This is a genomic window from Azospirillum lipoferum (assembly GCF_024170005.1).
Classification (GTDB): Bacteria; Pseudomonadota; Alphaproteobacteria; order Azospirillales; family Azospirillaceae; genus Azospirillum; species Azospirillum lipoferum.
Genome location: NZ_JALJXJ010000014.1, coordinates 1 through 56,304 on the forward strand (window position 1 = coordinate 1; position 56,304 = coordinate 56,304).

Sequence of the window (56,304 nt, forward strand, 5' to 3'; positions counted from 1 at the left end):
AACGCAGGCGACGGAGCGCCGGCCGCAGCGTGCCCAGCCATACCGGCACCAGCAAACGCAGGCGACGGAGCGCCGGCCGCAGCGTGCCCAGCCATACCGGCACCAGCAAACGCAGGCGACGGAGCGCCGGCCGCAGCGTGCCCAGCCATGCCAGCACCAGCAAACGCAGGCGACGGAGCACCAGCAGCAGCGTGCCCAGCCATGCCAGCACCGGCAAACGCAGGTGCCGGAGCACCGGCAGCCGCATGACCGGCCATGCCCGCACCAGCAAACGCAGGTGCCGGAGCGCCGGCCGCAGCGTGCCCGGCCATGCCCGCGCCACTAAACGCGGGCGCCTGAGCGCCCGCCAGGGAGACTGCCGACGCTGCACTCGCGATCGATTCGACGACTGTTCCAGCGCCGGTCTCGTTCGACAGGCTGCCGAATGCCTCCGCCGCCGCGGAGCGCACATCCTCAGCCGTCACTCCGGCAAAACCGCTTTGCGCAAGAAGCGCTTGCTTGCCGGCAACGTCCAACGCGTTCAACTGATCCCGAAATCCGCCATCGGTGGCGAGACGCTTAATAAGGTCAAGAGCCTGTTCGCTGGCCATTTGGCCCCTCCTGCAACCGGTCTGCCAATTTGATTGTTACTATCTTTGAGCAACAGCTAAACCAATAGCATAGGCAATCGAGCCAGTTTCTACCAAAATTCGATCGCCTTGGACAAATCACACATAAATTTAATGTTGGACCTGCCACTGCGTTCAGGCGGCATGCCTGCCTGGAAATGGCACAAATCAGATAGACACAAACAATCGCGGCGCCCTCCAAGAGCCCTGGAACGGCGCGCTCTAATCAATCAAACCTAGCAGTGAAGAGTCGAGACAGACACGCTGATTGGAGCGGTTCAAATAACCCCAATCAGCCTGTCCTTCACCATTCCCGAGTTCAGGCCGCCTTCTGGCGAGCAGAAGTGAAGCCGTGGGCCGAATTCGCCGTGAGCGACGCCATCACACGGCCATCAACCGTTTCGATCGCAGACGCACTGCCGGCAACATGCACGAATGCCAGTGCACGACCGTCAACCGTCTCGATCGCGGAAGCGCTCGCCGCCACATGCATCGGCGCCAGCGCACGGCCGTCGACCGTCTCGATCAGCGACGCGCTGGCGGCTACATGCATCGGTGCCAGGGCGCGCCCCTCCGCAGTCTCGATCGCCGAAGCGCTGGCGGCAACGGTGGTAACCACGCCTACGGTCGGCACGATGCCTGAAGCGGCAGGCCGAGCAGCCGCGGCTTGCGTGCCGAAGACGCTTGCCGCAGCAGTGCGCATGTCGGAGGCCGTCAGCGTGCCGAAACCGCAACGCTGGAGAAGAGCACGCTTCCCATGTGCGTCGAGAGATTGCAATTGGCTGCGAAAACCATGGTCGGTAGCGAGAGACTTCAAGAGATCGAGTGCCGTCGAGTCGGACATATCCACCGCCTCCATCATTCATGCCGGCCAGTTTCAGCGGGCATAACGACGGTACCGTGAAGCTTCAGCCCCTAACAAGCTAAAAAAATTGCGCGACTCGCGAATTTTTCTACCGCAACGCCCATGGGTCAGGATGCCCGACTCTGCAGCGACCGGACCGCTTGAGCGCGACCGCCACCGAACCATTCCTCCCGGCTCTGGCGCCAGAAATCGGCCTCGGGCGGAACCATCGGTTCGGGCAGAAGGCCCGAACCGCGGATACGGGAGCCGAGCCGGCGCGCCACGGCCTGCGAGGCGGTATTGTCCGGATGGATCGAATGGACGACTTCGGTCCAGCCAAGATGCTCGAACACCCAGTCGATAGCCGCAACGGCACTCTCCATTGCGTAACCGCGCCCCCAGCAGTCGCGCGGGAGAACCCAGCCGACCTCGGTTACCGGCCAGCCTTCCGGCACCCATGGGCCGACTCGCCCTACCCATCGGCCGCTGTCCTTCTCGATCAGCGAAAACATGCCGAATCCCTGGATCGCCCAGGCACCAGCCATAGCAACGAATCCCCGCCACGCCACGGAACGCGATTGCAAGCCACCGACGAAGACAGTCGCCTGAGCGTCGGTCATCATCGCGGCCCAGGCATCAAAATCCTCCGCGCGCGTGGGCCGAAGGATCAGCCGCGCGGTTTCCAGGATCGGTTCAGCCATGGACGCCACCAACATCAATCGAAGACCGCCGCAGAGACGGGAAACCAAAACCGGGGGCATCCTTCGGAAAGGACCGGAGCGTCACGCGCAGATCGACGGCAAACGGCAACCGAGAACACATAGCGACTCCGCGACAAACAACGCATGGACGAATCATCATTCACAGGCATCAGCCCTCCGTCCAGAGCGAACTGTCGGTACTACCCCTTCATACTAAGCGGAACTCCCTAGGCGTTCTGGGCTAGGGTGGCAGCGCCTCCGGCATCCCATATAGTGGCGCATCTCCTGGTCCCGCGACCGGGAGGACAAGAAGAACGGACACAAGAACGGAGTACGACGATGTCGCGGTTTCGCATGGCGATTCTGGCCCTGGCGGCAGTGAGCGGCACAACCTTGGCCCTCTCCGGTTTCAGCGGCGGTGCCGCAGCCCAGTCCAAGCTGGACTCCTCGGGCAAGCCCGTGTGGGACGAGAGCCATAACCAGCGCCCGACCGCGGCAAGCGACCGCGCGCTGCCGGCGGGCGTGGTGACGCTGCGCACGGCGACCTCCGCGCCCGGCCTGCTCGGCGTCTATGCCCGCAACGGCCTGCCCTTCGACATCGTGCTGAGCCGTGTCGATGCCACCCAGTGCGTTAACGTCGTGGCGGAGGATTGCGGCCTGCTCGGCACCGACATTCGCGTCGCTACCGGGGCGGAAGTCCTGGTCCGCAGCGTGCGGCAGGCCGACATGTCCCGCACCTATGGTGTCGTCCCGGTCTACAGCTGGCGCCCGGCCGTCGCCGCCAAGTAAACGGGCCAAATAGCCCGATCTGGCCGGCGGGACCGCGGCCACGCTCTCGCGGCGGTCCCGCCACCTTGCCATTCCCGTCTATTTCCTTGACTTCCCGTCGCCTGCGGGCTGAATGCCCGGGAGATCAGACGGGTTGCCGGCGATGATGTCCTTGTCCAAGATTCTTCTTCTGGCGCTGGTGATCGGCGCGGTGTGGTTCGGCTGGCGCTGGGTCAACCGCGTGCAGGAGATCGGCCGCAGCCGCAATGCCGCACGCCGCCAGGACGGACCCCACCAGTCCGGACCCCACCAGTCCGGACGGCGCGATGCCGCGTCCGGCGGCACGTCGTCGCGCAGCGCCGGCGCTTCCGTCCCGACCATGGAGGCGGAGGACATGGAGAAATGTCCGGAATGCGGCGCCTATGTCGCCCCGCGCTCCGCCGTGTCCTGCGGCCGTCCGGCCTGCCCCTACGGACGCTGACCGCAACGGCCGCCGCCGCGCTGCGGCTTGACCGCGCTCCGCGCTGCGGCTTGATTTGACGACCCCACCCGCCTATCGTGCGGCGCGTTTTCAACATTTCTTATTGTGGACCGTCCATGGCCTCCCAGATCGGGACTTCCGACGGCGGGAATTCCGCCGACCGCCGCGGCCTGTCGTTCCAGGCCCTGATCCTCAAGCTCCACCACTTCTGGTCGGAGCAGGGTTGCGTCATCCTGCAGCCCTACGACATGGAGGTCGGCGCCGGCACCTTCCACCCGGCGACCACGCTGCGCGCGCTGGGTCCCGATGCCTGGAAGGCGGCCTATGTCCAGCCGTCACGCCGGCCGAAGGACGGCCGCTATGGTGAGAACCCGAACCGGCTTCAGCATTATTACCAGTACCAGGTCATCATGAAGCCCTCGCCGGCCAACGCGCAGGAGCTTTACCTGGACAGCCTGCGCGCCATCGGCATCGACCCGGCGCTGCACGACATCCGCTTCGTCGAGGACGACTGGGAAAGCCCGACGCTGGGCGCCTGGGGCCTGGGCTGGGAAGTGTGGTGCGACGGCATGGAAGTGACGCAGTACACCTATTTCCAGCAGGTCGGCGGCATCGAATGCGACCCCGTCGCCGTCGAGCTGACCTATGGCCTGGAGCGCCTCGCCATGTATGTGCAGGGCGTGGAGAATGTCTACGACCTGGACTTCAACGGCCAGGGCGTGAAGTACGGCGACGTGTTCAAACGCGCCGAGGTCGAATATTCGAAGCACAATTTCGAGTTCGCCAACACCGACATGCTGCTCCAGCATTTCAAGGACGCCGAGGCCGAGTGCCAGGCGCTGGTGGCGCAGAACCTTGCGCTGCCCGCCTATGACCAGTGCATCAAGGCGTCGCATCTGTTCAACCTGCTGGACGCCCGCGGCGTGATCAGCGTTGTCGAGCGCGCCGCCTATATCGGCCGCGTGCGCGCGCTGGCCAAGGCCTGCTGCGAAGCCTGGACGGGGGCGAAGTAATCCCATGACCGAACTCCTGATCGAATTCTTCTCCGAAGAAATCCCCGCCCGCATGCAGGCGCGCGCAGCCGACGACCTGAAGCGCCTCGTCACCGACAAGCTGGCGGCGAACGGCCTGACCTTCACGACGGCCGACGCCCATTCCACCCCGCGCCGTCTGGCCCTGGTGGTCGACGGACTGCCGGAGCGCACCGCCGACGTGCGCGAGGAGAAGAAGGGTCCGCGCGTCGGCTCGCCCGAGCAGGCGGTCGCCGGCTTCCTCAAGTCGGCCGGCCTGGACAGCCTCGACCGGTGCGAGCAGCGCGATACCGGCAAAGGTGTGTTCTATTTCGCGGTGACCGAGAAGAAGGGCCGCGAGACCGCCGAGGTGCTGGCGGAGATCATTCCCGCCGCCATGGCCGAACTGCCCTGGCCGAAGTCGATGCGCTGGGGGACCGGCACCGTGCGCTGGGTCCGTCCGCTGCACTCGATCATCGCCCTGTTCGGCGGACGCGTGCTCGACGGCGGCTACGACATCGGCGGCACCCAGGGCCGCATCGCCTTCGGCAACAGCACCCGCGGCCACCGCTTCCTGGCGCCCGACGCCTTCACGGTGGAAAGCTTCGCCGACTACCGGGAGAAGCTGCGCGCCGCCAAGGTCGTGCTCGACCGCGAGGAACGCAAGGCCAAGATCAAGGCCGACGCCGAGGCGCTGACCAAGGCGCAGAGTCTGACCCTGTCGCCCGACGACGCGCTGCTGGAGGAGGTCGCCGGCCTCGTCGAATGGCCGGTCGTGCTGATGGGCAGCATCGACGAGAGCTTCATGGACGTGCCATCGGAGGTGCTGATCACCTCCATGCGCACCCACCAGAAGTATTTCGCCGCGCTGGACGCCGAGGGCCGGATGGCCCCGCGCTTCATCGTCGTGGCGAACACCGAGACGCTGGACGGCGGCAAGGCCGTGGTCGCCGGCAACGAGCGCGTGCTGCGCGCCCGCCTGTCCGACGCCAAGTTCTTCTGGGACCAGGACCGCAAGACCAAGCTGGAAGCCCGCGTCCCGGCGCTGGAGAAGATCACCTTCCACGCCAAACTGGGCACGGTGGCCGAAAAGGTCACCCGCGTGCAGGCACTGGCCGCCGAGATCGCCCGCGCCATCGGTGCCGACGCCGACGCCGCCAGCCGCGCCGCCCTGCTCTGCAAGGCCGATCTGGTGACCGAGGTTGTCGGCGAGTTCCCCGAGGTCCAGGGGATCATGGGCCGCTACTATGCTCTGGGCCAGGGTGAGAGCGCCGACGTCGCCAACGCCATCGCCGACCATTACAAGCCGCTTGGACCGTCGGATACCTGCCCGACCGCGGCGGTTTCAGTAGCAGTGGCGCTGGCCGACAAGATCGACACGCTGGTCGGTTTCTTCGCCATCGACGAGAAGCCGACGGGCTCGAAGGATCCCTATGCTCTGCGCCGCGCGGCGTTGGGCGTGATCCGACTGGTGCTGGAAAACGGGCTGCGGGTGAAGCTGGGGGAAGTCTTCGCGGCGGCCCACGGCGCCTACAAGGTCAGCGGCTTCGCGCCGGCCGGCAATGTCGGCGGCGATCTGATGTCCTTCTTCGCCGACCGCCTGAAGGTGGTGTTGCGCGAGCAGGGCGTCCGCCACGATTTGGTCGATGCGGTGTTCGCACTCGGCGGCGAGGACGATCTGGTCCGGTTGCTGGCCCGCGTGAAGGCATTGCAGGCGTTCGTCGGTTCAATTGAGGGCACCAATCTGCTGGCGGCCTACAAACGCGCCTCCAACATCGTCCGCATTGAGGAGAAGAAGGACAGCGCGGCCTTTGATCAGGCAGTCAACGAAACCGGATTGGTTCAGGACGAGGAAAAGGCACTATACGTAGCCCTTAAAGGCGCATTGGCCGATGCTGCTCCCCGATTGGCTGCGGAAGACTTCACTGGCGCCATGGCGGCGCTTGCCACGCTACGTTGGCCGGTGGACGCCTTCTTCGACAAGGTCACGGTGAACGCGGAGGACAAGGACCTGCGCGCCAACCGCCTGCGCCTGCTAACGCAGATCCGCACGACGCTGAACGCGGTGGCCGACTTCTCGAAGATCGAAGGGTGATGCGGTTGGGGGGCGTTCGCGCCCCCCTTTTCTACAATCCCGCCAACGCCCGCCGGATCGCTTCGCGGAAGGCATCGAGCGACGCGATGTCCAGCAGGAACAGCGCGTGTCCGCTGGCATCGCCGGCCGCCAACGCCATGTCGATGCGCACGAACAGCACCGGGTCGGTGCCGGACCCGATCACCGCCGCTGGCATGCCGGCGCCATAGCCCGGAACCGCACCCGACAGCTCGCCGCCGATCAGGTTGGACAGGCTGGCGAGGCAGCCGTTCAGGATGATGTTGCCGATCTCGGTCAGCGCGTCCTGTTCCATCTCGCCCGGCGCTTCGGCGGCGGGGTCAACGGGGACGAGACGACCGACCAGCGCCAGCGTGCCGCGTTCGGGAAAGATCAGCATCGCTTCGCCGGTGAACGGGCCGGTGAAGGCGCCGCGCACGGCACAGACCGGCTGGTCGCCCTCCAGATCGTCGCCGACCTCGCTGGTGATGCGGGCGCGGGTCGATACGGCGAAGGACGGCACCGACAGATGCACCTCCTCGCCCAGCATGGAGCTGAGGGCGGCGGCCGGTTCGCCCATGCCGATGTTGAACAGCTCGGCGATGGCATCGGCCTCGTCGGCATCGAGGCGGAGCGTGTCGTCCGACGATGGAACGGGTTCGGACCCGGAGGCTCCGGATGTGGCCATTGCCGTCACTGCCCGGCTGCGGCGAGGAAGTCGCGGATCTTGTCCGAGGTGATCGGCTTGGCGATGAAGCGGATGCCCAGCGCCTCGGCCTTGCGCTTCAGCGTGTCCTGGACATTGGCGGTCAGCAGGCCGATCGGCAGGCCGGAGAACCGCTCCTTCAGCCGTTCAGCCAGTGCCAGCCCGTCCATGCCCGGCATGTTGTAGTCGACGATGGCGGCGACCGGCGGCACCTCGCCGATGATCTCCAGCGCCTCTTCGCCGCTTGCCGCGGTGACGATGGTCCAGTCGGACCGCAGGGAGGCAATGACGCTGGAGACCATGTTGCGCGCAAGTCGGCTGTCGTCGACGACGAGAATGCTGGTCATGCCGATACTTCCGTCCTAAAGAATCCGTTTACAGCTTGCCGGCTTCTTACCGCAAAGCGCCTCTGCCCACAACAGACGCTTCGCATCATGTCCGACAACTTCAACCGCCACGGCCCTGCAATATATCAATGCTCAGCCCCGACAACACCGCGGACGCGATTCACCATCCTGTTCATGAACCGGTTCGTGCCGTGCTCGACACCAACATCCTGGTGGCCTATGCGCTGCTGGGAAGTACCGTCGCCCGGCGCCACGACGCTATCCGCCGTTGCGTGGAGCGGGTGCACGCGGATCGCGGCCTTGTCGGCAGCGGTGAAACACTGGCGGAGCTGGAGGAGGTGCTGATGCGCCCGACCTTCGACCGCTATGCCGCCGCGGCCGATCGCCGCGCCTTCCTGGAGCGGATCAGGGCCGAGACGACGCTGGTCGCCCCGGCGACGGTCGGTCGGCTGTGCCGCGATCCGGAGGACGACATGTTCCTGGCGGCGGCCGTCGGCGGCTCGGTGCCCTGGCTGGTGACCGTCGATCGCCAGCTTCTGTCGGTGCGAAAAGCCGGCACGACGCGGGTGCTTCGGCCCGAACGGTTCCTGGAGGCGGTGGCCGTCCAGCATGGTCCTGAGGCATAGCCCACAGAATCCCCTCGACAAATCAGACGCTCTTTCTAGAATGAAAAGAGAACACATCGCAAACCGCGAGTGAACGGGGATTGGCCGCCTCAGCGCTGGCGGCATTGATGGAGCGCAGGGGGCATCTGCAGCGATGAGCGTCCAACGGCTTCTGTTCGACGACCTTCCGGAAAGCGAACCGGCACGCAAGCCGCGCCGGGCGCGGGCTGCCGCGACGGGTTCCACGCCCTCGACCATGGCCGCCCAGGTCGCGGTGGATGTGGTGCGGGAGGCTGCCCCCCTGCCCAGGGCGGCGGCGACGGCCGCGAATGTCGCGACCCTTCCGCTCGCCCCCCCGACTCCTCCCCCTCCCCCGCCGGCCTTCCACCCGGCGGCGCTGTCGAACCCGGAACTACGGGCGCTGGTGCAGGCCCTGCCCGACCAGCGGCTGGCCCATCTGCTGATCGAGGCGGCGCGCGAACTGAAACGCCGCGCCGTCCCCGACTCCGGCGATGCCGACGGCGAGGACGGAGATATGCCGATGGAACCGAACCCTGCCCTTCTGCGCGCTGCGCGGCAGGCGGTGGGAGAACTTTCGGGCGAGGATTTCTGAGCGGCGTCTCACTGCTGGGGCCGTCCCTTAGTCAATAAAGTTTCCGAGACAAACGACGCAGCTTTATGTCATGATCCTTTCCAGCCCACGCTCTACATGCCGCATCGCACAATAAAGCGGCTTTAAAGCGCCCCCGGGCTCGCCGAACCCACATGCGACGTCTCCCGGAGGGAGCTTTGGACTGGATTACATGGTTGCAGGAATGGGGGAACGCCTTTTACCCGATGGCCTTTATCTGGGCCTTTTTTGAAGGTGAAACATTTGTAATCTTCGGCGGGATGGGCGCCAAACTTGGCATCATCAATCTCTATTGGCTGGTCGGATCGGTGTGGATCGGCAGCTTCCTGGGCGATCAGGTCTGGTTCTGGCTGGGCCGCCGCTGGGGCAAGAAGGCGCTGGCCCGTTTCCCCTCCGCCGATGTCCACGCCTGCCGTGTCCTGCGCTGGCTTGAGAAGTACGGCGTCGCTTTCATCCTGGTTTTCCGCTTCCTCTATGGTGTGCGGAACATCGCGTCTGTTGCCATCGGCACCTCGGGCATGCCGTGGTCCCGTTTCCTGTTCTGGAACTTCATTGCCGCCGGCATCTGGGCCTGGAGCTTTGCCGGCGCAGGTTACCTGTTCGGTGAGGCTGCCGCCGCGATTGGCGAGGACGGCCCGAAGATCCTGCTACTGACCGGCCTTGCCATCGGCGGCCTGTGGATCGCCATCAAGAGCATCCGCTGGGTCCGCCGCCGCGCACTCGCCGCGGCCAACCCAGCGGAGTGACGCTACACCTGAGAGGCAGGAGCGGGGGCTGATCTGCCCCCCGCCCCTGCTGCTTCGCCCTCAGGTCTCCAGCTTCTCCTGATCCTTCAGCCGCTCCCAGATCTCGTCGAACTCCGCATGGCGGCTGGCGAACAGCGTCAGCAGGCGCGGGTCGAAATGGACCGTCGGGTCCAGGCGATCGTCACCATTCAGCAGGATGTCGACCGTCTTCTCATGGCTGAATGACGGCTTGTAGGGCCGGGCGCTGCGCAGCGCGTCATAGCAGTCGGCGATGGCGACGATACGGGCGGCCAGCGGGATTTCCTCCCCCTTCAGACCATGGGGGTAGCCGGTACCAGCCCATTGCTCATGATGGTACAGCGCGATCTCGGCGGCCATCTTCAGCCGGTCCGATGCGACCAGGATGTCGTGGCCGTAGACCGGATGGCGCTGCATCTCCGCCAGTTCGCGGTCGTCGAGCCGGCCCTTCTTGTGCAGAACCGCCTGATCGACGCTCATCTTCCCGACATCGTGCAGGGCGGCGGAAAAGCGGATCTCCTGGCAAAAGGCGCGGCTGCAACCAGCCCAGGTCGCCAGCGCATAGGAATATTCGTTGACGCGCAGGATGTGGTTGCCGGTGTCCTCGTCATGCACCTCGGCGGCGCGGGCCAGCAGGTTGACCGAGACCATGAAGGCGCGCTCCGTCTCCACCTGAAGCTCGGCGACGCGGCGGCGCTCCTTGGTCAGGGCGCGGTTGCGCTCTGTCAGCCGCTCCAGCGTCGCGGCGCGTTCCAGGGCACGGCCGACGATGTGGTTGACCGGCGCGATCATCTGCTCGTGATCGGGCAGGAAGGCTGGCGGTCCCTCCACCGGGCGGCGGTTGATCAGCTGCACCACGCCGACCGGCCGGTCGCGGAAGCCCTTCAAGGCGAAAGCCATGATGGAGCGGGTGCGGAAGCCGGTGCGCTGGTCGAAGGCAGAGTTGAAGCTGTAGGGCCGGTCCGCCGGTATGGCGTAGGCGTCCTCCAACAGCAGGGTCTCGCCGGTCGCCGCGACATAGCCGACGATGGAGGTCTGGCTGACCGGCACCGAAAACAGCGTCGGCTTGGCGCGGATCACGTCGTTCTGGGCACTGACCGCCTCAAGATGCCGGTGCCGCCCCTGCCCGCGCAGCATGAAGATCGTGCCGGCTTCGGCACCCGTCAGCTCGCGGCATTTGCGCAGCACCCGGTCGCTCAGCGAACGCAGCGATTGGTTCGGGGCACTTTCGATAAACTCAAGAAACTGGCCGACCAAACCCACAGCGCTCCCCCACCCCGGCGCACAGACAACCGCGCTCCGAACAGATTAACCCATTTGTCGCACCCGGCAGAAGAGGCTTGCGGTCCCGAAAATCACGTGCAGATCACAGCCTCCAAGTCACAAGCACAAGTCACAGCCCCATCCAGCCGCCGGCCCACAGCCAGACCGCCGCCACCGCCATCGACAGCAGCGCCATCGGCACGCCGCAGCGGGCATGCTCGACGAAGCCCAGCTTGACCCCGGCCGCCGCGGCCCGCTCCGCCACGATGATGTTGGCGAGACTGCCCGGCAGCAGCAGGTTGCCGGCCAGGGTCGACAGCAGCGCCAGACCATAGAGCGCACCTTCCGGCGGCGACGGCCAGGCGGCCAGCAGCAGGATCACCGCCGGGACGTTGCCGATGCTGTTGCTGCCGGCGAGCGACAGCGGCAGCATCACCGCCAGACGGTCGGGGAGCCAGCCCGCCGCCCGCAGGTCGTCGACCAGAGCCGCCGGGATGCCGGTCATCCCCAGCGCATGGTTGATGGCGAAGAGTGCTGCGAACAGCACCAGAAGATGCCAGTCGACCATGCCCAGCATGTCGCGGCTGGCCATGCGGCGGCTGACCATCATGATGCCTGCGATCAGCAGCACCGCATGTTCCTGCGGGATGTCGCGGGTGAACAGCACCAGCAGAACCAGCGTCGCCGCCACCGCCTTGCCCAACTGCCAGCGGTCGAGCCTCGGCGCCACTTGGCCGGCTTCCTCATGCCCCTCCTCCGGCATGCCGAAGCGGCCGCGCCAGACCAGCCAGACGGTGACATAGGCGATGACCATGGCGGCCAGCGCCGGGCCGCCGCACACCGCCAGAAAGCGCCAGAAATCGAGATGCCCGACCTGCCCGATCAGGATGTTCTGCGGATTGCCGATCATCGTCGCCGCCGACCCGGCATTGGCGGCTCCGGCCAGCCCGATCAGGTAGGGCCGCGGGTCCAGCTTGCGCGCCTGCAAACCCAGGCACAGCATCGGCGTCATCGCGAAGACGACCACGTCGTTGGCCAGAATTGCCGACAACCCGCCGGCGACCAGGACGATCACCGCCAGAAGCCGCGCCGGCGACTTCGCCGCCTGCGCCACCTTCAGCGCGCACCAGTCGTAGAAGCCGCTGCCGGCATATTGCGCCGACAGGATCATCAGCCCCAGCAGGATGAAGATCGTCGGGAAATCGATCGCCGACACGGCAGCGGCGGTATCGAGCGCCCCGGTCGCCAGCAGCAGGATCGCCGCGACCAGCGCGATGCCGGTACGGTCGATGCGCAGGCCGGGAAAGCCGCCCAGCGCCATGCCCAGATAGGTGGCGGCGAACAGAATCAGGATGGTTGCGGTCATAATGCCCGATGCGCAGGAAATGTCAGTCGAGGGAGATGGTGGTTCCCTCGCGCGCGGCAAAGCAGTTTGGAAACTTTGCCTTGGCCGCCGCCTCGATTCGCTCCATCGTCGCGTCATCGTGGTCGGGATCGTGGTGGAACAGGCCCAGCGTCTTCACATGGGCCGCACAGGCGATCCGCACCGCCTCCATCCAGGTGGAATGTCCCCAGCCGATCCGCTGCACCCATTCCTCGTCGGTGTAGGTCGAGTCGTAGAGCAGCAAATCCACTCCATCGACAAGGTTCAGGATGTTGCGGTCGGGTTGGTCCGGCACATGTTCGGTATCGGTGACATAGGCGACCGACCGCCCCTGATACTCGATCCGGTACCCGGTGGCGCCATCAGGATGGTTCAGCGCCGCGGTGTGGATGCGGACCCCGCCCTCCAGCTTGAAGCTGTGGCCGGGCGGCACCTCAAGGAAGCTCAGGTCGCCGCCCATGGTGCGCAGCGGCACCGGGAATAGCGGCCGTTCCATCTGGCGCGCCATCACCGATTCGATATCCGGACTGCCGGTGAGATGGCCGGAGATGACACGAAGGCCGAAGCCCTTGGTGTAGGCCGGCGCAAAGAAGGGAAAGCCGCTGATGTGGTCCAGATGGGTATGGCTCAACAGCAGCGTGGCGCTGGTCACCCCTTCGGCCAGAAGCTTGCGCCCCAGCATCCTTAGTCCCGTGCCGGCATCGATGATGATCCGCTGCTTGCCCGCCTGCACTTCGACGCAGGAGGTGTTGCCGCCGAAACCCAGATGCGAGGCCATCGGGCAGGGAATTGTGCCGCGCACGCCCCAAAAGGTGACTGAAAACCCCATTCCCCTGCCTCCCGGCGCATTCATACGCCGACCCAACCCCTTGGAGCGGCGAGTTTAGCGCGAATCCCCAGTATGTACACGATAGAGGATGCCGGATGGATGCCGCTTCCCATCCGGAAAAAACGAACGGGGCCGCTTCATCCGAAGCAGCCCCGTCGGTTTTGTTATTGCCAGGCTTTTTTTACAGCTCGGCGGCCATGTAGTTCGGCAGCCAGCCTTCATTGGCCTCGCGCAGGCGCTTCAGCGAGACGATCTCGCCGCCACGGCCCGACAGCGAAGTGCCGCGGGTCTCGCCCAGCACGCTGACCGGAACGCCGGCAGCCTCGGCCTTCTCCTGCACGGTCGCGGCGACGTCCGGACGGACGGCCAGGACGTAACGGCCCTGGTCCTCGCCGAACAGCACGCGGACATGCTGGCCGTCGAAGCCGGTCAGATAGGCGCCGACGCCACCGGCCAGCGCCATCTCGGCGATGGTGACGATCAGGCCGCCGTCGGCCACGTCGTGGCTCGACACAACCAGACCTTCGCGGATCAGGCCGCGGACGAAGTCGCCGTTGCGGCGCTCCACCGCCAGATCGACCGGCGGGGGCGCCCCCTCTTCCCGGCCGAGGATCTCGCGCAGGAAGATCGACTGGCCGATATGGCCCCCATAGGGATTTGCCGTGTCGCCCACCGCGAGGATCACGTCGCCTTCACCTCGGAAGGCGATGCCGACGGCGATCATCGCGTCCGGCATGATGCCGACGCCGCCGATGGCCGGGGTCGGCAGGATCGCCTCGCCATTCGTCTCGTTGTAGAGCGAGACGTTACCCGACACGACCGGGAAGTCCAACGCCTTGCAGGCCTCGCCGATGCCTTGGACGGCACCGACGAACTGGCCCATGATCCGCGGCTTCTCGGGGTTGCCGAAGTTCATGTTGTCGGTGATGGCGAGCGGCAGGGCGCCCACCGCCGACAGGTTGCGCCACGCCTCAGCCACGGCCTGCTTGCCACCCTCGACCGGATCGGCGAGGCAGTAGCGCGGGGTGCAGTCGGTGGTGATGGCGACCGCCTTGGTCTGGCCCGGCACGCGGACGACCGCGGCGTCGGCCTGACCCGACATGAAGCGGGTGTCGCCGCCGACGAGGCTGTCATACTGTTCCCAGATCCAGCGCTTGGACGCCAGATCGGGGCAGCCGAACAGCTTGGTCAGCGTGTCGCCCAGTTCCTCGGAATAGCCGTTGAACACGCTGTCGTCGAGATCGGACGCCTTCGGCGTCGGCTCCCACGGGCGGTTGTACTCCGGGGCGGCGTTGGACACCGGGGCGATCGGCATGTCGCACCAGGTCTCGCCATACATCTTGATGACGAGATTGCCGGTGTCGGTCAGGTGGCCGATGACGGCGAAGTCCAGCTCCCACTTGTCGAAGATGGCCTTCGCCACCTCCTCGCGGCCGGGCTTCAGGATGATCAGCATGCGCTCCTGGCTTTCGGAGAGCATGATCTCGTAGGGCGTCATCGCCTGCTCGCGCATCGGCAGGGTGTCGAGCGTCAGCTCGATGCCCAGGCCGCCCTTGCCGGCCATCTCGACCGAGGAGGAGGTCAGGCCGGCGGCACCCATGTCCTGGATGGCGACGATGGCGTCCGTCTCCATCAGTTCCAGGCAGGCTTCGATCAGCAGCTTCTCGGTGAAGGGGTCGCCGACCTGCACGGTCGGGCGCTTCTCCTCCGAATCCTCGGTGAATTCGGCCGAGGCCATGGTCGCGCCGTGGATGCCGTCGCGGCCGGTCTTGGAGCCGACATAGACGACCGGATTGCCGATGCCGGCAGCGGCCGAATAGAAGATCTTGTCGGTCTTGGCGACACCCACGGTCATGGCGTTGACCAGGATGTTGCCGTTGTAGGCCGGGTGGAAGTTGGTCTCGCCGCCCACCGTCGGCACGCCGACGCAGTTGCCGTAGCCGCCGATGCCGGCGACCACGCCCGACACCAGATGGCGGGTCTTGGGATGATCGGGCGAACCGAAGCGCAGCGCGTTCATGTTGGCGATGGGACGGGCGCCCATGGTGAACACGTCGCGCAGGATGCCGCCCACGCCCGTCGCAGCCCCCTGGTAGGGCTCGATGTAGGACGGGTGGTTGTGGCTCTCCATCTTGAAGATGACGGCGTCGCCGTCACCGATGTCGACCACGCCGGCATTCTCGCCGGGGCCGCAGATCACCTGCGGGCCGGTGGTCGGCAGCGTCTTCAGCCACACCTTGGACGACTTGTAGGAGCAGTGCTCCGACCACATCACCGAAATGATGCCCAGCTCGGTGAAGGTCGGGGTGCGGCCTAGGATGTCCAGGGCGTTCCGGTATTCCTCGGCGGACAGGCCGAACTCCTTGGCGAGTTCGGCGGTGACCGGACGCTCCTGCGCCTTGGTAGCTTCAGCGCTCACGACAGGGCCTCCACCAGACCTTCGAACATGGGCTTGCCGTCGGTGTTGCCGTGCAGGGCCTCCACCGCGTCCTCGGGGTGCGGCATCAGGCCCAGCACGGTGCGCTTGGCGTTGAAGATGCCGGCGATGTCGGACACCGAGCCGTTCGGGTTGCCGCGCGGGTCGGCCCTGGCCTCGTCGCCGACATAGCGGAAGGCGACCTGGCCCTCGCCGTCCAGCCGCTTCACCGTCTCCGCGTCGGTCCAGTAGTTGCCGTCGCCATGGGCAACCGGGAAACGCACGATCTGGCCCTTCGCGTATCTCTTGGTAAAGGGGCTGTCGGTGTTCTCCACCCGCAGATGCTGGACACGGCAGACGAACTTCAGCGCGCCGTTGCGCATCAGCGCGCCGGGCAGCAGACCGGCCTCGGTGATGATCTGGAAGCCGTTGCAGACGCCGAGGACGCGGACGCCCTGATCGGCCCGCGCCTTCACCTCGCGCATGATCGGCGAATGCGCCGCCATGGCGCCGGAGCGCAGGTAATCGCCATAGGAGAAGCCGCCGGGCACGACGATCAGGTCGACCTTGGGCAGTTCGGTGTCGCGGTGCCAGACCAGATGCGGCTTGGTCCCGCTGACGGCCTCCAGCGCGGCGACGGCGTCGCGTTCGCGGTTGGAGCCGGGGAAAACGACGATGGCGGCCTTCATGGGGCGGTCAAAATCCGGCGTCGTGAGGGGGAGGAGTTCGCGCCGGACACTAAAGCCGCCGCCCCGGCAAAGCAAGAGTCGGCCAAAGGGCGGCGGAGTTGTGCGCGGCGCATTACATGCCGGGCGCATCCTCTTCCGGGTAGGCGGTGATGTGGTGCAACGACAGGTCGGCGCCCTTGTACTCCTGTTCAGGATCGAGGCGGATCCCGACGGTGATACGCAGCAGGCCGTAGACCGCCAGACCGGCGGCAAAGCCGAAGCCGGCGCCGCCCAGCGTACCGACGAGCTGGCTGAGGATCGACACGCCGCCCAACCCGCCCAGCGCCTCCTGCCCGAACACACCGGCCAGCAGGCCGCCGCTCAGGCCGCACAGCCCATGCAGCGGCCAGACGCCCAGCACGTCGTCGATTTTCCAGTCGATCTGGCACTTGTTGAAGGCCCAGACGAACAGCAGCCCGGCGATGCCGCCGGTGATCAGCGCGCCCAGTGGATGCATCACGTCGGACCCGGCGCAGACCGCCACCAGACCGGCCAGCGCGCCGTTGTGGACGAAGCCCGGATCGGTGCGGCTGATGACCAGCGAGGTGACAATGCCGCCGACCATCGCCATCAGCGAATTCAACGCGACCAGCCCGGTCACGCCGTCCAGCACTTGGGCGCTCATCACGTTGAAGCCGAACCAGCCGACGCAGAGCACCCAGGCGCCCAGCGCCAGGAAGGGGATGTTCGACGGCGGAATGGCGATCAGCGAGCCGTTGGGGCGGTAGCGGCCGCGGCGGTTGCCGAGATTCAGCACGGCCCCCAGCGCCACCCAGCCGCCGAAGGCATGCACCACCACCGAACCGGCGAAATCATGGAAGGGCTGGCCGAAGGTCGCCGCCATCCAGCTCTGCAACCCGAAGCGGGTGCCCCACACCGTGCCTTCCAGCAACGGATAGAACAGCGCGATCAGCGCCAGGGTGGCGCCGGCCTGCGGCCAGAACTTGGCGCGCTCGGCGATGCCGCCCGACACGATGGCCGGCACCGCCGCGGCGAAGGTCGCCAGGAAGAAGAACTTCACGAGGTCGTAGCCATAGGCCGCAAAGCCGCCGCTTCCCTTGCCGACCAGCGTGTGGGCGTCGGCAAAGAAATCGATGCCGTAAGCCACCGCATAGCCGACGAAGAAATAGGCGATGGTCGACATGGCGAAGTCCGACAGGATCTTCACCAGCGCGTTGACCTGATTCTTGCGCCGGACCGTCCCGACCTCCAGCAGGGCGAAGCCGCAATGCATCGCCAGCACCATAACCGCGCCCATCAGCACGAAAAGGACGTCGCCACCCGTCTTTGCCGCATCCATTTGCACAAACCTTTAGCATTTCGCTTAAAAAAGCGGCAGACTGCTAACAGATCAGGCAAATATACGCAAGGGCCCAGCTGACGTTTAGACAGGCAGAGTGGCGGAAATGCAGCACAAAAAGCGGGCGAACCCGCTTTGGGTTGCCCGCTGTCCGCGCAAGAACGATGCCAACTGATGAAGAGATGGGCGGAGATGCCTCCACCCTATGCAGCCTGAGGCTGGTGCCTAAAGTCCGGCGATGGTCATGCCGTCGATGCGCACGGTCGGCGCATCCATGCCGAAGCGCAGCTCCAGGTCGTCGGCGGCCTCCATGTTCAGGAACATGTCCTTGAGGTTGCCGGCGATGGTGATCTCGTTGACGGGATAAGTAATCTGGCCGTTTTCGATCCAGAAACCGCCGGCACCGCGGCTGTAATCACCGGTGACGCCGTTGACCCCCATGCCCATCAGGTCGGTGACGTAGAAGCCGTCCTTGATCTCCGCCAGCATGTCGGTGCGGCTGCGCTTGCCGGCGGCCATATAGACATTGGCCGGAGCCGGGCCGGGCGGGCCGGAGGTGCCGCGGGCGGCGTGGCCGGTGGTCGTCAGGCCGAGTTGCCGCGCTGACCGCAGGTCGAGCAGCCACGTCGTCAGCACGCCGTCCTCGATCAATGTGCGCCGCGACACTTCGACGCCCTCGGCATCGAAGGGGCGGGATCGCAGGCCGCGCTTCACATGCGGGTCGTCGACGATGGTGATGGAAGGCGCGAAGATCTGCTGCCCCATCCTGTCCTTCAGGAAGCTGGTGCCGCGGGCGATGCTGGGACCGCTGATGGCGCCGGTCAGGTGGCCGAGCAGGCCGCGCGACACCCGCGGATCGAACACCACCGGCACTTTGCAGCTCTTGACCCGGCGCGGGTTCAGGCGGCGGACGGCGCGCTCGCCGGCCTCGCGGCCGATCTCGGCGGGATCGCGCAGGTCGGCGCCATAGACCTTGCTGTCATAATCGTAGTCGCGCTCCATCCCCGTGCCGGTCCCGGCCAGGACGGAGGCCGACAGCGACTGGCGCGACACGCCATAGCAGCCGGCGAAGCCGTTGGACGCAGCGATCGCGATGGTCGAGCGGCTCCAGCCGGCATCGCCGCCTTCGGAGTTGGTGACGCCCTGGACCGCCAGCGCCGCCTCTTCAGCGATTCGCGCACGCTCGATCAGCGTTTCCGACGACGGTTCCTCAGCATCGCAAATGTCAAGGTCGGGCCAGCTGCGGGCCAGCTGCTCGGGATCGGCGATGCCGGCGAAGCCGTCCTCCGGCACCACACGGGCCATGGCAATGGCACGCTCGACCAGTTCGTCCAGCGCCTTGGCACTGCGGTCGGTGGAGGAGACGATGGCCTGTCGCTTGCCGACGAACACCCGCAGGCCGAGATCGCCGGATTCGGACCGCTCCAACTTCTCGGTCTTGCCCAGCCGGTGGGCGAGGGACACGGACGCGCTGTCGAACAGCACGGCATCGGCGGCATCCGCACCGGCGGCGCGCGCCTTGACGATCAGGTCGTCCAGCAGGTTCAGGACCCCGGACGGATCCGTCCGGTGCTGGTCGTTCGGCGAAACGGTCATCAGGCTCTCCGGTTGGTCTTCCTTCTGTCTAGCAAATGGGACGGCGACGCGGAACGGGGAAGAGGAAATCCACCCCACGGATCCGGCCGACGGTCTGCCAGCCGCTCACGAACGGGTCGCGGGAATGTGAACCGCCGGCGGGACGAAGCGGGTGTAGCGTGACGCCATGACACCACGCATGCTCCCGATCCTGGCCGCCGCCCTGCTTGCCCTGCCGGTGATCGGCCGGCCGGCCCGGGCTTCCGAGGCCACCGCTGCCGGCGCTCCGGTGCTGGTCGAACTGTTCACCTCGCAAGGCTGCTCGTCCTGCCCGCCCGCCGACGCCTTCCTGAAGGAGCTGTCCGGCCGCGACGACGTGATCGCCCTGTCCTTCCACGTCGATTACTGGGACCGGCTGGGCTGGCGCGATCCCTACGCCTCGGGCTGGAACACCCGCCGCCAGCGGGACTATCGCGACGCCTTCGCCCTGCCCTACGTCTATACGCCGCAAATGGTGGTCGACGGTCGCGATCAGGCGGTGGGATCGGACCGCTCCGCCGTCACCGCCCTGATCGATCGGCACCGGCGCGACGGAGGAGCCGTACCGTTCACCCTGGAAGCGCGCGGCGACGGATCGGCACGGCTGGTCATCCCGGCGAGACCAGGCCTGTCCGGTCGTCTTACCCTGTTCGGTTATGACCGCGAGCACCGCATCGATATCCGAGCCGGTGAGAACTCCGGCCGCCGGCTTCTCAACACCAACGTCGTGGCCGTGGTCGAGGATTGGGGGCTCTGGTCCGGCGAGGCGGTGGACATCAGCCATCCTCTTCCGGAGCCGCGGGAAGGCCGCGGTTACGCACTGGTACTGAGCGAAGAAGCCGGCGGCCCCTTCCGGACAGGCGTGTTGGGAGCAGCCCGTCTGGGGGCCGCTCCCTGAAAGCCACGCTTTCGACCGACCATGTCAGCCGCGCTGGGCCAGCACCGCGCTACGCGAACCACCACCCAGCGCCGGAACCTTCAGCGCGAAGGCGCCGTCACCCAGCAGCGACTGCACGACCAGCAGGACCGTCCAGAAGGCCGGGAACTCCCAACCGCCACCCTGCGAATTGAACACCCAGCCATTGCCGACATGCTGGAGCGTGGCACCGATCATGATCGGCAGCAGAGCCAGCGCGATCCAGCGGGTATAGACGCCAGCGATCAGCAGCAGCCCGCCGCCGATCTCACCCAGGATCACGAGATAGGCGAAGAAGCCGGGATAGCCGATGCTCTCGAAGTAACCAACGGTGCCGGGAATGGTGAAGGTCAGCACCTTCAGCACAAGGCCATGGGCCAGAAACAGCAGGCCGAGGCCGACGCGCAGCAGGAAGGCGGCATAGGGGGCGGTGCGATTGTCGATCATGGTCAGGATCTCCTTGATCAGGGTGGCCGCCCCAAAGCTCTGGGTGGGCCGCGTTTTGTCTGAAGAGGAGATTACCCGGAGCAACGAGAGAGATAATCAGCGGAGCTAGCGAATGTTTGTTGCGGGGAAAGGGACAATACGGAGGAATGGCCCCCTCTCCGAGGGCGGGAGAGGGGGACCCTTACCAGTTCACCCGCGCTTCCAGGTCGTGCCCTGCGGGCCGTCTTCCAGGACGATGCCCTTGTCGGCCAGTTCCTTGCGGATGCGGTCGGCCTCGGCAAAGTTCTTCGCCGCGCGGGCAGCCTTGCGATCGGCGATCAGCTGTTCGACATCGGCATCGCTCAGCCGCTCGGCACCGCCAGTCGGGGTCCAGCGGAACCACATCTCAGGGTCCTGCTGCAGCAGGCCGAGCTGCTGCCCGGCCGCCAGCAGCGCACCCTTGGCCGCCGCTTTCTCGGCATCGCTCTTGGCCTTGTTCACCGCGGTCGCCAGTTCGTGCAGATGGGCGATGGCCAGCGGGCTGTTCAGGTCGTCCTCCAGCGCCGCCAGCACATCGAACGGCAGTTCCGCCGGCATCGCCGCCGGCTCGCCGCGCAGAGCCTGATACCAGCGGTCCAGCGCGCCCTTGGCCTGTCGGATGCCCTCGCGGGTGAAGTCCAGCGGCTGGCGGTAATGCGCGCTCAGCAGGGTCAGCCGGATCGCCTCGCCCGGGAACTCGTCCAGCAGGTCGTGCACGGTGAAGAAGTTGCCGAGGGATTTCGACATCTTCTCGCCTTCGACCGTCACGAAGCCGTTATGGACCCAGGTCCGGGCCAGCCGGTCGGTGCCGTTGGCGCAGCAGCTCTGCGCAATCTCGTTCTCATGGTGCGGGAAGATCAGGTCCAGCCCGCCACCATGGATGTCGAAGGTGGCGCCGAGATGCTCCTTTGCCATGGCGGAGCATTCAATGTGCCAGCCCGGACGGCCACGGCCCCACGGGCTGTCCCAGCCGGGCTGGTCCGGGCTGCTGGGCTTCCACAGCACGAAATCGGAGGCATCGCGCTTGTAGGGCGCCACCTCGACCCGCGCGCCGGCGATCATGTCCTCCAGCGAGCGGCGGGACAGCTGGCCATAGCTCGGCATCGACGGCACGGAGAACAGCACGTGCCCCTCCGCCGCATAGGCGTTGCCGCGTTCGATCAGCGTGGCGATCAGCGCGATCATCTGGCCGATATGCTGGGTCGCCCGCGGCTCGATGGTGGGACGTAGCGCGTTCAGCGCGTCCATGTCGGCATGGAACAGGTCGGTGGTGCGCGCGGTCAGCGCGTCGATCGGCTCGCCGCTGTCCCGCGCGCGGTCGATGATCTTGTCGTCCACATCGGTGATGTTGCGGACATAGGTCACCGCCGGATAGAGCCGCGACAGCAGCCGGAACAGCAGGTCGAACACCACCACCGGCCGGGCGTTGCCGATATGGGCGGTGTCGTAGACGGTCGGACCACAGACATACATGCCGACATGGTCCGGGCGAAGCGGCTCGAAGCGCTCCTTACGGCGGGTCAGCGTGTTGTAGAGGTCCAACGGCACGGTCCGAACTCCTGGATAAAGAAAGGTTTCAGGCGGTTTCACCGGCGAGTCGCCGCAGGCTGCGCGCCCGTCCGATCAGGGGTAGCAGGTTCTTCAATTCCGGTCCATGGTCGCGCCCGGTCAGCGCCCGGCGCAGAGGAAGGAACAGCTCCTTGCCCTTGCGGCCCGTCGCCCCCTTCACCGCATTGGTCCAGGCGCCCCAGGTGCCGAGGTCCCACGGTTCGTCGGGCAGCAGCGCCGCCGCCTGGGCCAGGAACCCGGCATCTTCCACCACGGGGGGCACCGGCGCATGGGTCACCGCCCACCACTCCCGCGCATCGCTCAGCCGCGCCAGATTGGGCCGAACCGCTTCCCAGAAGACGGCATCGGCGCCGCTCAGGCCCAGCGCCTCCAGCCGCGACGTCACGGCATCGAACGGCGTCAGGTGCAGGATGCGGGCGTTCAGGCGGACCAATTCCTCAGGATCGAACTTCGGCGTACCGCGGGCGACCTTCGACAGGTCAAACTCCGCCACCAGCTCGTCAAGCGTCAGCCGCGCCTCGATCGGGTCGGAGGTGCCGAGCTTCGCCAGCAGGCTGTTGACCGCCATCGGCTCGATACCGTCCTCGTCGCGCAGGCTGCCGACCGACAGGCTGCCCAGCCGCTTCGACAGCCCCTGCCCGCCGGCATCGGTCAGCAGCGGCAGATGGGCGAAGTCCGGCACCACAGCATCCAACGCTTCGAAGATCTGAATCTGCACCGCGGTGTTGGCGACATGGTCCTCGCCGCGGATGATGTGGGTGATGGCGAAGTCAGCGTCGTCGACCACGCTGGTCAGGGTGTAGAGCGGCCGGCCATCCTCTCGGATCAGCACCGGGTCGCTCAGCGCCGTGCCCTCGAAGCGCACCGGTCCGCGGACGAGGTCGATCCATTCCACCGGAGTCGGGTTCAGCTTGAAGCGCCAGTGGGGCTTGCGGCCCTCCCCTTCCAGCCGGGCGCGGTCTTCGTCGGTCAGGCGCAGGGCGGCGCGGTCATAAATCGGCGGACGACCCTGCGACACCAGACTGGCGCGCTTGAGGTTCAGCTCCTCCGGCGTCTCGTAGCAGGGATAAAGGCGCCCGGCGGCCTTCAGCGCGGCAGCCGCCTCGTCATAGCGCGGATAGCGGTCGCTTTCGCGGGCGAAACGATCCCAGGTCAGGCCCAGCCAAGTGAGATCGGTGGCGATGGCGTCGGCAAACTCCTGGGTGGAGCGCTCCTCGTCGGTGTCGTCCAGCCGGAACATGAAGCTTCCGCCGGTCTTGCGCGCGAACAGCCAGTTGACGAGCGCGAGGCGCACATTGCCGACATGGATACGGCCGGTCGGGCTGGGAGCGAAACGGACGGCGGTGGACATGGCAGGACTCGGGTTGCGGACGGGACAGGCGGGCAGTCCTAGCACGGCCGGCGCGCCTTCCGAAAGCGGTCCGCGACCGATGCATCCGGGCAACAGGCCGGGCAACAGGTTGCTCCCTGCGTCCGTTGCCATGGTAGGCGCGGGAAACGGCCTGCGTTAGCTTGGCGGCAAAATCAATCTCGGAGACATCCTATGGCGGACAAGAGCTTGCGCATCGGCGTCGTGCTGTCGGGCTGCGGCGTGTATGACGGTGCGGAAATCCATGAAGCGGTCTGCACCCTGCTGGCCATCGCCAAGGTGGGCGCAGTGGCGGTGTGCTACGCCCCCGACATTCCGCAGGCCCATGTCGTAAACCACCTGAGCGGCCAGGAGACCGGCGAGAGCCGCAACGTTCTGGTCGAGTCGGCGCGCATCGCCCGCGGCAAGATCACCGCGCTCAGTGAATTCTCGGCCGGCGATGTCGATGCGCTGATCTTCCCCGGCGGCTTCGGCGCCGCCAAGAACCTCAGCGACTTCGCCTTCAAAGGGGCCGACTGCTCGGTCAACCCGCAGGTCGTGGCGGCCGTGGCCGCCATGCGTGCGGCCGGCAAGCCGATCGGCGCGCTGTGCATCGCCCCGGCCATACTCGCCAAGATCCTGGGCCAGCAGGGGGTGGAACTGACCATCGGCAACGACCCCGGTACCGCCGCCGCACTGGAGTCGATGGGCGCCGTCCACCGCACCACCACCCACGGCGAAATCATCGTCGACCAGGGGCTGAAGGTCGTCACCTCCCCCTGCTACATGCTGGACGCCACTCTGGCCCAGATCGCCGAAGGAACGGAGAATACGGTCAAGGCTCTGGTCGGCTTGGCGAAGTAACCAAGAGAAACGAACGACGAAGGGGGTAGAGATACCTCCTTTGTCATCTGCAATGTCACAAAGCTGGGCAATAATTCGTTAACCGCCTTCCCACACCCTTTGCCTCGGTTTCTTTTTTCCAGGCGAGGGCTGGCGATGACCTGCATTGTGGGATTGGTGGACGGCGACCGGGTGTGGATGGGCGGCGATAGCGCCGGGGTGAACGGCCTGGACATCACCGTCCGCGCCGACACCAAGGTGTTCCGCAACGGCGACAGCCTGATTGGCTTCACCAGCTCTTTCCGGATGGGCCAGCTGCTGCATTACCGGCTGGAGGTCCCGCCGCGCGACCATGATGCCGACCTGTTCCGCTACATGGTCGTCGACTTTGTCGATGCCGTGCGCAACTGTCTGAAGGACGGCGGCTATGCCCACCGCTCCAACGATGTGGAAACCGGCGGCACCTTCATGGTCGGGCTGGAAGGCCGGCTGTTCACCGTGCAGTCCGACTATCAGGTTGGCGAGGCGGTGCGCGGCTACCACGCCATCGGCTGCGGGTCGGACTATGCGCTGGGTTCGCTCGCCTCCACCATCGGCGAGCCGCCGGAAGAGCGCGTGCTGAAGGCCCTGGAATGCGCCGAGCTGTTCAATGGCGGCGTCCGCGCGCCCTTCACCATTCAGTCCAGCCTGCGCCGACCGCAGCTGGCGCTGACCGAGGCCGCGTAGACCCCGACTTTCCGCCCCTACCATTCGACCAAAGTCGAAAGCAGCGGCCAAGGCCGCACTCTGGTCATCCAAAGCATCGTGGCGTATGAACCCCTGTCCTGCTGCACTGCGGGACAGGGAACAACCACAAAAAACTTTGGGTGATAGAGATGACGGATCAAGCGGTTACCGCCGATACATGTTTCGGTGCCGACGAGAACCCGGCCGGGTTGCTGAGCAACTGGGGAAATTCGCCCCTCTTCGTCTTCCCCGCCATGCTGCTGATCTTCATCATGCCGCTGGCGATCATCTTTCATCCCACCTGGGTGGTTCTGCCGGCCGTGCTGTGGACCTTCGGCATGATCGCTACGATCATCAAGCTGACCCGCGGCTGACGTCTGCGGGACGTCGAAACGGGCGTGAAGGGGGACACCCCCTTCCACCCGTTCGTTTTACCTCAGATCCGTGAAGCCGCCGGCAATCGGAAAGCGCCGCAGTTGCGCCACCGTGCGGCGCGACACCCGCGGACCCGGCGGAGCCCGGCGGCGATCCGCCTCCGCCTGGACCACCAGTCGCCAGACCGTCGCCACCATCCCGGCCGCATGCCCACGCGCCACGAGGTCGGCCGGCGGCAGCCCACCATCGAGCAGGCCGGACAGCAGATCGTCCAGCGCCTCCGCCGATGGCAGACCGGCCGGGGCTTCGGCCTTCATCCGGCGCGCCAGCACCCGTTCCGGCACCACCAGCCCGGCCGGCCCGCGCGATCCCGCCGGCTGGTTGGCATTGCGCCAGCGCGCCAATTCCAGCACCACCGTCTTGGGCACGTCGGCCAGCACGGCATAGGCGCAACCCGTCTCCTCCGGCGCAAGGCCGAGCAGCCGGTCGGTGCGGTCCACGGTCGACAGCAGCAGGGCGCCCATCCGCTCCGCCAGCGCAGCCAGGGTCGCGGCGCGCAGGCGGGCATGCAGACGGTCCGCCGCCACGGCCGGCTCACGGCCGGCGAAAGCAGGGGCCAGCAGCGAGTCGGTGGCCTTCAGCACCGGTGCCAGCGCGACATTGTCCAGGCGGCAGCCCAGCAACTCCACGATCTCCGCCGCATCGTTCAGGCTGTCGGCCAATTCAGCCGTCGGGCCGCCCGGCAGCGGCGCCCGCACCGCCAACACCCGCTCCGGTCCCAGCGCGTCGACGGCGATGGCGGCGACCAGCGCCGAGTCCAGCCCACCGGTCAGCCCGACCACCACCCCCGGTGCGGCGGATTTCGTTACGATATCGTGCAGACCCAGAACCAGCGCACCATAGAGCGCTTCCACCCCCTCGGCCGGAGCAATCGTTTCGGCCTCAAAACTGTCCCAACCGCCGTCCTCGCCGCGCTCCCACCGGGTCAGCAGAAGATGCTCGGCGAACAGCGGTGCCTGGGCGACCAGACGGCCGCCGGGGGCGAGCGCGAAGCTGCCGCCGTCGAACACCCGTTCCTCCTGCCCGCCGACGAGATTCACTGCGGCCAGCGGCAGCCCGCATTCGACCACCCGCGCAACGGCGGCCTGCACCCGCTCGTCGGCACCGCCGGGACCGAAGGGGCCGGCCAGCATCGCGACCAGCATCTCGGCCCCGCTCTCCGCCAGCGTTTCCGCCACCTCGCCGGTCGCCAGATCGCCGCCGACCAGCAGGCCGATCCGCACTCCACGGACATTCATCGGTCCCGGCATCGGACCGCTGTCGAAACGGTCTTCCTCCGGCGCGCCGATCTCACCGAGATCCGTTGCGGCCTGGAAACGAACCGTGGCGATCTTGCCTCCGTCCAGCAACAGGGCGGCGTTGTGGATCCCCAATTCCCCACGCCAGGGCGCCCCGACCAGCAACGCCGGGCCGCCGTCGGCGGTATCCTCCGCCAACGCCTGCACCGTTGCCTGCACCGCGTCCAGGAAGGCCGGAAGTGCGGCCAGATCCAGCAGCGGGGCGCCGGACACGGCAGCCGCCGGGCAGACGACGAGATCGGCGCCGCGAGCCGCGGCCTCCGCCCTTGCGGAACGTAGTCGGCTGGCATTCGCGGCAAGATTGCCCGCGGCGGGGTTGATCTGGGCAAGCGCAATGGACAGGCGGTCGGTCATGGTGGCTGGCTCCCTTCTTCCGGGTCCTTTGGCAACAAGGGTAGCAGCGCCTCGCCCGCGGTGAAAGCCGCGGCTCGTCGCAGCTCATCACGCAGGCGGAACAAGTGCTGGCAAGACGTCGGACGAAGTTCCACAGTCATCAACACTTAGTAAGGTAACGAACTTGTTTCAATCATTCAAAGAAACCCATCAAATTAATAACTGGTAAAGGTTGTCAGCGCCATGCTTCCACTTGCGCAAAAACAACGCGATGCGGGGGCATCCATGTACTACGCGGAGCTCAGCGGCCCGAACGGCAAACCGTCGGTGCTGTCCACGGCTGTGCAGAACGGTTCGTCAAAGACGGCCGGCACAGCGAAGGACGCGCTGACCAAATCGGACGCGAAATCGGTGGACGGTGACAAGAGCAAGGCCCAGTCGCCGGCCTACACCATCAGCCAGTCGATGGAATCGCTGCTGGACAGCATGACCGGCAAGGGTGGCGCCCAGGGTGCCGGCGGCGCCGCAGGCGGCCTGGCGGCCGGCAACAGCGACGTCGACCGCGCCAAACAGGCACAGTCGCTGATGCAGTCGGCGCTGGATCACGGCAAGGATCTGGCCGGCATGTTCGGCAAGGGCATCGACTCCCTGAAGCAGGGACTGGGCGACGTGCTGGGCGCGCTGGGCGTTCCGCAGAACCGCATCGACGATGCCGTGAGCGGCTTCGGCGACGGGCTGAAGTCCAAGCTGGACGGCATGAACCTCAGCGACCTGTCGGTGGACATGCAGGCCACCCAGTCGCAGTGGTCGATCGAGTCGCACGGGATCGACCTGGAAATCCAGGATGGCGATCGCAGCGTCAAGATTTCCTTCGCGAAATCGACCCTGGACTTCCGGCGGGACGATCAACGTCTGCAGGCATCGCTTGGCAAGGGCGGCGACATGGCGCTCAGTGCCACCGGCATGACCACCACCGCCACCGGCAAATCCACCGGTATGATCGTCCGTTCCGAAGGTTTCAGCGAGGATGAGATCAAGGATATCCTCGGCAAGCTGAACGACATGGCCGCCAAAGGTGGCGGCGGCGATGGGATGAAGGGGCTGGCGGTGCTGAAGCCGACCACGTCCAAGGACGGTGTCACCCACCTGACGCTCGACCTGTCCACTCCGATCGCAGGGCTGTCGACCGGGAAGAGTGGAACGGCATCCGCTGCGGCGGCTGACGCCACCACGGCCGCGAAACCGCAGAGCGTCGATCTGACCGCCTGATCCGGTATCGGGCATTCATTGTCACAGCACCGGCCCGGATCCGTCCGGACCGGCGCTTGCCCATGCGGGATGGCTTCTTTACAAGCGGTCGCGGTGGCGGTCCAAGAACCGTGCACCGTCCGTCTCCCCGGAACCATCGCCCGGATGAAAGACATGACCGACCGCGACACGCTGCTGGCCCTGAACCAAGCCTTCTATCGGGCCTTCACCAACCGCGACACCGCCGCGATGGAGGCCCTGTGGGCGGAAACGCTGCCCGTCTCCTGCATCCATCCCGGCTGGACCGCCCTGTTCGGGCGCGACGCCGTGCTGACCAGCTGGCGCGACGTTCTGCGCGCACCCAGCGGCATCACGGTGGCGGCACGGAACGAGCGCGTCACCCTGCACGGCGACACCGCGCTGGTGGTCTGCGAGGAAACGCTGGGCGACGCCGTCCTGGCCGCGACCAACCTGTTCGCCCGCGAAAAGGGCAACTGGCGCCTTGCCCATCATCAGGCGGGTCCGATTGCCCCGGCCCGCGCCGACGTCGAGATTCCGGCCAAGCCACCGCGGCGCCTGCACTGACCGGGCGGGCCGCAAGTCTCATGGCAGGCTCGCCACCTCCGGACGGGCTTCCAGCCGGCGGACGAGATCGATCACCACATGGTCGGCGGTCACCTGATCGGGATCGCTGTTGGTCAGCGCCACCACACCCCAGCGATGCGCCTTCGAAAAGGCGATATAGGCGTTGAAGCCGCCGGTGGAGCCGGAATGCCAATGGATCGGGGTGCCGTCCGTCGCCCAGGCGACGAACCAGCCAAGGGCCATCGCTCCGCTTCCCAGGCTGCCCGGATCGGCCAGCGACCTGCCGTTCACCTGAATCGACTGCGCCAGCGCCAGGGTGGCCGCCACCGGCGGCGCACAGCCATGACCGCCCGTCCCGGCAGACCCGCTCGGACAATTACCGAGATTGGCAGACAGCCAAAGCAGCAGATCGTCGGCCGTTGAATAGAGGCCGAAGGCCGGCAGCATCGCCGGTGCCTCCCAATCCGGTACGGGCCGACCCCGGGCATGGCCGGCAGCTTTGCGCGTCTGCTGCTCCGCGGTCGGATGCAGGGTGGTGTCGCGCAGACCGAAACGGTCTGTCACCACCCGCTTCAGCAGGGTCTCATAAGGTTGGCCGGCCGCCACCGACAGCGCCTCCCCCAACACCGACATGCCGGCGTTGGAATAGCTGAAGCGCACCCCCGGCGGCACCGGCAGCTGGTACACCGACAGCCACAGCGCCAGTTCCCCCCGCGACAGCGGCTTGTAGGGGTTGCGCGGATCCTCCAGCCGGCTCCAGGAGAAGCGGGGGGTTTCCGGCACGTTGGGCAGGCCGGCGGTATGGGTGGCGAGGTCGCGCAGCCGGATCGGCCGCCCCTGATAGTCCGGCACATGGGCGACCGGCAGCGGGCCGACGCGGCGTAGATATCGCTGGAGCGGGTCGGCGGCATCGAGACGGCCCTCCCGCATCAGTTCCGCCATGATGGTGCCGGTGAAGGGCTTAGTCAGGGACGCGATCTGGAACAGGGTGCGCCCGTCGGCCGGACCGCCGTCGGGGCGCCCGGCATCGCCTCGTCCGACCACCAGCGTCCGTCCGTCGCGGATGATGCCGACCACCAGACTACCGGATCCGGCCGGTGGCTGCCGCTCTTCCACCGCGCGGGTCACCACATCCACCAGGGGATCGGAAACCCAGTCCAGGCCGATGGCCCCGGTGGGCCCGAGCGGAACGCTCCACAGCAGCAGACACAAAACGCCCCAGAGCAGCCCGCGCCGCATGCCCACCTCCGCCAGGCCCAATCGCTGGTCCGGAGAGTGGGCGGACGGATGGCAGGCGGACAGGGCCGCGAACGGTGATGCGGCGAAAGACAGGCCGGGAGCCGCCGGGGTACTCCCCAACCGCCCCGCCACCGCCCGACAGGTCAGGCTTGGCAGGCCGACCGCGGCTATCGGGCACGGTTATCCCGTAGCGGCTATTCGGTGGGGATCTCGGCCCTGGGCGGGCGGCGGTCCTTGACGACGGATAGCGGGACGTCGTCCGCCGCGATCTCCAGGATCGGGTGACCGTCCAGCAGCGACGGGCAGCGCTTCACCTGGGTGAAGGCCAGGAAGAAGTCGGCCTTGCGCCAATCCGGCTCGATCCCGTTCACCAGACGCAGCCAGGGCGGCAACTCGAACCGAACCGCCAGCGTGTTGCCGCAGACGGTCAGCGTGTACTGCCGCGGCGGGGCGTGGCCGTCATTCTCGCGCTCGACATACTCGACCAGCTCCTGCAACGCCTCGTGCAGGGAGTTGCCCCAGTAATCCAGTTCGAATTTTCCATCGGCGCCCCGCACGCCGCCGACGAACTGGTTGTAGTAGACGTACTGGTTTGGATGCATGGCGCCCAACTGCCAAGCATACACCACGGCGACCACGGTCATCGCGGCGGCGAAGCCCTGCCCCAATGCCCGGCCGCCACGTTGGCACAGCGTCCATAGACGGTCGGCGGCAATGGCGGCCATCACCACGAAGGGCGGCGCCAGGAACAGGAAATGGCGAATGCCGTTGTAGACCGACGGCCGCATCAGCACGAACAGCAGGATCGGCAGGAAGCCCGCCAGCACCAGCGGCGTGTAGCGGACCACCGTGAAGGCACCGGCCCTCCGCCAGCCGCCGCGCGCCAGCCAGATCGCCGCCATGATCACCGCCGCACCGACGCCGATCACCACCGCCTCCGGCAGCTTCACCGCCAGATAGACCGGCAGATACAAGGCGGGCGGGTCGTTGGAATGGACCAGTTCGCCCATGAACAGCGTCTGGATGTCGATCGGGAAGTGGGAGACGACGCGCAGCGCCTCCAGCGGGTTGCGGAACGGCCGCTGCACCACCCAGGGCCAGAAAACCGCCATGATGGCATAAGCAACCGGGATTGCCGGCCACAGCGACAGGAAGGCGCGCCTTGCATCGGCCAGCGCCCAGCGATGCCCCTCCTGCCGGGTGACCAGCGCGAAATGCAGCGCCATGGCGACCGCCAGATAGAAACCGGCCAGCACGGCGCCGACGCGGATCGCCAGTGTCATGCCCAGCACCAGCCCGAACTTCAGCACCGCGCTACGGCTGGGCCGCGGCATCTGCTTCAGGATGCGGGTGGCGAAATAGAGCGTCCACACCATGCCGGCCGCGAAGGGCACGTCCTTGGTGTTGTTGAACATGGCGCCGTAATAGACGCCGCTCAACGACAGCAGCGCCGCGGCGATGAAGCCGGCGCGCGGACCGGCCAGCAGCCGGGTGTAACGCCAGGTGCCGGCGATACCCAGCACGCCGACCAGCGCGCAGAGCAGGTGCCGCGTCTCATACTCCTCGAAGGGGGAGAAGGGCACGATGACCGCGGTGACGAGGTCGAACAGCCCGCCGTAATAGGCCAGATCCTTGAAATGGAAGGCCGACCGGTCCTGGAAGCCGCTGAGATAGTAGGACAGCAGCTTCTTGCCGTAGATGTGCTGCACCTCCTCGTCCGTGCTGATGCCGTAGCTGAGGAAGGTCAGCGCCGCCAGGATCAGCAGGCCGAGCAGCAGGGCGCGCGACAGCCCGTCCCACAGGGCCGCCTCGCCACGCGGCAGCGCGCGGCCGCTCGCCGTGGCGGTGGACGGTGCGGCGGTGGCGGGACGCGGGTGACGGGCGGAGCCACCGGCGTCGTCCACGTCGCCGGCGTGCAGGCGGGTCTCGATGCTCATCGGCGCAGCTCCTGCCCCGCAGTTCCGCCCCCGATGGCCCCGCCAACCGGATCGAACTCATGCTCGTGCCGGCCGTCCGCCGGGCCGAAGCCGTGGGCGGAGCGCACGATGAACAGCGGCCGCCCCTTCACCTCGGCGAAGACGCGGCCCAGATAGTCGCCGATGATGCCCAGCGTGATCAGCTGGATGCCGCCCAGGAACAGCACGGCGACCAGCAGCGATTCATAGCCCGGCACGTCGATGCCGTGGATCAGCGTGCGGATCAGGCGGATCAGGATATAGACGAAGGCGACGCCCGACACCGCCATGCCGACCAGGCTCCACACCCGCAGCGGGAAGGTGGAGAAGGCGGTCAGCCCGTCGAAGGACAGGCGCAGCAGCTTGACGAAGCCCCATTTGGTGTCTCCGCCGGCACGCTCCCCCTGCTCGTAGGGGATCGCCGCCTGACGGAAGCCGACCCAGGCGAAGATGCCCTTCATGAAGCGCGTGCGCTCCGGCATCCGGTTGATCACCTCGACGACGCGGCGGTCCATCAGGCGGAAATCGCCGACCTCGCGCGGCAGCTTGATCTCCGACAGATGGTCGAAGACCCAGTAGAACAGGCGGGCGAACAGCCGGTGCTTCAGGCTCTGGCCGACGCGGGCATGGCGCACGGCGACGACCACGTCGAACCCCTCGCGCCATTTGGCGATGAAAGCCGGCAGCAGTTCTGGCGGATGCTGCAGATCGGCATCCATCGGTACGATGGCGTCGCCGGTGGTGTGGCTGAGCCCGGCGGACAGCGCCAGTTCCTTGCCGAAATTGCGCGACAGGTCCACCACCTTCACCCGCGGTTCGCGGTCATGGACGTCCAGCAGCCGGTCGACGGTGTCGTCGCGGCTGCCGTCGTTGACGCACACCACCTCCCAATCCATGTCGAGCCCGTCCAGCACCGGCACCAGCCGGGCGAACAGGGCATCGATGTTTGGGCCCTCATTGTAGAAGGGGATGACAACTGACAGGCAGCCGCGCCGTGGGCGGCCGGACCGGTCCACCGGGGCACGATTGGCCGCGGAACGGACGGAAGCGGTGCGGGCATCCGGGGAAGCCGCGGAAAGGGGCGCGTCGGGAATGGGCATGGCCAGCCGTCGGGTCAAAGCGTCAGGGACCGGGAGATGAAGGGATCGGCGACGACCCCGGACGGCCGCTGCGCCCTTCGGCATATATCACGATACGGGGGGATGTACAAAATGCCTCTCCTGTGACCGCCGCGGCACAAAAAATGGCCTGTTCGCCCGTGAAAGCATCCGGACGCCCGCCACCCGCAGTCCAACGAAACAGGCAAACATCCGCCATTGCCGTTTATTCCAGTCATGCGGAACGACTGCGTTCCCCAGCGTCACCCACGGGATCCCTCCGGTTATCGCTGCACATAGCCGGATCATCTCCGACCATACTGGGGCATGTGGCACGCTTCCTGAAAATGGCCGTGTGAACAGGTCGCAACCACTGACCTGTTCAGGTTCCGAGCAGCACCCCTGTGTCGATGGAGGCACCGGCCATGAGCCTTTTCAATCGCTTTTCCGTAGGAACCAAGATCACGGCGGCCAGCGCCGGGATCCTGGTGTTCCTGGTGCTGATCGGCGGCATCGGCGTGGCGGCCCTGTCGGAGGCCGGCGGCGCCGTGGAAACCTACCGTCAGCTCGGCCAGCAGACCAACGAGTTGGGGCGCATCCAGGCGCTGATGCTGGAGATGCGCCAGAAGGCGACCCGTTTCCTGCTGACCGGCGATATGGAGGTCGGCGGCGCCGTCCGCCGCACGGCAGAGGAAGCGGCGCAGACCATCGACAAGGCCCGGACCCTGTTCACCGACCCTGCCCTGCTGCAGACCGCAGACCATATGGCGCAGGAGATCGCCCAATACCGGGAAGCCTTTGCCGCGACGATGGATTTCCAGGCCCAGCGCAGCAAGGCCATCTCCGAACTGGACGAGATCGGACCGCGGCTGGAAAGCGCACTCGACAACATCATGGACAGCGCCAGTTCCGCCGGCGACACCGACGCTGCCTATTTGGCAGGCATGGCGCTGCGCCATATGCTGTCGGCGCGGATTTCGGCGACGCGATACAATATCGATGGCTCCCCGGCACTGGCCAGCCAGACCCGGTCGCAATTCACCGATGCCGCCAGCCGCGGTGGTGCGATGATGGCGAAGCTGACCGACATGGACCGCCGCAAGATGGCGATGTCCTACACCGCGATGCTGCGCGTCTACACCTCCGGCTTCAACGCCGTGGTCAAGGCGACCACCGAACGCGACCGGCTGGTCAACGAGGTGCTGATCCCCGTCGGCGATTCCATATCCAAGGAGGCGGAGCAGCTGACGGTGGCCAGCGTCGACGCCCAGAAGAGCCTGGGCATGGCGACCGGTGCCTTCATCGACAAGGCGCGCGGCGGGATGATGATCGCCTCGCTGATCGCGGTGGTGCTGGGGCTGGCGACGGCGCTGCTGATCGGCCGCGGGCTGTCGCGGCCGGTGGTGGCGATGACCGACCGCATGACCCGGCTGGCCGGCGGCGACCGCAGCGTCGACATCCCCGGCCTGGAGCGCACCGACGAGATCGGTGGCATGGCTAAGGCCCTTCAGGTCTTCAAGAGCAGCCTGATCGAGAGCGACCGGCTGGCCGAGTCCCAGCGCGTCGACCATGAGGCGCAGCGTAGCCGCGGCGAGCGCATCGACCGCCTGACACAGGAGTTCGACCGGCTGGTGCTGTCGGCGCTGGGCCGGGTGTCGGCAGCGGCGACGCAGTTGCAGGCGACCGCCCAGACCATGTCGGCCACCGCGGAACAGACCACCCGGCAGGCCGATGCGGTCGCCAACGCCTCCCATGAGGCGACCGGCAATGTGGAGACAGTGGCCGCCGCGACGGAGGAGTTGACCGCCTCCATCGCCGAAATCGGCCGGCAGGTGGCGGAGAGCACCCGCATCGCCGGACAGGCCGTCGCCACCGCCGAAAAGACCGACGGCACCGTCCGCGGTCTGGTCGACGCCGCCCAGCGCATCGGCGAGGTGGTGCAGCTGATCACCGACATCGCCAGCCAGACCAACCTGCTGGCGCTGAACGCCACCATCGAGGCGGCCCGGGCCGGCGAGGCGGGCAAGGGCTTCGCCGTCGTGGCGTCGGAGGTGAAGAACCTCGCCAGCCAGACCGCCAAGGCGACCGAGGAGATCGGCAGCCAGATCGCCGGCATCCAGGAGATCAGCCGTCAGGCCGCTGGTGCCATCGCCGAGATCGGCCGGGTGATTGCCGAGATCAACCACATCTCCACCACCATCGCCGCCGCGGTGGAGGAGCAGGGGGCCGCCACCAAGGAGATCAGCCGCAACGTCCAGCAGGCGGCACGCGGCACGCAGCAGGTGTCCGGCAACATCGCGGGCGTGTCGGAGGCCGCGGCCTCCACCGGCAATGCCTCGCGCGAGGTGCTGACCGCCGCCGACGGGCTGAACCACGAAGCGACCGACCTGCGCGGCTTCGTGTCGCGCTTCCTGGCCGACATGCGCGCCGCGTAAGAAACGTCGCCGAACTGAAGCACGGCCGTTACAGTTATGGCGCTGGCGGGATTCGAATGGACCGGGTCTTGCCGGCGCTGCTTGTTTGCCGGTCAGCCCTGCTCCCTTGCACGGTTACATTCCGCTTGCGCCGGAGCGCCCCCTTCGGCACATAGGCGCCATGATCCTGACCCCCATCGCCATCGACAACATGCCGAAGGCCATCGCCGCCTTCGACGCCCATCTGGACGGCCATGCCCAAGCACGGGCCGCCTTTCACCGGATCGCGGCAACTTGGCCCGTGCGGCCAGACGACGAGCCCGGCGGCGGTGTCGACACGCCGGCCCATCGGGCCGACGCGGTGCGGCTGGCCCATGCCCATGGCATCGACACGCTGGACGAGCCGCCCAGCCGCTCCTTCATGTGGGACGGCAGGGTGATCCGCACCGATGTCGAGGCGACGGTGATCGTGCATGAGGTGGCGCACTGGCTGTGTGCGGCGCCGGAGCGGCGGACCCTGATCGATTATGGCCTCGGCCCCGGTCCGGAGACCACCGCCCGCAAGGAGGCGCGCGCCGACAAGCGCCTGTGCTTCGAGGACTGCATGCATGAGGAGCAGCAGACCTCGCTGCTCGGCGTGCTGTGGGAGGTGGAACTGGACCAGCCGGGGATCCTGGCCTTCCTGGAGCAGAACTGGATGGAGCATTGGGAGCGGCCGAGCACCGCCGCCTTCTTCATCCGCCATGCCGAGGAGCTGTTTGCCCGCGGCCTGATCGACGCCGACGGCCGTCCGACGACGGCGCGCGAGTGGGCGGATGCGCGCAAGGGCGTGCTCGTGGGATAAGCGTCGGCTGGCGAATGCCCCAATCCGACGCTCATAAGCAAAAACGCCCTCCCCTGCACATCTCAGGAGAGGGCGTTTTCGTTTCATCCCGCCCTCATGCCGCCCACCATCACGCCGCAGTGATTCGGGTGATGAAGGCTTCGATCTCGTGGTCGAGGCGGTTGAAGCTGCGCGACAGTTCCTCGGTCGTGTTCTGCACCGATCCGGCGGAATGGCCGGTGGTCTCTGCGGCCTGCTGGACCAGACGCATCTCCTGCATCACCGCCATGGTGTCGACGGCGGCACGCTGGGAGCGGGCGCTGATGTCGCGGGTGGCGGCGTCCTGCTCCTCCACCGCGGCAGCGACGGTGCCGAGAGATTCATCGACCTGACGGATAGTGCCGACGATAGCGCGGATGGCGCCTACCGCCGCATGGGTGGCGGCCTGAACCGCGGCGATTTCGGCGCCGATCTCCTCGGTCGCCTTGGCGGTCTGGTTGGCAAGGCTCTTCACCTCCTGCGCCACGACAGCGAAGCCCTTGCCCGCCTCACCGGCGCGCGCCGCCTCGATGGTCGCGTTCAGCGCCAGCAGGTTGGTCTGACCGGCGATCGACTGGATGAGGCCGACAACCTCCTCAATCTTGCGGCTGGCCTCGCTCAGGCCCTGGACGATGCCGTCGGTGCGGCCGGCCTCCTCCACCGCGCCGCGGGCGAGCTGCGCCGACTGGCTGATGGAGCGGGTGATCTCGTCGATGGAGGCGCGGAGCTGTTCTGCGCCGGCCGCCACGCTTTCGACCTCGCTGGTCGCCTCCTGCACCGAATGGGCGACGCTGTCGCTGTGGTGACTGGTCTGCTTGGCGTTGTCGAGCATCGAGTTGGCCTCGTTGCGCATCGACGTCGCCGACCGCACCACTTCGCCCATCATCGCCTTGACCGACGCCTCCAGGTCGTTGGCGAGTGCCGCCATCGCCTGCCGACGCTCCTGTTCGTTGCGCAGGCGCATCGCCTCCTGCTCACGCGACAGCTCCTGCACGCGGACGGCATTTTCCTTGAAGACCTGCACCGTACGGGCCATCTGGCCGATCTCGTCGCCGCGGTTGGCGGCCGGGATGTCGGCCTCCAGATTCCCACGGGCCAGACGTTCCATCACGTCGGTCAGGCGCACGATCGGACGGGCGATGTTCATGCCGATGAACAGGGCGACGCCGATCGTCACCAGCAGCGCGGCCGCTGCCACCGCCATGAAGGCCTGGGTGGTGTTGTCGACCGATGCGTTGACCGTGGCATAGGCGTCGGTGGAGACCTTGCGCTTGTAGGTCAGATAGTCGCGGCTGGTCCCCTGTAGGCGGGTATAGGCGGCCTGCACCTCCTGCAGGAAGTCCAGCGGATCGACGCCCATCTTCAGCAGGTCGAGGAAGCTGCCCACCTTCGCCAGATAGGTGGCGCCGTCGGCACCGAACCGCTCGAAGAACTTCGCCTCCTCGTCGGTGTCGGCGGTGGCGCCCTTCAGCGCCTCCGACTGGCTCTTCAACTTGCCGAGTTGGCTGCTGAGGGCCTTCATCTCCTCTTCCACCGCCTTCGGCGAGGCGTTCGCGCTGCTGAGGATCACGGTCCGGTACATGCCGGCGTGGGCCACCGTCAGGGTGTCGGTCAGCCCCTGGATTTCCGCTTCCCGGGTAAAGGAGCGGTTGAACAGGGCGTCGAGCAGGGTCGACTGCTGGGTGATCGCCGACCAGCCGAGCAGCGCGATCACCAGCATGCCGATAATCGCCGTCGTCGCCGGAATGGCCATCTTGACGGGAATGTGGAAGTTGTTGAGGAGGGTCATGGGGCACCTGCGTCGGCCGGCAGTCCGTGGCGCGAACGATCCGGCATGGCATTGGGGCGGAGGAACGTGCGGTTGCCGCGCGACGCCGCTCCGGTCGATGAAATCCTGCGGGGACAAACTCCCGCGCCGGTTCCGGGACTGATGTCGAGACGGCCTGCCCACCGGCACGGCCATGGCTGCGCCATCTCACCCGGAAAATCTTTTGCAATGATTAACGCGTTCGTTTTTGTACGAGTCTTTGATCTGACACAATCAACTTTGATTTTCTTCGAGATCGAAGCGTTCAGAGTCTTGATCATACTATGATATGCGACAGAAGAGGCGGTTCTATTGTTATCGAAAACAAGACTGGCTGGACGCCGCCACCACGGTGGCGGACTCTCATATTCCGCGTTCTTCCAGATCAAGACACAGCCTTGCCGATATCGTGATGCTTAGAAATTCATACAATTAGAGGCTAACAGGATTTGGCTCTCCCATCAATGGTGGGAAAGGCGGCTATACCGCCGAGTTCAGCATGAAATTGGCTGCCGCTCGCGCGATATGGCGCGATAGCGCTATCAAGTAAAATTCGCATACTGGCAATAATGGAGGCAACTGCCGCAAGCCGCGGCAGCCTGACCTCTCAGCCCGCTGACGACACCATGAAGGCGATGGAGATCGACACCGGCGACAGCAAGGTGGAGATCAGCAGCGACATCGACACCACGTCGCGCCCGGCATTGTAGCGCTCCGCGAAGACATAGGCGTTGATGCCGATGGGCAGGGCCGCGGCGGTCACCGCCGGGGCGACCCACAGCGGCGGCAGGTCGAAGACCTGGGTGGCCAGGAGCCATGTCAGCAGCGGATGCAGCCCGGTCTTCAGCAGGGCCACCACCGTGGCCGGCAGCACCGCACCCGAGGCCGGGCTGAGCGCCAGCGACGCCCCCAAGGTGAAACAGGCGCAGGGGAGCACCGTCTGCGCCATCATGGTGAAGCTCTTCATCACCATCGGCGGGATCGCCAGATGGATCAGGTTGGCGGCCAGCCCAAGGATAACCGACATCACCAGCGGACTGGTCAGCGTCGCCTTCGCCGCGTCCAGCGTCGCCTTCACCGGTCGGCCGGCTCGGCCGTTGCGCGCCGACCGCTGGGTTTCCGCCAGCATGGTGGCCGAGGTAAACAGCAGCGGCGACTGGAAGACGATCAGCAGCATCACCGGCACCGCCACGGTCGGCCCATACGCCTCCATGATGATGGGCGAGCCCAGCAACGCGATGTTGGAAAAGGAACTGGCAAGGCCGATGGGCGCAACCTGCTCCCGCCGGCCCGCCATCCGCATCCACAGCCCCCCCACCAGGAACACCGCGACCGCCGCAAGGTAGAAGGAGCCCAAAACCGCCCATTCCAGCGGGTCCGGGATATCCGCCCGCGCCATGTTTGAGAACAGCAGCGCCGGCAGCGCGTAGATGCCGAGGAAACGGGAAAGCCCCTGGACCATCGCCGTGCTGAAGCCACGGTAGCGCGCCGCCCAGAAGCCAAGGGCGATCAGGCCGAACATCGGCAGGACGATCTGGAAAATCAGCGACATGGACGCGGCACCATGGGGGGCGGGGTCGGCAAAGGTCGACAATGCGGCCGACGATGCGGGGGCTTTCCTTTACACGGTTCCACTCAATCGGCGGGAACGATCTCCAGCGGCGGGACGCCAAGCACATCGACCAGGGTGGCGCCGGCCTCGATCTGCTCGGTCCATTTCCGCTCGCGCTCCAGCAGGGCGAGGCTCTGGACCAGGGCGGCCTCCGCGAAGGCCAGCGGCACGACGACGACGCCGTCCTCGTCGCCCAGGATCAGGTCGCCAGGGTTGACCGGCACGCCGCCGATGGCCGCGGTGACATCCATCTTGCCGCCGAAGTTCTTGTGCGGGCCGCGGGCCACGGCGCCCTTGGCGAAGACCGGCAGCCCGAGCCCACGGATCTCGTGCAGGTCGCGAACCGAGCCGTCGACCACCAGACCGCCCAACGCGCGCCGCTTGCAGCAGCGCACCACCCATTCGCCGGCCAGCGCCACGTCGTCCAGGCCGCCGCCGGCCACCACCACCACGTCGCCCGGTTCCGCCAGGCTGACGGCGTGGTGAACCATGCTGTTGTCGCCGGGCATGGTGACCACGGTGCGGGCCTGACCGCAGATGCGCATGCCGGGGACCATCGGCTTGATCCGCGAATCCATGCTCTGGCACCGGTTCATCGCGTCGGAAGCGACGCTGCTGGGAACCGACGACCATTTGGCAAGGGAGTCGGTCGACAGGCGGGGATAATCGACGAGATAGCGCTGCATAGCCATGGCGGTTTCCTTTCTTCGTATCTGGTCGTCGTATCGGCGGGATCGCAGTGTCTGGTTCGAAGTCCGGGGGCGGCGGGTATCGGCGGAATGACCGTCCGAGAGTGGGGCCCCCCTCGGTCGTGGCAAGGCAGGCAGGGCGGCAGTGGGAAGGAAGCGGAACCGAGCGACAGTTTCAGACGTCCCAAGCCGCTGCCGAAGCCATCACCAAGGCCAATTTCCGGCACACGACAAAGGAAGGCTGCCGGACCAGGGGGAGGACCAATGGCCGGAGCATCCTCCTACGAGAATGTTTCTGAATTTTGATGCGCGTTTCCGCAGATCATCAGCGTTTGGCACAACCCCCGGAGATTTAGACCCCATTTATTTAGATTTTGAAGTGTACCTACTCCGGCGGTCATACGCAAGGAGGTTGACAATCTGTAAATACGTCATAGGAACTTTCACGTCGCCTTGCGGGTCACCACAAAGCGAGACGCAGCCACGACGCGAAATTATCAGGAAATCACAATGGCAGCCGATGGCAGGTACAACTGCGCCCCCGCCGGCTGATCACTGCCAGGAATCGGGAAGATACCAGCGTGTTGCCACCAGAGGGATCGACTGCAATTGTATGCTGATCGGGATTCGACTTGCCGCAATTGGAAGATAAGGGAGTGCGACCGGCCGCCGATCCCGTGGACGGTTCATCCCGCGCGGAACCGCTATGGAAGACGGGGAGGCAAGCCCACAAGTGATGAAAGCAAAGCATGAAAATGCGAAAGGCCGGCACCCGAAGGTCCGGCCTTTTGAGATCGCAAGCTCCAGCAGATAAGCTGGAGGAAACTGGAGCGGGCGAAGGGATTCGAACCCTCGACCCCAACCTTGGCAAGGTTGTGCTCTACCCCTGAGCTACGCCCGCGCTCCATGCCGTCGTTCAGCAGCTTGTTTCTGCCGTCCGGCGGTGTGCGGCGGACTATACTCATCGGCCGACGCAATGCAAGCACCTTGTTTCAGTTTTTTTCACCGGCTGGACGATTTTCCGCGCGCCCGGTACAAGGGCTGTCATGGACACCGCATCATCTCCACATCCGGATCAGGACGCGCCGCTGCCGACCTCGCCGGACCAATTGCTGGCGCGGCTCGACGCGCTGGGCATTCAGGCAACCACGCACAGCCACCCGCCGCTGCACACGGTGGAGGAGAGCAAGGCCCTGCGCGGCGCCCTTCCCGGCGGCCATTGCAAGAACCTGTTCCTGAAGGACAAGAAGGAGCAGCATTGGCTGGTCGTGGCACTGGAGGATGCGCAGATCGACCTGAACCGGCTGGACAAGGTCATCGGGTCGGCGCGGCTGTCCTTCGCCTCGGCGGAGCGGCTCTGGCGCTTCCTCGGCATCCGGCCGGGATCGGTCACGCCCTTCGCCCTGGTCAACGACACCGACCACAAGGTGCGCGTTGTCCTGCAACAGGCAATGATGCAGCACGACCTGCTGAACTATCATCCGCTGCTGAACGACCGCACCACCGCGATCCGGCGCGACGACCTGCTGCGCTTCATCCGCGGCTGCGGGCACGAACCGTCGATCGTCGAGTTCGGCCGCACGGAGGAGTGACGGGCTGGCCGCTCTACGCGATGCCTGCCCACGCAATGCTTGCTTGAGCCGCCTTGCGCGCTCACATATGTCCGCAACGATGAGGATCCGGGCCGGCCGGATCGGCAACTCCATGGCCCACCGGGATGTCCTAATGGGCCAGGCATCACCAACGGGACCGAAACACGCCATGTTCTCCATGCCCCCCGCCAACGGGTCCAAGCCCGCAGCTCCTGCAGCCGGTGCCGCCGACGTCGTCAAGGACACCACCGACCGCGCCTTCATGGCCGACGTGATCGAGGCCTCACGCGACGTTCCGGTGATCGTCGATTTCTGGGCGCCCTGGTGCGGCCCCTGCAAGCAGCTGGGCCCGATCATCGAGAAGGTGGTGCGCGCCACCAAGGGAGCGGTCCGTCTGGTGAAGATCGACACCGACGCCAACCCGATGATCGCCTCGCAACTGCGCGTCCAGTCGATTCCGGCGGTCTACGCCTTCTTCCAGGGCCGTCCGGTTGACGGCTTCATGGGCGCGGTGCCCGAATCGCAGGTGAAGGCCTTCGTCGACAAGCTGGTGGCGCTGGCCAAGCAGGCCGGTGTCGGCGGCGACGATATGCTGGAGGAGGCCTTCGCCCAGGCCAAGGAGATGGTGGAGGGTGGCGACCTGCAGGGAGCACTCGACCTCTACAGCCAGATCCTTCAGGCCGAGCCGGAAAACGCCCGGGCTTATGCCGGCATCGTCCGCTGCCTGATCGCCGCCGGCGATCTGGAGAACGCCAAGCAGATGCTGGCGCAGGCCCCGGAAGCCATCGCCAAGGACAAGGAACTGGCCAATGTCCGCGCCGCCCTCGACGTGGCGGAGCAGGCCTCCAACGCCGGCCCGATCCCGGAGCTGATGGAGAAGGTCGCCCATGACCCGAACGACCATGCCGCGCGCTTCGACCTTGCCATGGCGCTGTTCGCCGCCGGCAAGCGGGAAGCGGCGGTGGACGAGTTGCTGGAGATCTTCAAGCGCGACCGGACCTGGAATGACGACGGCGCCCGCAAGCAGCTGGTAAAGTTCTTCGAGGCGTTCGGCCAGACCGACCCGCTGACGGTGAAGACCCGCCGCCGCCTGTCGGCCATGATGTTCAGCTGACGCTTTTCCCGACGCAGGACGGCTGTTCCACCGGCGAAGGGGTTCTATCTGATTGGCATGACCACGAACCCCACTGGAAACCCCTTCGACCCCGAGTTCAGCCAATTGCCGGCGATGCTGCCGATCTTTCCGCTGGCCGGCGTTCTGCTGCTCCCGCGGGCGCGGCTGCCGCTGAACATCTTCGAGCCGCGCTATCTTGCGATGGTCGAGGATGCATTGGGCAGCGGCCGCATGATCGGCATGATCCAGCCGCTCGACCCTGCCGGGCGGGAGCGCGAGCCGGCCGTCTATTCCTGCGGCTGCGCCGGCCGCATCACCAGCTTTTCCGAGACCGACGACGGTCGTTTCCTTATCACCCTGACCGGCGTCGCCCGCTTCGAGATCGGGCGGGAGGTGGAGGGTGCCCGCGGCTACCGGCAGGTGGTTCCCGACTGGCGTCCCTTCCGTGCCGATTTGGAGCCGGAGGCCTGCGGCGACATAGACCGCAGCCGGCTGCTCGGCGCGCTGAAGAGCTATTTCCGGGTCCAAGGCCTGTCTGTCGACTGGAAATCCATCGAATCGACACTGGACGAGCGGTTGGTCAATTCGCTGGCGATGATCTGCCCCTTCACTCCCGGCGAGAAACAGGCCCTGCTGGAGGCGCCGACCCTGGCGGAACGCGGGAAGCTCTTGATCGGGCTGGTGGAGATGGCCATTCTCGACAGCCATGACGGGGACGGCCCGCCGCCCAAACACTGACCGTCTTCCAATCACCGCCCTTCTTCCAATCACCACGAGACACGAGATGGCGACGCCCGAGGACAAGAGCAGCGAAGCGAAAACCAATGCCCGCGTCGACCCTAAGCTGCTGGAGATCCTGGTCTGCCCGCTGACCAAGGGTCCGCTGCGCTACGACGCCGAGCGCGCCGAGCTGGTCAGCGAGCGTGCCGGTCTGGCCTATCCGATTCGCGACGGCATCCCGATCATGCTGATCGACGAGGCCCGCAGCCTCGACAAGGCGGGGTCGACGCGATGACTGGTGAGGGATTCGGCACGGTCCACTGGCCGACCGAAATCCGCCTGAAGAAGGAGGAGAAGCGGCTGGAGGTCGATTTCGACGACGGCCGGACCTTCTCCTACCCGGCAGAGTTCCTGCGCGTGGTCAGCCCGTCCGCCGAGGTGCAGGGCCACAACCCCAGCCAGAAGCAGACGGTCGCCGGTCGTCGCCATGTCGGCATCATGCGGCTGGAGCCGGTCGGCAACTATGCCATCCGCATCGTCTTCGACGACCTGCACGACAGCGGCATCTACAGCTGGAAATACCTCTACGAGATCGGCACCGAACAGGAGACCCTGTGGGCCGAATATCTGGAGGAATTGCAGGCCAAGGGCCTGAGCCGCGACCCGCGGCGGTAGGTTGCAGGCCCCTCTCCCGCCCCCGGTCGGGAGAGGGGCACCTCCCTCGCTTCCAGATTGCCCTCACTTCCAGATCGGCTTCCCGCTGCCCGGCAGGCCGTACAGATCCCATTTGCGGCTGACCGTCTCCACCACATCGTCGGTCATGTGCAGCTTCTCGCCCCACTCGCGCTTCGTCTCCGGCGGCCATTTGTTGGTGGCGTCCAGGCCGACCTTGCCGCCCAGCCCCGAGTCCGGGCTGGCGAAGTCGAGATAGTCGATCGGCGTGCCCTCGATCACCGTGATGTCGCGGGCCGGATCCATGCGGGTGGAGATCGCCCACATCACGTCCTTCCAGTTCCGCGCATCGATGTCGTCGTCGACGACGATCACCCACTTCGTGTACATGAACTGGCGCAGGAAGGACCAGACGCCCATCATCACGCGCTTGGCATGGCCCGGATAGGCCTTCTTCATGCTGACCACCGCGATGCGGTAGGAGCAGCCTTCCGGCGGCAGCCAGAAATCGACGATCTCCGGGAACTGCTGGATCAGCAGCGGGATGAACACCTCGTTCAGCGCCTCGCCCAGCACCGACGGCTCGTCGGGCGGACGGCCGGTGAAGGTGGACAGGTAGATCGGCTTGCGCCGCATCGTCATCGCGGTGACGGTGAAGACCGGAAAGGGTTCGACCGAGTTGTAATAGCCGGTGTGGTCGCCGTAGGGCCCTTCGTCGGCGTACTCGTCCAGGCTGACATGGCCTTCCAGCACGATTTCCGCCTGAGCCGGCACCTTCAGCGGCACCGTCTTGCACTCCACCAACTCAACCTTCTTGCCGCGCAGCAGGCCGGCGAACTGGTACTCCGACAGGGTGTCGGGCACCGGCGTCACCGCCGCCAGGATGGTACCGGGATCGGCCCCCAGCACGACGGCGCAGGGCAGCGGCTCGCGCTTCCCACTCGCAGCCCAACGATGATGATGCTGGGCACCACCACGGTGCTTCAGCCAGCGCATGATGGTCTTGTTCCTGCCCAGCACCTGCATGCGGTAGATGCCGAGGTTGAAGTCGTCCTCTCGCTTCCCCGTCGGGCCTTTGGTAACCACCAGTGGCCAAGTGATCAGCGGCGCCGGTTCACCCGGCCAGCAGCTCTGCACCGGCAGGCGGCCGAGGTCGATGTCGTCACCGGTCAGCACCACCTCCTGACAGGGGGCCGAGCCGACGGTCTTCGGTTTCATCGACAGCACGGTCTTGGCGAGCGGGATCAGCTCCAGCGCCTCGCGGAAGCCGCCCGGCGGTTCCGGCTGCTTGAGGAAGGCCAGCGTCTCACCGACTGCGCGCAACTGGTGCGGCTCCCGGTCCATGCCCCAGGCGACCCGCTCGACCGTGCCGAACAGGTTGATCAGCACCGGCATTTCGGAGCGCGTGCCGTCGGCCTTGATGACATTCTCGAACAGCACCGCCGGGCCGTTCTCCGCCAGCAGGCGGGTCTGGATCTCGGTCATCTCCAGCATGGTGGACACCGGTTCCTTCACCACCACCAGCCGCCCCGCCTTCTCCAGCCGGTCGATGAAGTCACGCAACGAGGTGTAAGGCATCGCTAGGGTGTCCAGTGTGTGGATGGTGCGTCCGAAACGGACGATAAACTTCAACTCGGCGGGCAGTCCGTCAAGTGTGGTGGGGCTGATTCAAAAACAAAACCCCTCCCCCACCCCCGGCAGACCAACGGTCCGGCCGAGCGCAGGAAAGGGGCTTCGTCGGATCACAAACCGGGATGCGAGACCCGGTCCGAGGTCAGTACATGTGCTGGCCGCCGTTGATGGAGAGCGTCGAGCCCGTCATGAAGCCGTTGTCGTCGTTCACCAGAAACAGCACGGCGTTGGCGATCTCCGATGCGCGGCCGAGACGGCCGACCGGGATGCGGGCGACGATCTTCTCCAGCACGTTGGCCGGCACCGCGCGCACCATGTCGGTGTCGATGTAGCCCGGCGCGATGGCGTTGACGGTGATGCCCTTGGCGGCACTCTCCTGCGCCAGCGCCTTGGTGAAGCCGTGGATGCCCGACTTGGCCGCGGCATAGTTGACCTGACCGTACTGGCCGGCCTGGCCGTTGATCGAGCCGATGTTGACGATACGGCCGAAACCGCGCTCGCGCATGCCGTCGATGACGTTGCGGCACATGTTGAAGCAGGAGGACAGGTTGGTGTGGATCACCGCCTCCCACTGCTGGTAGGTCATGCGGTGCATCACGCCGTCACGGGTGATGCCGGCGTTGTTGATCAGCACGTCGACCGGACCGAGGTCGCCCTCGATCGCGGCGATGCCCTTCTTGCAGGCGTCGAAATCCGCGACGTCGAACTTGTAGGTCGGGATGCCGGTGCGGGCGGTGAACTCCTCGGCCGCCTGATCGTTGCCGGCATAGTTGGCGGCGACCTTGTAACCGGCATTCTTCAGGGCGACGGCAACCGCCTCGCCAATGCCGCGGGTGCCACCAGTGACGACTGCAACACGAGCCATAGTTCTTCTCCCCAGATTTAGTGATGGTTGGTTGGTTTCTTTGATTTTTTATTGTTGGGCATGGGACTCCCTCCGCAGGTCCGGCGGGTGCCCCATGCCTTGGGCGAAGCGGGCCGCTCCCCTGATCGAAAGCGGCTCCGTCTGGTCCTCAGTCGCGTTGGACGCAGAGGGCGATGCCCATGCCGCCGCCGATGCACAGGGTGGCGAGGCCCTTCTTCGCGTCACGCTTCTGCATTTCGAACAGCAGCGTGGTCAGCACGCGGGCACCCGAAGCGCCGACCGGATGGCCGAGCGCGATGGCGCCGCCATTGACGTTGACCTTGCTGGTGTCCCAGCCCAGGTCCTTGTTGACCGACAGCGCCTGGGCGGCAAAGGCCTCGTTCGCCTCGATCAGATCGAGGTCGTCGACAGTCCAGCCGGCCTTTTCCAGAGCCTTGCGCGAGGCCGGGATCGGACCGGTGCCCATGATCGACGGATCGACGCCGGCGGTCGCCCAGGAGACGATGCGGGCCAGCGGGGTGACACCGCGCTTGGCCGCGTTCTCCGCCGTCATCAGGACGAGCGCGGCGGCGCCGTCATTGATGCCGGACGCGTTGCCGGCGGTCACCGTGCCGTCCTTCGAGAAGGCCGGGCGCAGCTTGGCCAGCGATTCGGCGGTGGTGCCATGCTTGGGATATTCGTCGTCCGACACGACGACGTCGCCCTTGCGGCCCTTGATGGTGACCGGGACGATCTCGTCCTTGAAGCGGCCGGCCTTCTGGGCGGCCTCGGCCTTCTGCTGGCTGGCGGCGGCGAAAGCGTCCTGCTCCTCGCGGGTCAACTGCCACTTCTGGGCAATGTTCTCCGCGGTGGTCCCCATGTGATAGCCCTTGAAGGCGTCGGTCAGACCGTCCACCAGCATGGTGTCGGCCAGCGAAGCCGTGCCCATCTTGGTGCCGTTGCGCAGATGCATGGCGTGCGGTGCCATGCTCATGCTTTCCTGGCCGCCGACGACCATGACGTCGGCGTCACCGTTCTTGATCGCCTGATAGCCCAGGGCGACGGCGCGCAGGCCCGAGCCGCAGAGCTGGTTGATGCCGATGGCGGTCGCCTCCACCGGAATGCCGGCGTTGACGGCGGCTTGGCGGGCCGGGTTCTGGCCCTGACCGGCGGTCAGGATCTGGCCCATGATGACTTCGTTCACTTCCGCCGCGTCGGTCTTGGCGCGAGCCAGCGCTTCGCGGATGGCGACCTCGCCCAGAACATGGGCGGGAACGGCGCTGAGCGCACCGTTGAAGCTGCCGATGGGCGTACGGGCGGCACCGGCGATGACAACCTCGGTCATTGAACGCTCCTCGAATTAGGACAGTTTTATTATAGCGCTGGTGGGACGCTCGGAGTGTTTCTTACCTTACGGCGTGTAGCGGGACGGGTGCAAGCCGGTCGAAGGTCGCGGCGCTAACCTGTCGCAGCAAGCCAATCGGACAATGGATTCCACACTCCGGTCTCAGCGCCGGCACTCACCACCATTCCGATATGGCCGAGCGGCGGTCGCAAGATCCGGGCGCCGGGAATAGCGGCCGGCAAGGCCAGGGCGGAGGCCGGCGGGACGATGCGGTCTCGCTCCGGAATCAGGGCCAGGGTCGGCACACGGATGGCGCCGGGATCGACCGGCAGCCCGGCGACCATCCAGGCCCCCGCCATCGTGTCGTTGCGACCGTACCAGCCGGCCAGCGCGTCGCGCGCCACTCCTGCCACCAGCGGCACCCCATCGTTCAACCAGTCCTCCAGCGCAACGAAGGCGGTGGCGGCGCGAGAGTCCGGGGCCATGCGGGCAAAGCCGGAGAATTTCTTCAGCGCCAGCAGCGGGTCGAGCTGGGCGAACAGCGCCTGCAAGGCATCGGTCGGCAGTTCGCCCCAGCGGTCCAACACCGGTCCCCAAGGCTGGATGAGGGTCGCTACCCGGCGAGCGGTCGCCGCATCCTCCGCGTGAAAGTCCCAGGGGGTCGCCATCAGCCCCAGCCCGGCGAGTGAACGCGGCCGGCGCTGCGCCAGCGCCGCGGCCAGCAGTCCGCCCATGCAGTAGCCGACCACCGGCACCGGCGCACCCGCCGCCTCCACCACGAAATCCAGCGCTCGCTCCAGCCGGCCGGCGATGTAGTCGGTCAGGGTGAAGCGCCGCTCCAGCGGTCCCGGCCTGCCCCAATCGAGCAGAAGCGGCCGGAATCCGCGCGCCGCCAGCCAGCGCATCAGGCTCTTGTCGCGCGAAAGATCCAGGATATAGGCGCGGTTGACCAGCGACGGCACGAAAAGAATCGTCCGACCGCCTGCTCTTTCTCCATAATCCAGCAGGCGCGATCCGCCCTCCGCCCACGCCACCGGCGGATCAGGCAGGTCGCGGCGGTAGGGATGGCTGCGGTAGCGCTCGATGCCGGTCAGGACGGTGTCGATGCGCCGGCGGACCTCGCGGTCAACCTCCCCGGTCAGGCGGTCGCCGGGTTCTGCCGCTCTTCCTTGTGTCCGGCCGTCCTGCCGCCGGTCCGCCCGTGACATTTCCGCCCGCAGCGCCGCCGCCCGGTCCCGCAATGCCGGGGTCCAGGGAAGCAAGCCGCTCCTCAAGAGCGGCAATGCGGCCGAGGAGCTCAGCAAGCTGCCCAGCACCGCCGTCAGATGCAGGGCCAGCGGGCGCGGCCCCTGCCGCTTCACTCGGCTGGGCGGAGCTTCGCCCGTCTGCCTGTCGTCCGCCAGACGCTCGCTCATCGGAAGGCTGTCCGTGTTGGGGGGAGCCGCTGTTCGGGAATGGCCAGGGGCGGGGATCCCAACCGGTACCGGGCATCGAACCGCCAACCAGGCCGCCGAAACCGAATCCCGCCGGCCCGAATCCGAAAGGTCCCGCCCCCTGCCCCATCATCTGGAACATCCGGGTCATCATGTCCGCCATTTCCGGGTCGGCGGCGCAGGCCGTCCATTGGTCCTGCCACAAGTCCAGGTAACGGCGCGCCAGCGATTCGTAGGAAGGCGGGTCGGCGGCGGACGGATCGGAAGGGCGGTCTGGGTTCGACGGGTCGGCCATGGCCGGATTATAGGGGGCGCCGGGCCGGATTGACCAGCCCGGCATAGCCTGTACCCTGACCTTTCGGGTATCGGCGGGAGGCCGTCGGACAGGTCCCGGTTCGCCGTCCGCACCGGTGCGGTGAGCGCAACCGCGGCGCTATGCCGCGGCGCAACGCTGGACAAATTGCTATCCCTTCGAGTAGTTCTAATGACGGAACAATTTCCGCCGCAAGTCCCGCGTGTTCCGGAACAGCATGGCCTGGAACACGTCCCTTCTTGAAAGAATCAGCGATGGCCGACAAGGAAGACCAGAAGTCCGCTCCGATCACGATCAAGAAGTACGCCAACCGGCGGCTCTACAATACCGCCACCAGCAGCTACGTCACGCTGGACCATCTCTGCCAGATGGTGAAGGACGGTCTGGACTTCGTGGTCTATGACGCGAAGACCGGGGAAGACATTACCCGGTCCGTCCTGACCCAGATCATCGTGGAGGAGGAAAGCAAGGGTCAGAATCTGCTGCCCATCAGCTTCCTGCGCCAGTTGATCGGCTTCTACGGCGACAACATGCAGTCGGTTGTGCCGCGCTATCTGGAATATTCGATGCAGGCCTTCTCTCGCAATCAGGAGCAGATGCGCGATTATTTCCAGAACACGCTGGGCGGCATGTTTCCGTTCGGACGCCTGGACGAGGTCAGCAAGCAGAATATGGCGATGTTCGAACGCGCCATGCGCATGTTTACGCCCTTCGGCACTGCCGGGGCCGCGGACGAGGCGCCCGGCGCGCAGCGACCGGCCGGCCAGTCCGGCCAGACGCCCGCCGCCACCCCCGTCGGCGCCACTTTCGATGAATTGCAGAAGCAGATCGACGAATTGCAGAAGCAGATTGCCAGCATCGCCAGCCCGGGCGGCAAGTCGGACACAAAGTAATGGGTGGCCGGACAATTCCGGCGGAAAAGGTTCCCGAGTGACGGACAGCGAGGAAGGCGGGGTCATACCCCGCCTTTTTCATTGCGCCGACCGGGGTGGGCGCGCAGGCTTGGGGCCGTGCATAGGGGGCACCTTCTCGTCCACGGAGCCGGTCCGGCCGATTGCCGGTTCAACCGGCCCGCCCAACCGTCAGGAGGGAACCGACCATGACCACCGAGCTAACCGTTTCCATCACCATGGCCAGCGACGACCCGCGCGAGGTCACGCGATTCGAAAACCTGCTGCGCGACTGGCTCAGCCATCAGCCGGGCGTGGCCGGCATGGCCATCGCCGACCGTGGCAACGACGTTGCGGCCGAAAGCATCTGGCGCGCCGCCCGCAAGGCTACCTTCGGACCGGCGCTGAAGAACCCGTTCGCGCCCTGACGATAACAACGGTCGCGATCAGCCCCTGAACAGGTGCGGGATCATCGCCGAATCCGGGCCGGTGCCCGATCCCAGGCGCGGATCGGTGGATTCCCGCACCCCCATGCCCAGGCACTTGTCGCCGATGACCCAGGCGTGCAGGACAGCACGCGTGTCCTCCTCGCGGAAGCAGGGCGGGGTTTCCAACCAAACCGCGCCATGCGCCGCGACATCCTCGCCGATGTCCGGCCCATCGTCGGCGATCACCGATCCATGCTTCAGAATGCAGGTCGGCGCACCGTCGAGCCCGTGAAGCGCCCGCACGGTCACCATCTCGGCCCCCGCCACGCCGCTGGGGTCCAGGGCCGCACGGCACAGGTTCGGGTGGCGTGGATAGAGATAGGAAAGCACCGCCAGCAGGCCATGGTTCGACCACAGCCAGCACCACAGCGGCGACAGCACGCTCATGCCGCTGCTGCGCAGGCGCTGGAGGAACCCGTCATCGGCCAACCCATCCCAGGGATAAAGCTTCGCCAGCCAGGAGATCGGCAGTCCTTCGTCATCCAGGAACCGGCGGCCATCCCAGGCGATGGAATGCAGCGGCAGCAGGCGGGTGTCGATGCCGGCCTCCGCCGCGGTCGCGGCGAGATAAACCAGTTCGCCCTCGCGCACCGGGTCGGGGGTGGCACAGGTCGCATGGATGCGGTCGCGGCCGGGTACACCCGTCGCCAGTTCCTCCCACCGCTCCACCAACGCTTCGTGCAGGCCATTGAACTGGTTGGCGTCGGGGGCCATCGCTTCGCGCCAGTTGCGCTGGATCATCGAAGCGGCGAACAGACCTTCCGTGGTGTCGTAGTTGCACCCCAGCAGCTTGACGCTGTCGCGCCCATCATAGGCCAGCGTCAGCCGGCCGGCGAGCCCGCCGGCCCGTTCGTTGCGCCGCCCGCCGGCCCAGTAATCGAGCCAGGACGCCTCCAGCAGGCGCGCCAGATCGCCGCGGATGCCGAGCGCGGCGAACAGCTTGTGCTCCATCACATGGCGCACGGCGACGGCGATCATGCTGTGCAGTTCGTCGGCCACGCTTTCGATCAGGTCGATCTGCGAGGCGGTGAACTCATAGACGGTGTCCTCCCGCCAGCCGGCCCCGGCCGACATGGCGCGCACGCCGTAGGGATATTTGCGGAGACCCGGGCGCCAGTCGGCCCGCGGCTTGATCGTCGTCCTGCGCATGCCCGTTCCAAATCCCCGATCGTCAGCGGCGGAGGGCCGGGGAAGATGCGGCGGCGGACCGACGCCCACAAAGCCGCATGGAAAGGGTGACGGGCAGCAGGCTGGTCAACTGTCCACAGGTCAACGGTCAACTCCGGGGGGCCAATCCAATGCAGACGCGGATGCTCGCGACGCAATCGCTGCGACGCAAGTACAGCCTTGCGTATGTAACCTGCCGCGACGCGACGCGCCAGCGCGCATCCGCGATAGCTCTCCCCCGACTGAGTGCGCCGGGACCGGGCGAGACAAGCAACACCCCCATCGGCCGCTGCGCAGGGCCGGCAGCAGCGGCGAAAGGCAGCAGCGGCCGCACCGGCAGGGACCAGTCGCCGGTACGGACCGCTGCCTGTCAGCCCACGCGCGTCAGATCAGCGGCGCCGACGGATGCCGCGCCAGCGAGCGCATCGCCCACAAGGCCAGACGGCCGCGGCGCGGCTTCATCACAGCTGCCACCCGATGCAGCGGCGGCAGCGGCGGAACTGCCGACAGGCCGGGGACCAGCACCGGGCGGTCGTCGCGCGAGCCGCCCAGGCGCTGGAGCCTGCGGGCCGACAACACCATGCGCAACACCTCTTCCTCGGACACCGTCCGGCGGGCCGGGGCGGAGGCAAGGCTTGCCGCCTCGCACAAGGCTGCCCGTTCAGCCAACAGCCCGGTCAGGCCCTTGGCCGCCGCCGTCAGTGCGGCTTCATTGTAAAGGGCGAGGACAAGCGTCCTCAACCCGTGTTCCATCCGTGTGGACATGGCGGGCGCTCCGGAAAAATCGGAATGGCGTGCGGATCGATTGCGTGTTTTCGTCGAAGCGTGCGGCAGACTGTTTGCGGTTCGACAGGCGCGATTATCCGTGCGCGGCACCCGTTCGGCCATGCGCCCCAAGGTGGTAACACCCTGTCTGCGCCTTCCTGATGCGGAAAGGCCACAGTGGCTGTACCGATAAAGATCTTGGAAGATCGGGAGAAATTTGGGCAATCGGGAAGCGCGGTCGGGATTTGTCCGTCCCGACAGACGGCAGAGAATGGTGGAGCCAAGGAGGATCGAACTCCTGACCTCTACAATGCCATTGTAGCGCTCTCCCAGCTGAGCTATGGCCCCACTATACTTCTCTTACTCTTGACCAACACTGAGGGTGTTGGTGCGCTTGGAGGGAGTCGAACCCCCACGGCCTTTCAGCCACTAGGACCTGAACCTAGCGCGTCTACCAGTTCCGCCACAAGCGCGTCCGCGTTTCTTGGGGTCACGCGGGGCGCTCTATGTACCCAGAGCGGCGGCCGCGCTCAAGTGGAAAATGCAATCGCGCAAAAGTTTTCTCGGGGGGCTTGGTGGGGGCGAATTGCGCCCCCATCACTCCGCCGGCTTGATCGCGTAGAATCGGTAGACCCGCATACCGGCCTCAATGGCGGCGACGCGGCGGGCCCACAGCTCGACCTCCTCCATCACCGCCAGTTTGGTTGGGGTATCGAGCTGGAATTTCTCCAGATGCTCGACCAGCCCCTGGATGGCGGACAGGATCAGGCCGCGGTGGGTGTCGGTGATGTCCTCGGCGATGCGCAGGTCGAGGTTGCGCTGGGCGAACGCGTTGGCCATGCGATCCTTGGGCCACAGGTTCGGCGTCAGCGGCTCCTTGTCGCACCAGGTCTGCACCGCCTTGGTGCCCATCGCATCCGCTTCGGCGATGTAGTCGGTGATCAGCAGATGGCCGCGCGGCTTCAGCGCCAGTTCCATGCCGTCGAACATCTGCTCCTTGTCGCGGACAAAGAACAGGCCTTCCTTGTAGACGATGGCGTCGACGCGCTTGGGATAGCCGAAATGTTCAGGATTGAAGGTCTCGATCGGCGCCTTCTTTTCCAGACCCATCTTGAAGGAGCGGACCATACCCTCCTTCGCCAGCAACTCCGACGCCTCCAGCCCGGTGACCCAGCAGCCGTATTTGCCGGCCATGGTGCGGCTGGTGCCGCCCAGCCCGGCCGCGAGGTCCAGCACACTCATCGCCGGGTTCAGGCCCAGCGGCTTGACCAGATAGGGGATATGGTCGGCGCCGCCGGGGGTGTTGAAGCCCTCGCCCCACATCTTCTCCGCAACTTCGATGCGGGTGGCGGTCCACAGCGGCTTGCCCCAGCGGTTCATCCCGGGGCCGGGAGCGGAGGCGGCAGGCTGCGGCTGCGCCTTCTCCTGCGGTTGCTCCTCACCCTTCTTCGCCTTCAGACCGGACAGGTCATAGCCTTCCCACCACGCATAGAGACGCGTCTTCAGGCTCGGTCCGTTTCCGGACGCTCCGTCCTTGTCCGTCATCGCCCCATGTCCGTCATCGCCGTGGCACCCCATCCGCCAACCGACTCCCGCACGCGACCGGCTTCCCCCGCAGGTCGCGTGTGGTGCGGTATCCTCACGGTTGCTTGGCTTGCCCCAAACACACTGTCCGCAAGAACCTGTTCAGCCTCAGGTTAGACGGACGCTAATCGCATGCAAGCGGAAAAATTTCTCCCTGGAAACACGACACCGGTCAGCGCGCGGTCTTCGCCGGTGCCGTGCCGGACTCGGCCAGGGAGGCTATCCGGGTGCCCGCCGCGTTCAGCACCGGGGCGCAGGCCGCCGGCATCTTGCGGACCACCCGCGGTTCAGGCTTATGGCCCGGCGGATGCTCGATGGCGGGAGAGGCGCTGTCCAGCCAGGACATCAGCTCGTCGCCGCAACCGTCGCCTTCGGGCTGGGCGTCCTGCTGTTCGCACAGCGGGCTGCCGGCGGGACAGCCGAGGCGGATGTGCATGTGGCCGTCATGGCCGTGCCAGGGGCGCAGCTTGTTCAGGAAGCCGCGGTCGGGCCAGCTGCGCTGGCACATCGCCAGCTTGATTGCCGGGTTGACGAAGATGCGGGTGACGCGGGCGTCGCTGGCGGCAATCTGGATCATCTTCGCCTGGCGGTCCGACCAATCGCCGGTAACGCGCATGCGGTCGTAGTCGACAAACTTGATCTCGTCCAGCCGCTCGCGGCCGGCCCGGCCCATCGGCGGCAGATCCAGCCGCAGCCAGATGTCGGCGTCCAGCCCGATCTGATGGCTGGCATGGCCCGACGGCATGGGCCCGCCGCGCGCCTGCCCCATGTCGCCGATCAGTGCGGTGCCCAGCCCGGCCATCGCCACCTTCTGCCCGAAGTCGCGAAGCATGTCGACCAGCACAGGGTGACCGTAATTGCGTTGGCGCGACAGCCTGATCACCTGATAGCCGACTCCCTCCGGCGGCAGGGCGCGGGCACCGGCGATGCAGCCGGCCGCATAGCCGCCGATAGATTTGGCGGCCCCCAGCGAAGGGCCGGTCACCGCACCCCAGGCGACGCTGGTGGCATAGGCCGGGATCGGCGCCGGCCTCTTCTTGCGCGATTTGGCGTCGGCTTCGCCCACCGCCAGCAGGGCCACGGCCAGCCCGACACACGCGACCAACCTGAAGGCACGCCCGCCAAAAGCGCGAAATTCCATCTCCGTCCCCCGCATCGCCGCCGGCACCGTCACCACCACGGCTATAGCGGAGTCGTGGTTAAGGAATGATGG

The 56,304-nt window shown here is 66.5% G+C and carries 53 protein-coding genes and 3 tRNA genes; 23 read left to right on the plus strand and 33 right to left on the minus strand.

Annotated features, from left to right (window positions below):
- Positions 1–247 (minus strand): hypothetical protein (locus J2848_RS26770; RefSeq protein ID WP_253568751.1); only part of this gene is annotated, 247 nt, incomplete at its 3' end.
- On the opposite strand from J2848_RS26770, the gene J2848_RS26775 reads away from it, so the two are divergent.
- A complete protein-coding gene (locus tag J2848_RS26775) occupies positions 246–623 on the plus strand; it encodes a hypothetical protein (protein WP_170306942.1) in 378 nt (125 codons plus the stop codon). The two genes, J2848_RS26770 and J2848_RS26775, sit on opposite strands and share 2 nt — an antisense overlap.
- 304 nt (positions 624–927) lie before the next feature.
- Here J2848_RS26775 and J2848_RS26780 read toward each other — a convergent pair whose 3' ends face one another.
- Positions 928–1,452: a hypothetical protein gene (locus J2848_RS26780; protein ID WP_149229784.1), complete on the minus strand. Its 525-nt coding sequence runs from the start codon at positions 1,450–1,452 to the stop codon at positions 928–930.
- A 128-nt stretch (positions 1,453–1,580) separates the two neighbouring features.
- Positions 1,581–2,153, minus strand: coding sequence for a GNAT family N-acetyltransferase (locus tag J2848_RS26785; RefSeq protein WP_149229783.1), 573 nt, complete (start codon positions 2,151–2,153; stop codon positions 1,581–1,583).
- A gap of 339 nt (positions 2,154–2,492) precedes the next feature.
- Between J2848_RS26785 and J2848_RS26790 the strand changes: the two genes are divergently transcribed.
- From J2848_RS26790 to glyS, 4 genes are all read left to right on the plus strand, one after another.
- Positions 2,493–2,942, plus strand: a complete 450-nt coding sequence (locus tag J2848_RS26790) for a hypothetical protein (RefSeq protein ID WP_149229782.1) — start codon at positions 2,493–2,495, stop codon at positions 2,940–2,942.
- 145 nt (positions 2,943–3,087) lie between these two features.
- Positions 3,088–3,402: a hypothetical protein gene (locus tag J2848_RS26795; protein ID WP_246193729.1), complete on the plus strand. Its 315-nt coding sequence runs from the start codon at positions 3,088–3,090 to the stop codon at positions 3,400–3,402.
- Positions 3,403–3,518: 116 nt separating this feature from the next.
- On the plus strand, positions 3,519–4,415 hold the full coding sequence (locus J2848_RS26800; protein WP_149229780.1) for a glycine--tRNA ligase subunit alpha: 897 nt from the start codon (positions 3,519–3,521) through the stop codon (positions 4,413–4,415).
- Between the two features lie 4 nt (positions 4,416–4,419).
- Positions 4,420–6,507 (plus strand): glycine--tRNA ligase subunit beta, encoded by a 2,088-nt coding sequence (glyS, locus tag J2848_RS26805; RefSeq protein ID WP_149229779.1) that lies wholly within the window; start codon positions 4,420–4,422, stop codon positions 6,505–6,507.
- Positions 6,508–6,538: 31 nt separating this feature from the next.
- Here the strand turns inward: glyS and J2848_RS26810 are convergent, their stop codons facing one another.
- Positions 6,539–7,192 (minus strand): chemotaxis protein, encoded by a 654-nt coding sequence (locus J2848_RS26810; RefSeq protein ID WP_149229778.1) that lies wholly within the window; start codon positions 7,190–7,192, stop codon positions 6,539–6,541.
- Between the two features lie 5 nt (positions 7,193–7,197).
- Positions 7,198–7,557 carry a response regulator gene (locus tag J2848_RS26815; RefSeq protein WP_149229777.1) on the minus strand — a complete coding sequence of 120 codons (360 nt, stop codon included), beginning with the start codon at positions 7,555–7,557 and terminating at the stop codon, positions 7,198–7,200.
- A gap of 191 nt (positions 7,558–7,748) precedes the next feature.
- Between J2848_RS26815 and J2848_RS26820 the strand changes: the two genes are divergently transcribed.
- From J2848_RS26820 to J2848_RS26830, 3 genes are all read left to right on the plus strand, one after another.
- Entirely contained in the window at positions 7,749–8,183 is a 435-nt protein-coding gene (locus J2848_RS26820) for a putative toxin-antitoxin system toxin component, PIN family (RefSeq protein ID WP_246193663.1), read from the plus strand.
- 133 nt (positions 8,184–8,316) lie between these two features.
- The gene (locus tag J2848_RS26825) at positions 8,317–8,775 is read left to right on the plus strand and encodes a hypothetical protein (protein WP_149229775.1); all 459 of its coding nucleotides are present in this window, start codon (positions 8,317–8,319) and stop codon (positions 8,773–8,775) included.
- 224 nt (positions 8,776–8,999) lie between these two features.
- Positions 9,000–9,539, plus strand: a complete 540-nt coding sequence (locus tag J2848_RS26830) for a DedA family protein (protein WP_149229774.1) — start codon at positions 9,000–9,002, stop codon at positions 9,537–9,539.
- 60 nt (positions 9,540–9,599) lie between these two features.
- Here the strand turns inward: J2848_RS26830 and J2848_RS26835 are convergent, their stop codons facing one another.
- The 7 genes from J2848_RS26835 to J2848_RS26865 form a co-directional block, all read right to left on the minus strand.
- A complete protein-coding gene (locus J2848_RS26835; RefSeq protein WP_246193661.1) occupies positions 9,600–10,820 on the minus strand; it encodes an HD-GYP domain-containing protein in 1,221 nt (406 codons plus the stop codon).
- A gap of 130 nt (positions 10,821–10,950) precedes the next feature.
- Positions 10,951–12,186: an SLC13 family permease gene (locus J2848_RS26840; RefSeq protein WP_149229772.1), complete on the minus strand. Its 1,236-nt coding sequence runs from the start codon at positions 12,184–12,186 to the stop codon at positions 10,951–10,953.
- A gap of 22 nt (positions 12,187–12,208) precedes the next feature.
- Positions 12,209–13,033: an MBL fold metallo-hydrolase gene (locus tag J2848_RS26845; RefSeq protein ID WP_149229771.1), complete on the minus strand. Its 825-nt coding sequence runs from the start codon at positions 13,031–13,033 to the stop codon at positions 12,209–12,211.
- Between the two features lie 181 nt (positions 13,034–13,214).
- Positions 13,215–15,452, minus strand: a complete 2,238-nt coding sequence (purL, locus tag J2848_RS26850) for a phosphoribosylformylglycinamidine synthase subunit PurL (RefSeq protein WP_149229770.1) — start codon at positions 15,450–15,452, stop codon at positions 13,215–13,217.
- Positions 15,449–16,138, minus strand: a complete 690-nt coding sequence (gene purQ, locus J2848_RS26855) for a phosphoribosylformylglycinamidine synthase subunit PurQ (protein ID WP_149229769.1) — start codon at positions 16,136–16,138, stop codon at positions 15,449–15,451. The genes purL and purQ overlap by 4 nt, the downstream gene beginning before the upstream one ends.
- Positions 16,139–16,250: 112 nt before the next feature.
- Positions 16,251–17,477: an ammonium transporter gene (locus J2848_RS26860; RefSeq protein ID WP_149229768.1), complete on the minus strand. Its 1,227-nt coding sequence runs from the start codon at positions 17,475–17,477 to the stop codon at positions 16,251–16,253.
- A 225-nt stretch (positions 17,478–17,702) separates the two neighbouring features.
- Positions 17,703–19,073: a TldD/PmbA family protein gene (locus J2848_RS26865; RefSeq protein WP_149229767.1), complete on the minus strand. Its 1,371-nt coding sequence runs from the start codon at positions 19,071–19,073 to the stop codon at positions 17,703–17,705.
- A 178-nt stretch (positions 19,074–19,251) separates the two neighbouring features.
- Between J2848_RS26865 and J2848_RS26870 the strand changes: the two genes are divergently transcribed.
- Positions 19,252–19,989, plus strand: a complete 738-nt coding sequence (locus tag J2848_RS26870; RefSeq protein WP_170306941.1) for a DUF1223 domain-containing protein — start codon at positions 19,252–19,254, stop codon at positions 19,987–19,989.
- Positions 19,990–20,013: 24 nt separating this feature from the next.
- On the opposite strand, the gene J2848_RS26875 is transcribed toward J2848_RS26870, so the two are convergent.
- The 3 genes from J2848_RS26875 to gltX form a co-directional block, all read right to left on the minus strand.
- Complete coding sequence (locus J2848_RS26875; protein WP_149229765.1) at positions 20,014–20,454, minus strand: DoxX family protein; 441 nt, start codon at positions 20,452–20,454, stop codon at positions 20,014–20,016.
- A gap of 189 nt (positions 20,455–20,643) precedes the next feature.
- Complete coding sequence (cysS, locus tag J2848_RS26880; RefSeq protein ID WP_149229764.1) at positions 20,644–22,020, minus strand: cysteine--tRNA ligase; 1,377 nt, start codon at positions 22,018–22,020, stop codon at positions 20,644–20,646.
- A 28-nt stretch (positions 22,021–22,048) separates the two neighbouring features.
- The gene (gene gltX, locus J2848_RS26885) at positions 22,049–23,392 is read right to left on the minus strand and encodes a glutamate--tRNA ligase (protein WP_149229763.1); all 1,344 of its coding nucleotides are present in this window, start codon (positions 23,390–23,392) and stop codon (positions 22,049–22,051) included.
- 192 nt (positions 23,393–23,584) lie between these two features.
- Between gltX and elbB the strand changes: the two genes are divergently transcribed.
- The 3 genes from elbB to J2848_RS26900 all read left to right on the plus strand — a co-directional run bounded on the left by elbB (position 23,585) and on the right by J2848_RS26900 (position 25,332).
- Complete coding sequence (gene elbB / locus J2848_RS26890) at positions 23,585–24,253, plus strand: isoprenoid biosynthesis glyoxalase ElbB (RefSeq protein WP_149229762.1); 669 nt, start codon at positions 23,585–23,587, stop codon at positions 24,251–24,253.
- A 135-nt stretch (positions 24,254–24,388) separates the two neighbouring features.
- A complete protein-coding gene (locus J2848_RS26895) occupies positions 24,389–24,958 on the plus strand; it encodes a hypothetical protein (RefSeq protein WP_149229761.1) in 570 nt (189 codons plus the stop codon).
- A 149-nt stretch (positions 24,959–25,107) separates the two neighbouring features.
- On the plus strand, positions 25,108–25,332 hold the full coding sequence (locus J2848_RS26900) for a hypothetical protein (protein WP_149229760.1): 225 nt from the start codon (positions 25,108–25,110) through the stop codon (positions 25,330–25,332).
- 57 nt (positions 25,333–25,389) lie between these two features.
- Here the strand turns inward: J2848_RS26900 and nadE are convergent, their stop codons facing one another.
- Positions 25,390–27,045, minus strand: a complete 1,656-nt coding sequence (gene nadE, locus J2848_RS26905) for an NAD(+) synthase (protein ID WP_149229759.1) — start codon at positions 27,043–27,045, stop codon at positions 25,390–25,392.
- 264 nt (positions 27,046–27,309) lie between these two features.
- Here nadE and J2848_RS26910 point away from each other — a divergent pair, with 264 nt between their 5' ends.
- Entirely contained in the window at positions 27,310–28,293 is a 984-nt protein-coding gene (locus tag J2848_RS26910) for a hypothetical protein (protein WP_246193660.1), read from the plus strand.
- Between the two features lie 153 nt (positions 28,294–28,446).
- The gene (locus J2848_RS26915; RefSeq protein ID WP_246193659.1) at positions 28,447–28,857 is read left to right on the plus strand and encodes a nuclear transport factor 2 family protein; all 411 of its coding nucleotides are present in this window, start codon (positions 28,447–28,449) and stop codon (positions 28,855–28,857) included.
- An 18-nt stretch (positions 28,858–28,875) separates the two neighbouring features.
- On the opposite strand, the gene J2848_RS26920 is transcribed toward J2848_RS26915, so the two are convergent.
- The 3 genes from J2848_RS26920 to J2848_RS26930 all read right to left on the minus strand — a co-directional run bounded on the left by J2848_RS26920 (position 28,876) and on the right by J2848_RS26930 (position 33,151).
- Entirely contained in the window at positions 28,876–30,096 is a 1,221-nt protein-coding gene (locus tag J2848_RS26920; protein ID WP_149229756.1) for a serine hydrolase domain-containing protein, read from the minus strand.
- A gap of 194 nt (positions 30,097–30,290) precedes the next feature.
- A complete protein-coding gene (locus J2848_RS26925) occupies positions 30,291–32,033 on the minus strand; it encodes an ArnT family glycosyltransferase (protein WP_149229755.1) in 1,743 nt (580 codons plus the stop codon).
- Positions 32,030–33,151 carry a glycosyltransferase family 2 protein gene (locus tag J2848_RS26930; RefSeq protein ID WP_149229754.1) on the minus strand — a complete coding sequence of 374 codons (1,122 nt, stop codon included), beginning with the start codon at positions 33,149–33,151 and terminating at the stop codon, positions 32,030–32,032. Before J2848_RS26930 ends, J2848_RS26925 begins: the two co-directional genes overlap by 4 nt.
- Positions 33,152–33,573: 422 nt before the next feature.
- On the opposite strand from J2848_RS26930, the gene J2848_RS26935 reads away from it, so the two are divergent.
- Positions 33,574–35,583, plus strand: a complete 2,010-nt coding sequence (locus J2848_RS26935) for a methyl-accepting chemotaxis protein (RefSeq protein ID WP_149229753.1) — start codon at positions 33,574–33,576, stop codon at positions 35,581–35,583.
- Between the two features lie 160 nt (positions 35,584–35,743).
- Positions 35,744–36,406 carry an elongation factor P hydroxylase gene (locus tag J2848_RS26940; RefSeq protein WP_149229752.1) on the plus strand — a complete coding sequence of 221 codons (663 nt, stop codon included), beginning with the start codon at positions 35,744–35,746 and terminating at the stop codon, positions 36,404–36,406.
- Between the two features lie 109 nt (positions 36,407–36,515).
- Here J2848_RS26940 and J2848_RS26945 read toward each other — a convergent pair whose 3' ends face one another.
- The 4 genes from J2848_RS26945 to J2848_RS26960 all read right to left on the minus strand — a co-directional run bounded on the left by J2848_RS26945 (position 36,516) and on the right by J2848_RS26960 (position 41,433).
- Positions 36,516–38,213, minus strand: coding sequence for a methyl-accepting chemotaxis protein (locus J2848_RS26945; RefSeq protein ID WP_149229751.1), 1,698 nt, complete (start codon positions 38,211–38,213; stop codon positions 36,516–36,518).
- Positions 38,214–38,838: 625 nt separating this feature from the next.
- Positions 38,839–39,783 (minus strand): AEC family transporter, encoded by a 945-nt coding sequence (locus J2848_RS26950; RefSeq protein WP_149229750.1) that lies wholly within the window; start codon positions 39,781–39,783, stop codon positions 38,839–38,841.
- Positions 39,784–39,866: 83 nt separating this feature from the next.
- Positions 39,867–40,535: an RraA family protein gene (locus J2848_RS26955; protein ID WP_149229749.1), complete on the minus strand. Its 669-nt coding sequence runs from the start codon at positions 40,533–40,535 to the stop codon at positions 39,867–39,869.
- 823 nt (positions 40,536–41,358) lie between these two features.
- Positions 41,359–41,433, minus strand: a tRNA-Gly gene (locus tag J2848_RS26960).
- Between the two features lie 145 nt (positions 41,434–41,578).
- On the opposite strand from J2848_RS26960, the gene J2848_RS26965 reads away from it, so the two are divergent.
- The 5 genes from J2848_RS26965 to J2848_RS26985 all read left to right on the plus strand — a co-directional run bounded on the left by J2848_RS26965 (position 41,579) and on the right by J2848_RS26985 (position 44,633).
- Complete coding sequence (locus J2848_RS26965; RefSeq protein ID WP_149229748.1) at positions 41,579–42,124, plus strand: prolyl-tRNA synthetase associated domain-containing protein; 546 nt, start codon at positions 41,579–41,581, stop codon at positions 42,122–42,124.
- A gap of 169 nt (positions 42,125–42,293) precedes the next feature.
- Entirely contained in the window at positions 42,294–43,238 is a 945-nt protein-coding gene (locus J2848_RS26970) for a thioredoxin family protein (protein ID WP_149229747.1), read from the plus strand.
- A 57-nt stretch (positions 43,239–43,295) separates the two neighbouring features.
- Positions 43,296–43,976, plus strand: a complete 681-nt coding sequence (locus J2848_RS26975; RefSeq protein WP_246193658.1) for an LON peptidase substrate-binding domain-containing protein — start codon at positions 43,296–43,298, stop codon at positions 43,974–43,976.
- A 46-nt stretch (positions 43,977–44,022) separates the two neighbouring features.
- Complete coding sequence (locus tag J2848_RS26980) at positions 44,023–44,253, plus strand: Trm112 family protein (RefSeq protein ID WP_149229746.1); 231 nt, start codon at positions 44,023–44,025, stop codon at positions 44,251–44,253.
- Positions 44,250–44,633: a gamma-butyrobetaine hydroxylase family protein gene (locus J2848_RS26985; RefSeq protein ID WP_149229745.1), complete on the plus strand. Its 384-nt coding sequence runs from the start codon at positions 44,250–44,252 to the stop codon at positions 44,631–44,633. The genes J2848_RS26980 and J2848_RS26985 overlap by 4 nt, the downstream gene beginning before the upstream one ends.
- Positions 44,634–44,696: 63 nt before the next feature.
- On the opposite strand, the gene J2848_RS26990 is transcribed toward J2848_RS26985, so the two are convergent.
- The 4 genes from J2848_RS26990 to J2848_RS27005 form a co-directional block, all read right to left on the minus strand.
- Positions 44,697–46,208, minus strand: coding sequence for a UbiD family decarboxylase (locus tag J2848_RS26990; protein ID WP_149229744.1), 1,512 nt, complete (start codon positions 46,206–46,208; stop codon positions 44,697–44,699).
- A 196-nt stretch (positions 46,209–46,404) separates the two neighbouring features.
- Positions 46,405–47,127 carry an acetoacetyl-CoA reductase gene (gene phbB, locus J2848_RS26995; RefSeq protein WP_149229743.1) on the minus strand — a complete coding sequence of 241 codons (723 nt, stop codon included), beginning with the start codon at positions 47,125–47,127 and terminating at the stop codon, positions 46,405–46,407.
- Between the two features lie 148 nt (positions 47,128–47,275).
- Positions 47,276–48,451, minus strand: a complete 1,176-nt coding sequence (locus J2848_RS27000) for an acetyl-CoA C-acetyltransferase (protein ID WP_149229742.1) — start codon at positions 48,449–48,451, stop codon at positions 47,276–47,278.
- 113 nt (positions 48,452–48,564) lie between these two features.
- A complete protein-coding gene (locus J2848_RS27005) occupies positions 48,565–49,866 on the minus strand; it encodes an alpha/beta fold hydrolase (protein ID WP_149229741.1) in 1,302 nt (433 codons plus the stop codon).
- 585 nt (positions 49,867–50,451) lie between these two features.
- On the opposite strand from J2848_RS27005, the gene phaR reads away from it, so the two are divergent.
- Positions 50,452–51,090: a polyhydroxyalkanoate synthesis repressor PhaR gene (phaR, locus tag J2848_RS27010; protein WP_149229740.1), complete on the plus strand. Its 639-nt coding sequence runs from the start codon at positions 50,452–50,454 to the stop codon at positions 51,088–51,090.
- Positions 51,091–51,296: 206 nt separating this feature from the next.
- Positions 51,297–51,515 (plus strand): hypothetical protein, encoded by a 219-nt coding sequence (locus tag J2848_RS27015; RefSeq protein WP_149229739.1) that lies wholly within the window; start codon positions 51,297–51,299, stop codon positions 51,513–51,515.
- Between the two features lie 18 nt (positions 51,516–51,533).
- On the opposite strand, the gene J2848_RS27020 is transcribed toward J2848_RS27015, so the two are convergent.
- The 6 genes from J2848_RS27020 to mepA all read right to left on the minus strand — a co-directional run bounded on the left by J2848_RS27020 (position 51,534) and on the right by mepA (position 56,196).
- On the minus strand, positions 51,534–52,724 hold the full coding sequence (locus J2848_RS27020; protein ID WP_149229738.1) for a glutathionylspermidine synthase family protein: 1,191 nt from the start codon (positions 52,722–52,724) through the stop codon (positions 51,534–51,536).
- 402 nt (positions 52,725–53,126) lie between these two features.
- Positions 53,127–53,507 (minus strand): hypothetical protein, encoded by a 381-nt coding sequence (locus tag J2848_RS27025; RefSeq protein ID WP_149229737.1) that lies wholly within the window; start codon positions 53,505–53,507, stop codon positions 53,127–53,129.
- 272 nt (positions 53,508–53,779) lie between these two features.
- Positions 53,780–53,855: transfer RNA gene (locus J2848_RS27030), tRNA-Ala, on the minus strand.
- A gap of 38 nt (positions 53,856–53,893) precedes the next feature.
- Positions 53,894–53,980, minus strand: a tRNA-Leu gene (locus J2848_RS27035).
- A gap of 124 nt (positions 53,981–54,104) precedes the next feature.
- Entirely contained in the window at positions 54,105–55,052 is a 948-nt protein-coding gene (locus tag J2848_RS27040) for a methyltransferase domain-containing protein (protein WP_149229736.1), read from the minus strand.
- Positions 55,053–55,263: 211 nt separating this feature from the next.
- Positions 55,264–56,196 (minus strand): penicillin-insensitive murein endopeptidase, encoded by a 933-nt coding sequence (gene mepA / locus J2848_RS27045; protein ID WP_253568760.1) that lies wholly within the window; start codon positions 56,194–56,196, stop codon positions 55,264–55,266.
- Between the last annotated feature and the right edge of the window lie 108 nt (positions 56,197–56,304).

Coding starts and splice junctions, on each gene's coding strand:
- J2848_RS26980 (WP_149229746.1), top strand. CDS start 44,023: ATGGCGACGCCCGAGGACAAGAGCAGCGAAGCGAAAACCAATGCCCGC.
- J2848_RS26935 (WP_149229753.1), top strand. CDS start 33,574: ATGAGCCTTTTCAATCGCTTTTCCGTAGGAACCAAGATCACGGCGGCC.
- J2848_RS26780 (WP_149229784.1), bottom strand. CDS start 1,452: ATGTCCGACTCGACGGCACTCGATCTCTTGAAGTCTCTCGCTACCGAC.
- elbB (WP_149229762.1), top strand. CDS start 23,585: ATGGCGGACAAGAGCTTGCGCATCGGCGTCGTGCTGTCGGGCTGCGGC.
- J2848_RS26785 (WP_149229783.1), bottom strand. CDS start 2,153: ATGGCTGAACCGATCCTGGAAACCGCGCGGCTGATCCTTCGGCCCACG.
- J2848_RS26920 (WP_149229756.1), bottom strand. CDS start 30,096: ATGCGGCGCGGGCTGCTCTGGGGCGTTTTGTGTCTGCTGCTGTGGAGC.
- J2848_RS26870 (WP_170306941.1), top strand. CDS start 19,252: ATGCTCCCGATCCTGGCCGCCGCCCTGCTTGCCCTGCCGGTGATCGGC.
- J2848_RS26830 (WP_149229774.1), top strand. CDS start 9,000: ATGGCCTTTATCTGGGCCTTTTTTGAAGGTGAAACATTTGTAATCTTC.
- J2848_RS26775 (WP_170306942.1), top strand. CDS start 246: ATGACCGGCCATGCCCGCACCAGCAAACGCAGGTGCCGGAGCGCCGGC.
- purQ (WP_149229769.1), bottom strand. CDS start 16,138: ATGAAGGCCGCCATCGTCGTTTTCCCCGGCTCCAACCGCGAACGCGAC.
- J2848_RS26925 (WP_149229755.1), bottom strand. CDS start 32,033: ATGAGCATCGAGACCCGCCTGCACGCCGGCGACGTGGACGACGCCGGT.
- J2848_RS26865 (WP_149229767.1), bottom strand. CDS start 19,073: ATGACCGTTTCGCCGAACGACCAGCACCGGACGGATCCGTCCGGGGTC.
- J2848_RS26930 (WP_149229754.1), bottom strand. CDS start 33,151: ATGCCCATTCCCGACGCGCCCCTTTCCGCGGCTTCCCCGGATGCCCGC.
- J2848_RS26875 (WP_149229765.1), bottom strand. CDS start 20,454: ATGATCGACAATCGCACCGCCCCCTATGCCGCCTTCCTGCTGCGCGTC.
- J2848_RS27025 (WP_149229737.1), bottom strand. CDS start 53,507: ATGTCCACACGGATGGAACACGGGTTGAGGACGCTTGTCCTCGCCCTT.
- J2848_RS27020 (WP_149229738.1), bottom strand. CDS start 52,724: ATGCGCAGGACGACGATCAAGCCGCGGGCCGACTGGCGCCCGGGTCTC.
- J2848_RS26940 (WP_149229752.1), top strand. CDS start 35,744: ATGATCCTGACCCCCATCGCCATCGACAACATGCCGAAGGCCATCGCC.
- J2848_RS26810 (WP_149229778.1), bottom strand. CDS start 7,192: ATGGCCACATCCGGAGCCTCCGGGTCCGAACCCGTTCCATCGTCGGAC.
- J2848_RS27005 (WP_149229741.1), bottom strand. CDS start 49,866: ATGAGCGAGCGTCTGGCGGACGACAGGCAGACGGGCGAAGCTCCGCCC.
- J2848_RS26910 (WP_246193660.1), top strand. CDS start 27,310: ATGTACTACGCGGAGCTCAGCGGCCCGAACGGCAAACCGTCGGTGCTG.
- J2848_RS26795 (WP_246193729.1), top strand. CDS start 3,088: ATGTCCTTGTCCAAGATTCTTCTTCTGGCGCTGGTGATCGGCGCGGTG.
- J2848_RS27015 (WP_149229739.1), top strand. CDS start 51,297: ATGACCACCGAGCTAACCGTTTCCATCACCATGGCCAGCGACGACCCG.
- J2848_RS26790 (WP_149229782.1), top strand. CDS start 2,493: ATGTCGCGGTTTCGCATGGCGATTCTGGCCCTGGCGGCAGTGAGCGGC.
- J2848_RS26945 (WP_149229751.1), bottom strand. CDS start 38,213: ATGACCCTCCTCAACAACTTCCACATTCCCGTCAAGATGGCCATTCCG.
- J2848_RS26955 (WP_149229749.1), bottom strand. CDS start 40,535: ATGGCTATGCAGCGCTATCTCGTCGATTATCCCCGCCTGTCGACCGAC.
- J2848_RS26860 (WP_149229768.1), bottom strand. CDS start 17,477: ATGGATGCGGCAAAGACGGGTGGCGACGTCCTTTTCGTGCTGATGGGC.
- gltX (WP_149229763.1), bottom strand. CDS start 23,392: ATGTCCACCGCCGTCCGTTTCGCTCCCAGCCCGACCGGCCGTATCCAT.
- J2848_RS26900 (WP_149229760.1), top strand. CDS start 25,108: ATGACGGATCAAGCGGTTACCGCCGATACATGTTTCGGTGCCGACGAG.
- J2848_RS27000 (WP_149229742.1), bottom strand. CDS start 48,451: ATGACCGAGGTTGTCATCGCCGGTGCCGCCCGTACGCCCATCGGCAGC.
- J2848_RS26985 (WP_149229745.1), top strand. CDS start 44,250: ATGACTGGTGAGGGATTCGGCACGGTCCACTGGCCGACCGAAATCCGC.
- J2848_RS26975 (WP_246193658.1), top strand. CDS start 43,296: ATGACCACGAACCCCACTGGAAACCCCTTCGACCCCGAGTTCAGCCAA.
- J2848_RS26845 (WP_149229771.1), bottom strand. CDS start 13,033: ATGGGGTTTTCAGTCACCTTTTGGGGCGTGCGCGGCACAATTCCCTGC.
- J2848_RS26825 (WP_149229775.1), top strand. CDS start 8,317: ATGAGCGTCCAACGGCTTCTGTTCGACGACCTTCCGGAAAGCGAACCG.
- J2848_RS27040 (WP_149229736.1), bottom strand. CDS start 55,052: ATGACGGACAAGGACGGAGCGTCCGGAAACGGACCGAGCCTGAAGACG.
- J2848_RS26815 (WP_149229777.1), bottom strand. CDS start 7,557: ATGACCAGCATTCTCGTCGTCGACGACAGCCGACTTGCGCGCAACATG.
- J2848_RS26800 (WP_149229780.1), top strand. CDS start 3,519: ATGGCCTCCCAGATCGGGACTTCCGACGGCGGGAATTCCGCCGACCGC.
- J2848_RS26915 (WP_246193659.1), top strand. CDS start 28,447: ATGACCGACCGCGACACGCTGCTGGCCCTGAACCAAGCCTTCTATCGG.
- nadE (WP_149229759.1), bottom strand. CDS start 27,045: ATGACCGACCGCCTGTCCATTGCGCTTGCCCAGATCAACCCCGCCGCG.
- glyS (WP_149229779.1), top strand. CDS start 4,420: ATGACCGAACTCCTGATCGAATTCTTCTCCGAAGAAATCCCCGCCCGC.
- J2848_RS26950 (WP_149229750.1), bottom strand. CDS start 39,783: ATGTCGCTGATTTTCCAGATCGTCCTGCCGATGTTCGGCCTGATCGCC.
- phaR (WP_149229740.1), top strand. CDS start 50,452: ATGGCCGACAAGGAAGACCAGAAGTCCGCTCCGATCACGATCAAGAAG.
- J2848_RS26895 (WP_149229761.1), top strand. CDS start 24,389: ATGACCTGCATTGTGGGATTGGTGGACGGCGACCGGGTGTGGATGGGC.
- J2848_RS26970 (WP_149229747.1), top strand. CDS start 42,294: ATGTTCTCCATGCCCCCCGCCAACGGGTCCAAGCCCGCAGCTCCTGCA.
- J2848_RS26965 (WP_149229748.1), top strand. CDS start 41,579: ATGGACACCGCATCATCTCCACATCCGGATCAGGACGCGCCGCTGCCG.
- J2848_RS26840 (WP_149229772.1), bottom strand. CDS start 12,186: ATGACCGCAACCATCCTGATTCTGTTCGCCGCCACCTATCTGGGCATG.
- phbB (WP_149229743.1), bottom strand. CDS start 47,127: ATGGCTCGTGTTGCAGTCGTCACTGGTGGCACCCGCGGCATTGGCGAG.
- J2848_RS26990 (WP_149229744.1), bottom strand. CDS start 46,208: ATGCCTTACACCTCGTTGCGTGACTTCATCGACCGGCTGGAGAAGGCG.